Consider the following 46,671-nt stretch of genomic DNA (forward strand, 5'->3'; position numbering starts at 1 on the left):
CCGAGACAGTCGCCGCGGCCGGGCCGCTGCCGCCCGGCCTCGCCGAGCTGCGCGGGCGCGGCGTCACCGTCGTACCGCACGGGGTGAAGCTCTCCCTCGGCGGCGCCGAGCCGGTCGATCCGGCCCGGGTGGCCCACCTGGCCGGGGTGGCCGCGCTGGTCGACGCGCCACTGGTGAGCGAGCACATCGCGTTCGTCCGGGCCGGCGGGCTGGAGGCCGGGCACCTGCTGCCGCTACCGCGCAGCCGGGAGGCGGTCGCCGCGGTGGTGGCGAACGTCCGGCGGGCGCAGGCGGAGCTGCCGGTGCCGATCGCGCTGGAGCCGATCGCCGCGCTCTTCGACTGGCCGGACGACGAACTGGACGAGGCGGCCTTCCTGACGGAGATCCTGGACGCCACCGGGGCGCTGCTGCTGCTCGACGTCGCCAACGTGCACGCCAACGCCCGCAACCGGGGCGCGGACCCGCTCGCGCTGCTCGACCGGCTGCCGCTGGACCGGGTCGCCTACGTGCATGTGGCGGGCGGGGCCGAGCAGGGCGGCTTCTACCACGACACGCACACCGACCCGGTGCCCGCGGAGGTGCTGGACCTGGTCCGCGAGCTCTGCGCCCGACGCCGGCCGCCGGCCCTGCTGCTGGAGCGGGACGGGCACTACCCGCCGGCGACGGAGCTGCGCGGCGAGCTGGACGCGCTCGCCGCCGCCGCCGGATTCCCGGTGGTCACGTGACCGGCCCCGACACCGCGCCCGGCGCGGCGGTCACCTCGGCGCCGGCGGCCACCGCCGGCCGCCGCCCGGGGCCGCCCGTCCCCGCTCCGGCCGGGCGGCCACCGACCGGCGGTCCCGGCCCCGCCGACAACCTGGCGGCCCGGCAGGCGGAGCTGGTCGCGACGCTGGTCGCCGGCGGTCCGCTGCCGTCCGGATTCGCCCCGGCGCCGGTCGACGCCGCGCGGCGCGCGTTGCTGCGCAAGCGCGGCGGCGACGTGGCCCGGCACTGGCCGCTGCTCACCGCCGGCCTCGGCGCCGCCTGGGCGGCGACCTTCGCCGACTGGGCGGCGGGCCGCCCGACGAACGGGTCGCTGCGCGACGGCTGGGACCTGGCCCGGGAGCTGCGCGACCGGGGCACGCTGCCGGCGCTCGGCGCGGAGGAGTTGGCCGCCCGCGAAGCCGTCACCCGCTACGACGGTCGCCGCGCCCCCCGGCCGCGTCGACTCCCGGCCGTGGGCCGGGCCGGCGGCGCCGTCGCGGTGCAGCTCGCCGGTCGGGTACGCCTGCTGCGCCCGGCCCGGCGCTGACCCGGTTGGCGCGGCGCTCCGCGGTACGGCACGATCGGGCCCATGGATCTCGGACTGGCCGGCCGGGTGTACGTGCTCACCGGCGCCTCCGGCGGCCTCGGTTTCGCCACCGCCGAACACCTCGTCGCGGACGGCGCCCGGGTGGTGATCTCGGCGCGCGCCCCGGAGCGGGTGGCCGCGGCGGTCGAGGCGCTCGGCGGCCCGGAGCGGGCGATCGGGCTGACCGCCGACCTGAGCGCCCCGGAGACGCCGGGGCGCCTGGTCGCCGCCGCCCGGGAACAGTTCGGCCGCCTCGACGGGGCGCTCGTCTCGGTGGGCGGGCCACCCCGGGGCACCGCCGCCCAGGTGACCGACGAGCAGTGGCGGGAGTCCTTCGAGACGGTCTTCCTGGGCAGCGTCCGCGCCGCCCGGACGGTCGCCGCCGCGCTCACCGACGGCGGCGCCATCGGACTGGTGCTCTCCACCTCGGCCCGCTCGCCGGTGCCCGGTCTGGGCATCTCCAACGGGCTGCGCCCCGGCCTGGCCGGGGTGGCCAAGGACATCGCCGACGAGTACGGTCCGCGCGGCGTACGCGTGGTCGGGCTGCTGCCGGGCCGGATCATGACGGACCGGAACCGGGAACTGCTGGCCGCCACCGGAGACGCCGAGCGAGCCCGCGCCGAGGCGGAGGCGGGCATCCCGCTGCGCCGGATCGGCGAGCCGGCGGAGTTCGGCCGGGTCGCCGCGTTCCTGCTCTCCCCCGCCGCGAGCTACGTCACCGGGGTCACCGTGCCGGTCGACGGCGGCGCGCTGCGCGGCCTGTGACGGGCAGCGAACGACCGGCTCGGGCCGGCCGCCGGCAGGCCGGTGTGCCCTCCCCCGACCCGGTGGGCCGCCGCCATCCCCGACCGAGCCGGGAGGAGCTGGCGGCGGCGGCCGACAAGCTCCTGCCGGATCTGATCGCGCCCGGGTTGGACGTGCTCTTCGTCGGGATCAACCCGGGGCTCTGGTCGGCGGCCACCGGCTGGCACTTCGCCCGGCCGGGCAACCGGTTCTGGCCGGCGCTGCACCGGGGCGGGTTCACCCCGCGCCAACTGCACCCCAGCGAGCAGGACGAGCTGCTGGGCTGGGGGCTCGGCATCACCAACCTGGTGGCCCGGGCCACCGCCCGGGCCGACGAGCTGACCGCCGAGGAGCTGCTGACCGGTGCGGACATCCTGACCGGGAAGGTCGAGCGGTACCGGCCGCGGTGGGTGGCGGTGGTCGGGGTGACCGCGTACCGGATCGGGTTCGCCCGGCCGAAGGCGACGTTCGGCCCGCAGCCCGAACTGCTCGGCGCGGCCCGGCTCTGGGTGCTGCCCAACCCGAGCGGCCTGAACGCGCACTTCACCCCGGAAACGCTCGGCGCCGCGTTCGCCGAGCTGCGCGCGGCGGCGGCCGGCTGATCTCCGGTGTCCGTCGCCGCCGGGTCAGTTCGCCGCGGCGGGCGGCATCGCCTCGTCGGCCACGTACGTGACCATCGGCATGGTGATCACCGGCTCCGCGCCGGTGGCGTCGACGTACGGGGTGGGCGAGTCGGCGACCGCGAACTGGGTCCGGTACAACTCGGCGTAGAGGCCGCCGACGGCGACCAGTTCGTCGTGCCGGCCCCGCTCCACGATCCGCCCCTCGTCGAGGACGAGGATCTGGTCGGCGTCCCGGACGGTGGAGAGCCGGTGCGCGATCACCAGCGCGGTACGGCCGGTCAGCGCCACCGACAGCGCCCGCTGCACGGCCGCCTCGCTCTCCGAGTCCAGGTGTGCGGTGGCCTCGTCGAGGATCACGATCGACGGCGCCTTCAGCAGCAGCCGGGCGATGGCGATGCGCTGCTTCTCGCCGCCGGAGAAGCGGTAGCCCCGCTCTCCGACCGTGGTCTCCAGCCCGTCCGGCAGGGACCGGACCAGGTCGGCGACCTGCGCGCCGGCGAGCGCGGCCCAGATCTCGTCGTCGGTGGCGTCCGGCTTGGCGTAGCGGAGGTTCTCCGCGATGGTCTCGTGGAACAGGTGCGAGTCCTGGGTGACCACGCCGATCTCGTCGCGCAGCGAGGCGAGGGTGGCGTCCCGGACGTCGACGCCGCCGACCAGCACCTGGCCGTCGCTCACGTCGTAGATCCGGGAGATCAGCATGGACAGCGTCGACTTGCCCGCGCCGGAGGGGCCGACCAGGGCGACCATCTGCCCGGGCTCCACGGTGAACGAGACGCCCTTGAGCACCGGCTCGTTGATGGTCCGGTCCAGGGTGGCGACCTCCTCGAGGGAGGCCAGTGACACCTCGGCGGCGCTCGGGTAGCGGAACCGCACGTCGCGGAACTCGACCCGGCCGTTACCCCGGGGCACCCGGACGGCGTCCGGCTTCTCCTCGATGCCGGGGCGCAGGTCGAGCACCTCGAAGACCCGGTCGAAGGAGACCAGCGCGCTCATCACGTCGACCCGGACGTTGGAGAGCGCGGTCAGCGGCCCGTAGAGGCGGGTGAGCAGTAGCGCGAGGGTGACCACGGTGCCGGCGCTTACCCCGCCGGTGACCGCGAGCCAGCCGCCCAGGCCGTAGGTGAGCGCCTGGGCCAGGGAGGCCACCAGCAGCATCGCGACGAAGAAGGTCCGCGAGTACATGGCGGACTGGATGCCGATGTCGCGCACCCGCTCGGCGCGGCCCGCGAAGCGGCGCGCCTCCAGCTCGGGCGAGCCGAAGAGCTTGACCAGCAGCGCCCCGGCCACGCCGAACCGCTCGGTCATCGTCGCGTTCATCTTGGCGTCGAGGTTGTACGACTCGCGGGTGATCTCGGCGAGCCGCTTGCCGACCCGGCGGGCCGGGATGATGAAGATCGGCAGCAGGATCAGCGAGAGCGTGGTGATCTGCCAGGAGAGGGTGAACATCACGCCGGCGGTGAGCACCAGCTGGATGACGTTGCTGACCACGCCGGACAGGGTTGAGGTGAAGGCCCGCTGGGCCCCCAGCACGTCGTTGTTGAGCCGGCTGACCAGAGCGCCGGTCTGGGTCCGGGTGAAGAACTGCAACGGCATGCGCTGCACGTGGTCGTAGACCCGGGTGCGCAGGTCGAGGATGATGCCCTCGCCGATCCGCGCGGAGTACCAGCGCTGGGCCAGGGAGAACAGCGCGTCGGCCACCGCCAGCACGGCGATGACGACGGCGAGCCGGACGACCGCCGAGCCGGCCTCGGCGCCGCCGCGGTTGATCGCGTTGATCACGTCACCGGCGAGCACCGGGGTCGCCACCCCGATGACCGCGGCGATCACCACGGTGACCAGGAAGACCAGGATGTCGCGCCGGTACGGCCGCGCGAAGGCGACAATCCGCTTCGCGGTGCCGCGCTTGAGCTGGTGCGCGGTCACCTCATCCTGGCTGCGCATCGACCGGAGCATGCTCCAGCCCGCCATGCCCCCGCCGTTCATCGGACTGGACACTCGTCACCTCCGGGTCGTGGGCAGCCTGGGCCGTCGGGTCAATTCTCCCGACGACTACGACAACCTCGCGAGTAACCCAGATCTTCCCCGACGGTCCTTACTATTCTGCTTCCTACTTCTTGCTCATTGCCGAGCGGTTCGGATGTTTCGCTCTCCGTCCGGTGGTGGCCGGGCTGGAGTCCTGGACCGACAGTCTGGTCCGGTGGCGATCGGTCCTGTCCTGCAGGATCTGCCTCACCTTGTGGTGCGGGGTGTGCAGGGCGATGTCGGGATCGCCTGCCCGGTGCAGGATGTTGATCGCGGCGTTCACGTCGGCCTGCCACACCACCCCGCACCAGGTGCAGTGAAACCGGTCCCCGCTGCGTCGGCCGAGTCGGCCGCAGCGGTGACAGGTTTGTGAGGTGTAGGCGGAGTTGACGGGAACGAGCGCAGAACCTCTGCGCTCCGACACGCTTCTGAGAGCCTCGGCGGTGACTCCTTTGGTCCACGCGGCGAGACGTCGGTTGATGTTCTTACCCAGCTTCTTGCGTCCGGCGAAGCGTTTGGTGAGGTCTTCGGCGACCACGGTGGCGGCCTTGTCCACGACCCGGTGCACGGCGGTGAAGATCTCCGTACGCACCCGGGCGCGGTGCCGGGCAGCCTGCCGGTCCCGTTTCACGGTCCCGAGGTTGTTGACCTTGATCCGGTGGGCTTTCGCTTGGTCACCACGCAGGGCCGCGGTGTTGGCGATCGAGCGCAGCTTCGCCCGACGCCGGTTGCGTTCCTTCAACCGGTCCGACTCGCTCGTCAGCAGTACGCCGAGCTGTACACCGTGGGGCTGGCCGTCGGAGTCGGTGAGGGCTTCGGTGTAGCCCTTGTCCACACCGACCATCCGCTGCCCGCACGGCCGCTGCGACGACCGCACCTGCGACGCGTCGATCTGATAGTGCACCTCGACCCGACCGCCGCGCAGAATCAGCCGCAGCGTCCCCGTCGGCGCGACCGTCGTCGACAGCGGGATCTTGACCATCTTGCGGGGCTTGAGACCGGGAACCGCCAGCCACAACCGGCCCCGCCCATCAACCGTCGTCTTGTACTTGTCGGCGCGCACCACAATTTGATCGTGCGTGCGATTCTTCCCGCGCTTCCAGTGCTTGCGCATCTGCCGAGCCAGGAACCGATTGCCAGCCCACCGGTCGGCCTTCAACGCGTCGAACATCCGCTCACGCTCGACCGGATCGCTCGTGCGCCGCAGGACCGCCCGACGCACCTCAACCTTGGCCGCCTCCAGGTTCGCTGCGATGTCGGCCATCGCGTCGCGGACGGTTTCCTTCCACGCATTCGCCAACACACCAAACCGCACGTGCGTGCCGTCAGCCAGCCACCGGTCCCGCACCTGCCGGTCCCGCAACCCCACCCCGGCACCGTTGATCGAGCCGTAACGCTGCCACACCTCACTACGCACCCGACCCAACCGACGGGCCTGCTCCACCAAGGCGGCGTACTTACCCGCGTTCATGCCCGTCGAGTAAGCGATGCGCGTGACCTTCACCGCTGACCAGCCTCGATTAGGTCCGCTCTTTCGAGTTCCTCGGCACGCACGGCCACCAGCGGATCCTTCACCAGTTCCTGCCGCGGGGACAACGCCACCCCGCCCGGCAAACTCACCCGATCCGGTAGACACTATGCACAACAAGCAACCATGGATAGACATGCAGAGAAAATCGACAACTAGTCACGCCTCGCCGTCCGGACTATTCTCCCCGACCCGCCAGATCACGCAGGCGGCGGGTCTGCGCCTCCCGCTCGGCGCGCTGCTGCTCGGCGTGGCTACGACCACTGGCGCCGGTGAGCAGCGCCTTGATCTCGACCACCGCGTCCCGGCTGCCGGCCAGCAGGCCGGCGGTCAGGTCCCGCACCGCGCCATCCAGCTCGGCGGTCGGCACGACGAGGTTGGCCAGGCCGATCCGGTCGGCCTCGGCGGCGTCCATCCGGCGGCCGGTGGCGCAGATCTCCAGCGCCCGGGCATAGCCGACCAGCCCGACCAGGCGCTTCGTGCCGGCGAGGTCGGGGACGAGACCGAGGGTCACCTCGGCCATGGAGAGCCTGGCGTCCTCGGCGAGCACCCGCAGGTCGCAGGCGAGGGCGAGCTGGAAGCCCGCGCCGATGGCGTGCCCCTGGACGGCGGCCACCGAGATCACGTCGGGGCGGTGCAGCCAGGTGAAACCGCCCTGGAACTCGGCGATCCGGTCGGCGCACTCCTGCTCGGGCAGGGTGGACAGCTCGGCGAAGGACCCCGGGCCGGTGGCGCCGGCCACCGACAGGTCGAGACCGGCGGAGAAGGACCGCCCCTCGCCGCGTACGACGACGACGCGGACGTCGCCGGGCAGCTCCCGGGAGAAGTCGCTCATCGCGCGCCACATCGCCGGGGTCTGGGCGTTGAGCACGTCGGGCCGGCACAACGTCACCGTCGCGACCGGCCCGTCGCAGTCGAGTCGCACCCCGGTCGTCTCGGCGGTCACCGGACAGCCCGGGGCACGGCGGTGATGGACGACGCTGGCGGGCGGGTCACGCCTTCTTGCGGCGCCGGGCGCCGCCGCGCTGCCGCAGCTGCACCCCGGACTCGGTGAGCACCCGGTGGATGAACCCGTAGGAACGGCCGGTCGAGGCCGCCAGCGCACGGATGCTCTCACCAGAGGTGTACCGCTTTACCAGGTCCTTGGCGAGCGTCTGGCGCTCGGCCCCGATGATCCGGCGACCCTTCTCAGTGCTGGTGGCTGTGCCAGTGGAGGCCATGCTGATTCCTCACGTCGCAGACTGTGCGGTTCGGATACGGTCCCACCTATTAGACCGTCTCGAACGATCATGCGCCAGATATCAACTCTTCGCCAACCGACACGCTATGCGATGTCAGCTTCCCGATAGAGTGATCCTTCTGACCGGCTGACAGGCGGGTGCCGGACCGGCTCCGTCGGGCCACCCGGTCGATGGATCATGTTTCGCCGGTCCGCCCGTCGGGCCGTACGCTGCCTCGGGTGACCGACCTGCTCGCCGCCGCGTCGGCCGCCGCCCTCGTGTTCGCCGCGACCAACGTCGACGACATCGTCGTGCTCACGGTGCTCTTCGTGGCCGCCCGCGGCGCCGGCCGACCCCGGCCCTGGCACATCGTCGCCGGCCAGTATCTGGGCATCGGCGCGCTGGTCGGCGCGGCGGTCGTGGTCGCGGCCGGGCTGCTCGTCGTACCCGACCCGTGGACCGGGCTGCTCGGCCTGCTGCCGATCGGCCTCGGGGTCCGCGCGCTGCTCGCCCGCGCCGCCGACGACGGGCCGCCGGCCGTGGTCGGCAGCCTGCTCGGGGTCGCCGGGGTGACCATCGCCAACGGCGCCGACAACATCGCGGTCTACGTGCCGGTGTTCCGCTCGCTGGACCCGGCGACCGGGCTGGTGTGGCTGCTGGTCTTCGCCGTCCTGGTCGCCGTCTGGTGCGCGGCCGCCGCCCTGCTGGGCGGCCATCCCCGGGTGGTCCGGCTGGTGGGCCGCGCCGGCCACTGGCTGGTCCCCGCGGTCTTCATCGCGATCGGCGCGGCGATCCTGGTCGCCTCCGGCGTCCTCCCCCGCCTCGCCGACCTCGCCACCTGACCCCCAGGGTTGATCATGAAGGTGTTGTCGTGACCCCAAGCCGTGTCGGATGACAACAACGTCATGATCGACGCACCGGGAACGGGGGGTGGGGTGGGTCAGGCCAGCTCGACCAGTTCGAGGAGGTCGTCGCTCCAGGCGTCCTCGTCGCCGTCGGGGAGCAGGATCGCCCGGTCGGGCTTGAGCGCCAGGACCGCGCCCGGGTCGTGGGTGACCAGCACGATCGCGCCCGGGTAGCGGGCGATCGCGTCGAGCACCTGCTCCCGGCTGACCGGGTCGAGGTTGTTCGTCGGCTCGTCGAGCAGCAGCACGTTGGCGCCGGAGCAGACCAGGGTGGCCAGCGCCAGCCGGGTCTTCTCCCCGCCGGAGAGCACCCCGGCGGGCTTGTCGACGTCGTCGCCGGAGAAGAGGAACGCGCCGAGGATCTTGCGCAGGTCCGTGTCGGTCTGGTCGCTGGCCGCGCTGCGCATGTGCTCCAGGATCGTCCGGTCCACGTCCAGCGTCTCGTGCTCCTGGGCGTAGTAGCCCAGCCGCAGCCCGTGCCCGGCGTGCACCTCGCCGGTGTCCGGCTCCAGCAGGCCGCCGAGCATCCGCAGCAGGGTGGTCTTGCCGGCGCCGTTGAGGCCCAGGATGGCCACCCGGGAACCGCGGTCCACCGCCACGTTGACGTCGGTGAAGATCTCCAGCGAGCCGTACGACTTCGACAGGCCGGTCGCGGTGAGCGGCGTCTTCCCGCACGGCGCCGGGGTGGGGAAGCGCACCTTGGCCACCTTGTCGGCCTGACGTACCTCCTCCAGGCCCGAAATCAGCTTCTCGGCGCGGCGGGCCATGTTCTGCGCGGCGACCGTCTTGGTGGCCTTGGCCCGCATCTTGTCGGCCTGGGCCATCAGCGCGCCGGCCTTCTTCTCGGCGTTGGCCCGCTCCCGCCGGCGACGCCGCTCGTCGGTCTCCCGCGCCGCCAGGTACGCCTTCCAGCCCAGGTTGTAGACGTCCACCACCGAGCGGGTGGCGTCGAGGAACCAGACCTTGTTCACCACCGACTCCAGCAGCGAGCCGTCGTGGGAGATCACGATCAGGCCACCCTTGTGGTTGGCCAGGAAGCCGCGCAGCCAGGTGATCGAGTCGGCGTCGAGGTGGTTGGTCGGCTCGTCGAGGAGCAGGATGCCGCCACCGTTCTCGCCGGCGTCGCGGAACAGGATCCGGGCCAGCTCGATGCGGCGGCGCTGGCCGCCCGACAGGGTGCCGATGGTCTGCGCGAGTGCCCGGTCCGGCAGGCCGAGGTTGGCGCAGATCCGGGCCGCTTCGGCCTCGGCGGCGTATCCGCCGAGGGAGGCGAACTGGTCCTCCAGCGCGCCGTACCGGCGGACCAGCTTCTCGTCGACGCCGTCGGCGAGCTTGGCCTCGATCTCCTGCATCTGGGCCATCAGCACGTCGAGTCCCCGGGCGGAGAGCACCCGGTCCCGCCCGGTCACCTCAAGGTCACCGGTCCGCGGGTCCTGCGGCAGGTAGCCGATCGCGCTGCGCCGGTCGATCTGCCCGGCGTACGGCTGGCCCTCGCCCGCCAGCACCTTGAGCGTGGTGGTCTTGCCGGCGCCGTTGCGGCCGACCAGGCCGATCCGGTCGCCCGGCTGCACCCGCAGGGTGGTGTCGGACAGCAGGATCCGGGAACCGGCGCGCAGTTCCAGGCCGGTGGCAGTGATCATCTCGGGGTACTCGCTCTCGGGGTTCCGGAAGGGCTGACTCAGGGCACGCGAAAGCGCCGGCGGGTTCGATTTCCCGTCGGCGCGGGGCCGTTCAGCCTTCGCAGCGCAGCACCCGCCAAGTGTACCGGGCCGCCCGCGACACCCCGTCCGGATTACCGGGCAAGATCATCGGGTACCGAAATGCCGTCCGGACCCGGTCCGGTACCGCAACCACCACAAACGGATCAATCGGTGATCGGGGTCAACATGGAGCTGAACGAGAACGCGCGGATCGACACCAGCCAGGTGGACGACCGGCGGGGGTCCGGCGGAGGCGGCGGGATGGGCATTCCGATCCCGATCGGCGGCGGGCGCGGGGGCATCGTCGGCCTCATCATCGCCGTCCTCGTCGCGCTGGTCGGTGGCGGCTTCGGGCTGAACGCGATGAACGACGGCGGCGGGTCGCAGCAGGGCGACAACACCTCGCTGCAGCAGAAGTGCTCGGCGCAGGACGCGCTGGAGCAGCTCGACTGCCGCAACACCCTGTACGTCAACTCGATCCAGGCGTACTGGACCAAGGCCCTGCCGGAGGTCTTCGGCGAGCAGTACCAGGCGTCCAAGACCGTCTTCTTCAGCCAGGGCGTCAACACCGGCTGCGGGCAGGCCGACTCGGGCGTCGGTCCGTTCTACTGCCCGGCCGACGACCTCGTCTACATCGATCTCACCTTCTATAAGCTCCTCGCCGACCAACTCGGCGCCGAAGGCGAGTTCGCCCAGCCGTACGTGCTGGCCCACGAGTACGGTCACCACGTCCAGGACCTGCTCGGCACCGAGGCGCAGATGCGCCGCCAGCAGCAGCGCGACCCGAACAACGCGAACGCGCTGTCGGTGAAGCTGGAGCTCCAGGCCGACTGCTATGCCGGCGCCTGGGCCAAGAACGCCACCGGCACCTCCGACGCGCAGGGGCAGAAGATCTTCAAGAGCGTCACCGAGCAGGACATCCAGCAGGCGGTCGACACCGCCGAGAAGATCGGCGACGACGCGATCCAGCAGCGCTCGGGCCGGCCGGTGAACCCGGACGAGTTCACCCACGGCACCTCCGAGCAGCGCCAGCAGTGGTTCACCAAGGGCTACTCCACCGGCGACCCGAAGGCCTGCGACACCTTCGGCGGCAGCCTCTGACGCCGACCGCACCGCACCAGGACCTCGGCGCCGTGGCGGGCGACCCAGCGCCGGGGTCCCTCCGTGGTGGCATCACGATCGCCGTGCGGGCACCACATGCATGACGTCCGGGCAGGACTTGGTCATCGAGGGCTTGTGGTCATCCGAGCCGGGATACCTGGTAGTGGCTGATGAACCAGGCCTCGCCGATCCGGCGCACGATCACGCCGAGGTGGACGGTCAGGACCGGCCGGTCGGTGAAGGCGAAATCCACACTCAGGTAGCCGAGGACAAGGTCGTCGACCAGGCGCCGGGTCTCGCGGATGTCGTACGCGGCGGTCAGGCCGATCGGCTGGGCGGCGTAATACCCGGCGACGCCGTCGCGGCCGACGGTGTACGGGTGCAGGCCTTGGAAGATCGCGTCGTCGGTGAAGTACGACGCGACGCGATCGGGGTCGTGGGCGTTGACGGCGGACCTCCACTGGTCGAGGACGGTACGCAGAATCTGCGCCTCGGTGCTGGTCATGGTGGTCTCCCGTGCTGTTGGGCGGATGGGCGGATGAGAGCGGGCGGCAGGGCGGGTAAGGGTGACGCGCCATGTCGGCACGCTCGGTCTCGACACCGGCATGGCATGGATCCCGTCGGGCGACCCGGTCCGGTTTACCGGGCCGGCTGACCCGGGTCGTTCGGATGCGGTGACAACGGCGTGACGGAGTCGTGCCGCCACGCGCGCAGCGGCATCGACGCGAGGACCATTTCCAGCTGATCCGCATCGTCCGCGCGGAAAAGTCCCCACGTACGCCACTCGCCCGGCGCCAGCGGCGGCCGCCACAGCCGCAGAAGACTGCCCTGCGCCGCCAGCTCGGCCGACCGCGCCGCCTCGCGCTTGCGCATCTCGGCGACCTCATCGTCTGACGTGCCGTTCGGCACCGTGGTGACCATGTCAACAAGAAACTCCACTGCTCATACTCCCTTCGCCGGGCGCACAACACCGCATATTTTGTGCGGAAACTGCTCTTATGGGACGCGACTGCCGCCCCTGGTTCCTCGGCGGGTGCGGCCACCGCGGGTACCGCCGCCAACCGCTGAGGTCAGCCGGCGCGGTCGGGTGCCGGGTCGCGGACCAGGATCCGCACCGCACGGGCGGCGGCGATCGCGCCGACCAGCACCGCGTGCCGGGGTTCCGGCACGTCGAGGAGCCGCTCGGCGCGCAGCGCGGCCAGCGGCGCGAGCCGCCGCTCGGCCAGGACGATGTCCACCGCGCGACGGTCCCCGCCGCAGACCAGGGCGCTCAGGATCGCCGCCTCCGGCAGCAGCAGGCGGACGGCCAGCTCCACCGCGTCGGCCAGGGCCGCCTTCGCCTGGTTGTCCCGGCGTCGGGCGAAGCGCTGCTGGGACCAGCCGCCCGCGGCGGTCCGCCCCTGCACGTACCGGGTGTCCACCTTGGAGACCACCAGCTCCTCTCCCACGGCGACGCCGACCGCCGCCGCGCCCTTGCGGGCCAGCAGCAGGCCGAGCCGACGCGGCGCGGCGGCCGCGGCCACGAAGCCGGGTACGTCGGCGGCGGCCGGAGCCCCGGGCGGGGTGTGCAGCTCGGCCGTCGCGCCGTCCGGGGCGGCCAGCAGCAGGCCGTACGCCTCGACGGTGGTGGTGGGCGGGCCGTGCCGGTCGGCGAAGCCCTCGACCCAGCGGGCGACGCGGGCCGGGTCGACCTCGACCCACCGGCCGCCCCCGGCTGCGGGTCGGCTGGTCACCGCCCGAACCTACGGCACGGCCGGCCACGTCCGCGCTCCCGGCCCCCGGTCAGCCGCCCAGCAGATACTCGCTCCCGGCCCCGGATCGGCCGGGCAGTAGATCCGCGCTCCCGGCCCCCGGTCAGCCACGCAGCAGATACTCGCTCCCGGCCGGTCAGCCGCGCAGCAGATACTCGCTCCCGGCCCCGGATCGGCCGGGCAGCAGATCCGCGCGCCCGGCCCCCGGTCAGGCCGGCAGCAGGGTGGCCACCGCCAGGGCGGCGATGAGCGCGCTGGAGACCAGCCCGGTGACCAGCCGGCCCCGGGGTCCGGCCAGTGCCCGGCCGACCAGCGTGCCGCCGCCGGCGACGAGCAGTTGCCAGCTCGCCGAGGCGAGGAACGCGCCCGCCACGAAGAGCGCCGCGGCGGCGGCGTCCGGGTCGGCCGCGTCCCGCCGGCCGAGCACCAGCGCCGCGAAGTAGAGCACGGTGGCCGGATTGAGCAGGGTCAACCCGAGCACCCCGGCGAAGGCCCGACCCGGCGTGGTGAGCCCGTTGCCGACGCGGGCCGGCGGCGGCCCGGCGTCCGGCCGGCGGGCACGCCAGGCGGAGCGCAGCCCGTGGGCGGCGAGCCCGAGCAGCACCAGCGCGGCGGCCACCCGCAGCGGGCCGGCGACCGGGGCGATGACGCCGGCCAGTCCCGCGCCGCCGATCGTCGCGACGGCAGCATAGAGCCCGTCGGCGGTGGCCACCGCGAGCGCCGCGGCCGCCCCGACCCGGAACGAGGTACGGGCACTGAGCCCGAGGATGAGGATCGCGATGGCGCCGACCGGGATGGCGACGCCGTAGCCGGCGAGCAGGCCGGCGAGGAGGGCGTCACCCATGGCGGGCGGGCCCGGACCACCTCCCGGCGTCGGCCTGCTGCTGTCGCCCCGCGTCGACGACGGCGTGGGCGGGGACAGCTGGGCGGATGCGGAGATCGGTCACCGGGTCATTGTGGCCGCGCCGGAGGGGCGGTGGAAGCGGATTTCGCGCCGACGGCCGGGGCCGCCGCCGGGAACCGAGGCGGGACCCCGGGGCCCGACAAGATCGTCTGACGTCCTCGGTCTTTCCACCCGGCGGGTCAGGCCCGCGAACCGCAAACGATCATGGCGGGCGGAGGGCATCCGCCTGCCGGCAGGCGGGGAAACGCGTCGAGCGCGGCGCCCCTGGGGCACCGCGCTCGATGACGACCGACCGCAGTCGGGTCAGACGTTGAAGCCGAGGGAACGGAGCTGGTCCCGGCCCTCGTCGGTGATCTTGTCGGGGCCCCACGGCGGCAGCCAGACCCAGTTGATCCGGATGTCGTTGACCAGTCCCCCACCGGGGCCGGTGGTCAGCGCCTGCCGAGCCTGGTCCTCGATCACGTCGGTGAGCGGGCACGCCGCCGAGGTCAGCGTCATGTCCAGCGTGGCGACGTTGTCGTCGTCGACGTGCACGCCGTACACGAGGCCGAGGTCGACCACGTTGATGCCCAGCTCGGGGTCGACGACGTCCTTCATCGCCTCCTCGATGTCGGGGACGGCCGCCTTGCCGCCGGTCGCCGCCGAAGCCGCGCCGGCCTCCGCCACAGCGCCGGCCGCCGTGCCGGTGGTCTCCTCAGAACTCATGCCTTCACCTCCGTAGGGCTCACGCCCACGCCGGCGCGTGCCGCGGCGTCCTTGAACGCCATCCACGACAGCAGCGCGCACTTCACCCGGGCCGGGTAGCGCGCGACACCCGCGAACGCCACCCCGTCTCCGAGCACCTCTTCGTCCGGCGTGACCTGGCCACGCCCGGACATCAACTCGACGAACGCCTCGTGCACCACGCTCGCGTCGTCCGCGGCCCGGCCGCGCAGCAGCTCGTGCAGCACGCTCGCCGAGGCCTGACTGATCGAGCAGCCCATGCCGTCGTACGAGATGTCGGTGAACACCTTTCCGTCGGTGGTCACCCGCACGGTGATCTCGTCACCGCAGGTCGGGTTGACGTGATGCGCCTCGCCGACCCGGGCGTCCGGGTCCACCGCGTCCCGCAGGCCACGGCCGTGCGGGTGCTTGTAGTGGTCCAGGATGATCTCCTGGTAGAGCTGGTCGAGCTGCATCAGTCGAACACCTTCCGCACCTGCTCCAGACCGGCCACCAGCGCGTCGATCTCCTCCGTCGTGGTGTACAGGTAGAACGACGCCCGCGTCATGGCGGGCACGCCGAACCGGCTGCACACCGGCTTCGCGCAGTGGTGCCCCACCCGCACCTGCACGCCGAGCGAGTCCAGGACCTGCCCCACGTCGTGCGGGTGGATGTCGCCGAGCGCGAAGGAGATCGTCCCGCCCCGGCCGACCGGCACGTTCGGGCCGAAGATCCGCAGCCCGGGCACGGTGGCGAGGGCGTCCAGCGCGTACGCCGTCAGCTCCTTCTCGTGCCACTGGATGGCCCGCATGCCGACGCCGCTGAGGTAGTCCACCGCCGCGCCGAGCGCGACCGCCTCGGCGATCGGCGGGGTGCCCGCCTCGAACCGGGCCGGCGGCGCGGCGAACGTCGACCGGGCCATGCTGACCGTCTCGATCATCGAGCCGCCGCCGAACACCGGGGGCATCGCGGCGAGCAGCTCGCCCCGGCCCCACAGCACGCCGACGCCGGTCGGACCACACATCTTGTGGCCGGTGAAGACGATGAAGTCGGCGTCGTAGTCGACCACGTCCATCGGCATGTGCGGCACCGACTGCGAGCAGTCGAGCAGCAGCAGCGCGCCGACCTCGCGGACCCGCTGGGTGATCCGGGAGGTGGCGTTGACCGTGCCGAGGATGTTCGAGGTGTGCACCAGCGAGACGATCTTCGTCCGCTCGGTGACGAGGCCGTCCAGCCCGGACTCGTCCAGCCGGCCCTGCTCGGTGACCGGGAACCAGCGCAGGGTCGCGCCGGTCCGCTCGCAGAGCAGCTGCCACGGGACGATGTTCGAGTGGTGCTCCATCTCGGAGATCACCACCTCGTCGCCCGGACCCAGCCGGAACCGCGGGTCGGCGTCGGGCCGCAGCGAGGCGTTCGAGAACGCGTACGCCACGATGTTGATCGCCTCGGTGGAGTTCTTGGTGAACACCACCTCGTCCACGCTCGGCGCGTTGATGAACGCGGCGACCTTCGCCCGCGCCCCCTCGTACGCCTCGGTCGCCTCGGTGCCCAGGGTGTGCACCGAGCGCGACACGTTGGCGTTGTGCATCGCGTAGTGCTCGGCGAGCACGTCGAGCACCTGCCGCGGCTTGTGCGCGGTGTTGGCGCTGTCGAGATAGACCAGCCGGTGGCCGTTGACCTCCCGGTCGAGGATCGGGAAGTCGGCGCGCACCGCGGCCACGTCGAAACGCGGCACGTCGTCGTACTGCGGCATCCCCTCGGGGATGGCGATCGTGGTCATCTCAGCAGCCCCTGTTCCGTGTCTCAGGCCCGCGCGGCGCCGGCTCCGGCGACGTACCGCTCGTAGCCGGATTCCTCGAGCTTGTCGGCCAGCTCCGGGCCGCCCTGCTCGACGATTCGGCCGGCGACGAAGACGTGCACGAAGTCGGGCTTGATGTAGCGCAGGATCCGGGTGTAGTGGGTGATCAGGAGCAGGCCGGTGTCGCCGGTGTCGCGGACCCGGTTGACGCCCTCGCTGACCACGCGCAGCGCGTCCACGTCGAGGCCGGAGTCGGTCTCGTCGAGGATCGCCATCTTCGGCTTGAGCAGCTCCAGCTGCACGATCTCGTGCCGCTTCTTCTCGCCGCCGGAGAAGCCCTCGTTGACGTTGCGCTGGGCGAACGCCGGGTCCATCTGGAGGCGCTCCATGGCGCCGCGCAGCTCGCCGCCCCAGGTGCGCAGCTTCGGGGCCTCGCCGTCGATGGCGGTCTTGGCGGTACGCAGGAAGTTGGCGACCGAGACGCCGGGGACCTCGACCGGGTACTGCATGGCCAGGAAGAGGCCGGCGCGGGCCCGCTCGTCGACGGACATGGCCAGCACGTCCTCGCCGTCGAGGGTCACCGAGCCGCCGGTGATCTCGTACTTCGGGTGACCGGCGATCGAGTACGCGAGGGTGGACTTGCCCGAGCCGTTCGGGCCCATGATCGCGTGGGTCTCACCCGACTTCACGGTCAGGTCGACACCGGCCAGGATCGGCTTGAGCTCACCCTCGGGCAGCTTGACCGACACCTTCAGGTCGCGGATCTCCAGGGTGCTCATTAGCGGGTCACTCCATTGCTCGGCGTCAGGCTGACGTAGATGTCGCCGTCGCGGACTTCGACGGGATAGACGGGAACGGGTTCGGTGGCGGGCAGCCCGGTGGGCTCACCCGTCCTCAGGTCGAAACGGGATCCGTGCAGCCAGCATTCCAGCGTGCAGCCGTCGACCTCGCCCTCGGAGAGGGCCACCGCGGCGTGCGAGCACTCGTCGTACACGGCGTAGAAGTTGTCGTCCTCGCCGTGCACGATGGCGATCTGGGTGCCGTCCACGTCGGCGCTGATCGCGGTGCCCTTCGGCACGTCCTCGGTCGAGCAGATCTTGATCATCAGGCGCCGGCCTTGGTCAGTCGCGCCTCGATCGCGTCGCCGAGCCGCTCCCGCAGCTCCTCGACCGGGATCTTGTTGATCAGCTCGGCGAAGAAGCCGCGCACCACCAGACGGCGGGCCTCGCCCTCCGGGATGCCCCGGGCCATCAGGTAGAACAGCTGCTCGTCGTCGAAGCGGCCGGTCGCGCTCGCGTGGCCGGCGCCGGCGATCTCGCCGGTCTCGATCTCCAGATTCGGTACGGAGTCCGCCCGCGCGCCGTCGGTGAGCAGCAGGTTCCGGTTGATCTCGTACGTGTCGGTGCCGGTCGCCTCGGCACGGATCAGCACGTCACCCACCCAGACGGTGTGCGCGCTCTCCCCCTGCAGGGCGCCCCGGTAGCCGACGTAGCTGCGGCAGTCCGGCACGGTGTGGTCGACCAGCTGGCGGTGCTCCAGGTGCTGGCCCGAGTCGGCGAAGTAGACGCCGTACAGCTCGGCCTCGCCACCCCGGTCGGCGTACTCCACGCTGGTGTACTGGCGGACCAGGTCGCCGCCCAGGCTGACCTGGACGTGGATCATCTTGGCGTCCCGGCCCAACTTGACCTTCAGGTGCTGGGCCTGGACGGCGTCGTCCGCCCAGTCGGCCACGGTGACCAGGGTCAGCTTCGCGCCGTCGGCCACCGCCACCTCGACGTTGTCCGCGAGGGTCGCGGAGCCGGCGTGCTCCAGCACCACCGTCACCTCGGCGAACCGGCCCACCTCGACGAAGGTGTGCCCGAACGCCACGCCCTCGGCGCCGTCGCCGACCACCCGCAGGCTCACCGGCGCCGCAACCACGGCCGAGGGATCTACCTGGACCAGCAGCGCGTCCGCGGCGCCGCCGTAGGCGAGCGCGCTGACCCGGTCGACCGGGGTGAGCACGCTGCCCACTCGCGGGTCGTCCTTGCCGATCCGGGAGACGGTGACGCCCTCGGGCAGGTCGCCGTACTCGTGCCGGACCGTGCCGGTCGCGGCCTGCGCCCCGCCGACCAGGCCGCGCAGGCGCTTGAGCGGGGTGAAGCGCCACTCCTCCTCCAGGCCGGTCAGGGCCGGGAAGTCGGCGACGTCGTACGAGCGGAGCGCCTGCGACTTGGTGCTCGGGGGCGCGGAAGCCTGGGTAGTCATCTCTTCCTTGGTCTGTTCTGCGACGGCGGTGTCAGGTGAACCGGAGGGCGGGCCGGGCACGGCCCGCCGCAAGGTGGGCGGCGTCAGCCGACCGCGCCCTCCATCTGGAGCTCGATCAGGCGGTTGAGCTCCAGGGCGTACTCCATCGGGAGCTCCTTGGCGATCGGCTCGATGAAGCCGCGCACGATCATCGCCATCGCCTCGTCCTCGCTCAGGCCCCGGCTCATCAGGTAGAAGAGCTGGTCGTCACTGATCTTGGAGACGGTCGCCTCGTGCCCCATCGACACGTCGTCCTCACGGATGTCGACGTACGGGTAGGTGTCCGAGCGGGAGATGGTGTCCACCAGCAGGGCGTCGCACTTGACCGTGCTCCGGCTGCTGTGCGAACCCTCCAGCACCTGCACCAGACCGCGGTACGAGGTGCGACCGCCGCCCCGGGCGATCGACTTCGACACGATGGTCGAGGAGGTGTGCGGTGCCGCGTGCACCATCTTGGCGCCGGCGTCCTGGTGCTGGCCCTCGCCGGCCATGGCCACCGAGAGCACCTCGCCCTTGGCGTGCTCGCCGGTCATGTAGACCGCCGGGTACTTCATGGTGACCTTGGAGCCGATGTTGCCGTCGACCCACTCCATGGTCGCGCCCTCGTGGCAGACGGCGCGCTTGGTGACCAGGTTGTAGACGTTGTTCGACCAGTTCTGGATGGTCGTGTAACGGCAGCGGGCGTTCTTCTTGACGATGATCTCCACGACCGCGCTGTGCAGCGAGTCGGAGGAGTACAGCGGCGCGGTGCAGCCCTCGACGTAGTGCACGTACGCACCCTCGTCGACGATGATCAGCGTCCGCTCGAACTGGCCCATGTTCTCCGTGTTGATCCGGAAGTAGGCCTGCAGCGGGATCTCCACGTGCACGCCCTTCGGCACGTAGATGAACGAGCCACCGGACCACACGGAGGTGTTCAGCGCGGCGAACTTGTTGTCGCCGACCGGGATCACCGTGCCGAAGTACTCCTTGAAGACGTCCTCGTGCTCGCGCAGCGCGGTGTCGGTGTCCAGGAAGATGACACCCTGCTCCTCGAGGTCCTCACGGATCTTGTGGTAGACCACCTCGGACTCGTACTGCGCCGCGACACCGGCGACCAGTCGCTGCTTCTCCGCCTCCGGGATGCCCAGCCGGTCGTAGGTGTTCTTGATGTCCTCCGGCAGGTCCTCCCAGCTGGTGGCCTGCTTCTCGGTGGACCGCACGAAGTACTTGATGTTGTCGAAGTCGATCCCGGTGAGGTCCGCGCCCCAGGCCGGCATCGGCTTGCGGCCGAACAGCCGCAGGCCCTTCAGGCGCAGGTCGAGCATCCAGGCCGGCTCGTTCTTCTTCGCCGAGATGTCCCGCACCACCGCCTCGTTGAGGCCACGCTGGGCGATTGCCCCGGCGGCGTCGGGGTCGGACCAGCCGTACTCGTACCGACCGAGGGCAGCGAGCTGCTCCTCCTGGGTCAGGGGCTGGACGATCTGCTCGGTCATCTATCTGTCCTCACAGTGGTGACGGTCTTACCGGACTGGGCACGCGGCTGGGCCGGGATGTGCGTGGTGCACACCCCGTCGCCGTGCGCGATGGTGGCCAGGCGCTGCACGTGGGTGCCGACCAGACGGGAGATCACCGCGGTCTCGGCCTCGCACAGCTGGGGGAACTCGGCGGCGACGTGCGCCACCGGACAGTGGTGCTGACAGAGCTGGCCGCCGGAGGCGATCGTGGACGCGTTGGCAGCGTATCCCTCGACGGTCAGCGCTCCCGCGAGCGCCTCCGCCCGGGCCATCGGATTGTCGCCGGCGCCCTCCATGGCGGCCCGGCAGCGGGCCTCCAGTGCAGCCACCTGGTCGGCGGCGAACGCCGCGACCGCCTCGGGCCCGCCGTTGCCGGCGATCCAGCGCAGCGCGGCGGTGGCCATGTTGTCGTAGTGGTGGGTGCCACAGCGGACCCGGGCCGCCTCGGTCAACACGAACACCTTGGCCGGGCGACCCCGACCGCGGCTGCCCCGCACGGCCTGCTCGCGGGCGACCACGTCGCCGTCGGCGAGCATCGCGTCGAGGTGCCGGCGGATCGCCGCCGGGCTGAGCCCGAGCGCCGAGCCGAGCTGCGCGGCGGTGGTCGCCCCCCGCTCCAACAGGAGTTGGGTGACCCGGTCCCGGGTGGAAAGATCGGACGCGGCCGCGCCGGCGACCGGAGCGGTCGTCGGCAGGTGCCCGGAGAGCTCCGCCGCGTTTTTCACAACGCCAACGTTACGTAATTCATCCGGGGCCCGCAAACCCGGGTCCCGGTGATCCCGACCACCGGCCCGACAGAGTCGCCCGATCGGGTACCACTACGGTGCGTAGGATTCGCTCCGTGAAGCCTTCCGTCCGGTTCCCGGTCTCCGCCTCGCTGCTGCGCCGCCTCGCGTTCGCCTCGATCATCGCGAACGTCGCGATCGTGGTCACCGGCGGGGCCGTCCGGCTCACCGCCTCCGGTCTCGGCTGCCCCACCTGGCCCCGGTGCACCGACGGGTCGTATGTCACCACTCCGGAGATGGGCGCGCACGGCGTGATCGAGTTCGGCAACCGACTGCTCACCTTCGCGGTCGGGATCATCGCGCTCGCCGTGCTGCTCGCCGTGCTGGCCCGGCGGCCCCGCCCGCGCGGCCTGCTGCCCTTGGCCGTCGCGGTCTTCCTGGGCATCCCCGCGCAGGCGGTGATCGGCGGCATCACCGTGCTGACCAACCTCAACCCGTGGGTGGTCGGGCTGCACTTCCTCGCCTCGATGCTGGTCATCGCCGCCGCGTACGCCCTCTGGCGGCGCACCGTCGAGCCGGACGGGCCGGCGACCCCCACCGTGCCCGCCGCGCTGCGCACCCTCGCGCTGGTCACCACGCTGGTCGGCGCGGCGGTGCTGGTGGTCGGCACCTGGGTGACCGGCAGCGGCCCGCACGCCGGCGACCAGGGCGCCGCCCGCAACGGCCTGGACCCCGAAGCGATCTCCCAGGTGCACGCCGACGGCGTCTTCCTGCTGATCGGGCTGTCCGTGGCGCTGGTCTTCGCCTTCCGCGCGATCGGCGCGGCCCGGGCCACCCGGGCCGCCGTGGTGCTGGTCGCGGTGGAACTCGGGCAGGGCCTGATCGGCTTCGTGCAGTACTTCACCCACCTGCCGGCGCTGCTGGTGGCCGCGCCGGGGGTGCCGGTGGCGACCGCGTTGGGCACGAACAAGCTGGCGGCGATCTTCGGCACGTCGACGGCTGCGGTGACGTACGCGCGGCGTACGAAGCTGGACTGGGCGGTGGCCGGGCCGTCGGCCGGGTTGGCGGTGCTGACGGCCGGGCTGGGCGCGGCCCTCGCGGGGGCGGTGCCGGCGGGGGCGTACCGGCCGGTGGTGCTGCTGGTGCTGGTGTCGGTGGCGGTGTTCGTGCTGGCGCGGCCGCGGTTGGGGGTGGTGGCGCAGCCGGCGCGGCGTACCCCGCGGCGGGTGGTCGCGGCGGTGGCGGTCGCCGGCCTGGGCATCGCCCTGTACGACGGGTTGATCGGCCCGGGCACGGGCACGTTCCTGGTGCTGGCGTTCACCGCGCTGGTGGGGGCGGACTTCGTGCACGGCTCGGCGATGGCGAAGGTGGTCAACGCGGGCACGAACCTGGGCGCGCTGGTGGTGTTCGCGTGGACGGGGCACGTGTGGTGGCTGCTGGGCGCGGCGATGGCGGTGTGCAACGTCGCCGGCGCCGCGCTGGGCGCGCGGATGGCGTTGCGGCGCGGCGCCGGTTTCGTGCGGGTGGTGCTGCTGGTGGTGGTGCTGGCCCTGGTCGGGAAGCTGGGCTACGACCAGTGGCTGGCCAGCTGATCGGCCGGTGGGTCGCCTGACCGGCCGGCGGCGAGCGTCGGCTCAGGCGTGCCGGACGACGTCGTCGTAGTCGAGCCGGGGCAGCCGGGGGAACCAGGCGTCCGGGCCGGGCTTGCCGATGTTGACCACGAGCACGGACCTCCAGCCGTTGTCGGCGAAGAACTCCTTGTCGAGGCCGTCGGCGTCGAAGCCGCCCATCGGTCCGGCGGCCAGCCCGGCGGCCCGGACGGCGAGCAGCCAGTAGCCGATCTGCAGGGTGGCGTTGAACCGGGCCATCCGCTCGCGGGCCTGCACGTCGCCCGCGAGGGCGTCGCGCATCTGCGCGCGGATCGGGAAGACCCGCGGGATGAACTCGTGGAAGTCGGTGTCGGCGGCCAGCACGGCGACGACCGGTGCGGACGCGGTCTTGGCCCGGTTGCCCTCGTTCATGTGGGTGAGCAGCCGTTCGCGGGGCTCACCGTCGCGGATGTAGAGCACCCGCAGCGGCTGGGTGTTCGCGGCGGTGGGCGGGTACTTGGCGAGTTCGAAGATGGCCCGCAGTTGCTCGTCGCTGACGGGTTCGTCGGTGAACGTGTTGGCGGTGCGGGCGTCGGTGAACAGCTGCGCCCGCGCCTCGGGGTGCAGGGTGATCAGGTCGGTCATCAGGGATCCTCGCTCTGATTGGGGTCCTCCTGCAACAGTAGCAGCTAGCTTTTTAGTAGTGCCGTGTCGTGTCGGCGCGGCCGGTATCCTCGGGGTATGACGGCCAGGCCGGAAGTCGGCGGCACAGCACGGGCGTGCGACGGGGGGATCGCCCGCGCCTTCGCGTTCCTCGGCAAGCGGTGGAACGGCGTCCTGCTGGCCACCCTGGCCAACGGACCGGCCGGCTTCGCCGAGCTGACCCGCGCACTGCCGGGGATCAGCGAATCGGTGCTCTCCGACCGCCTCGGCGAACTGGCCCGGGTGGGGCTGGTCTCCCGGACCGTGCGGGAGGGGCCCCCGCTGGGGGTCAGCTACCAGCTCACCGAGCGGGGCGCGGCGCTGGTGCCCGCCCTGGACGCCCTGGCGCGCTGGGCCCACGAGAACCTGCCCGTCGAACCGGCAGGCCGCCCCGGCTGCTGACCGGCACTGTGTGATCATCGGCGGATGCCGGTACGCGCTGAACACGACCGGGCCGTCCTGGCCGACCTGCTGAGCCGGGACCCGGTGCTGCACGCGTATCAGTTGGGCGACCTGGACGACTTCTTCTGGCCGTACACCTCGTGGTTCCGCCGGGACGACCAGGTGGCGCTGCTCTACCACGGTGTCGCGCTGCCGACGCTGCTGGCGTTCGCGTCCCCGCGGCGGACCGCGGAGCTGGCGGAGCTGCTCACCGACCTCGCGCCGCTGCTGCCGGCCCGGCTGTGGGCGCACCTGTCCCCCGGCCTGGACACGACGCTGGCGCGGTGGTTCCGGGTCGCCGACGCCGCGACGCACCACCGGATGGCGTTGACCGACCCGGCGCGGCTGGCCCGGGTCACGCCCGCCGGCGAGGTGCTCGGCCCGGCCGACCTGCCCGAGCTGCTCGACCTCTACGCCACCGCCTACCCGGGCAACTGGTTCGACCCGCGGATGCTCGACACCGGCCAGTACGTCGGGGTCCGCGCCGCCGGTGAGCTGGTCGCCGTCGCCGGCGTGCACGTCTGGTCGCCGACGTTCCGGGTGGCCGCGCTGGGCAACGTCACCACCCACCCGGGGGCGCGGGGACGTGGACTGGCCGGCGCCGCCGTGGCCGCGCTGTGCGCCCGGCTGGCCGGCAGCGTCGACCACGTCACCCTCAACGTGCGGGCCGACAACCCGGCGGCGCTGCGGCTGTACGAGCGGCTGGGCTTCACCCGCGTCGCCGACTTCGTGGAGTGCGGCCTGCACCACCGCGGGTGATGGCGAAGGTCGTCCAGCCTGACACGTCCAGTCGCCACGCCGGGTCAACAACCCGACCCTGAGCTGGACTTATGTCGGACCCGCGGCGGCCCGTCGGACCCCTAGCGTTCCTGACAGAGGTCGCGCCCGTCAGGCGCGGCGGAGCTGAAGGAGTCGCGATGGGTTCGACAGCAGTATCCGGGGGGCGAAGAAAAAGGGCGGTGACCGTCGCCGCAGCGGTGACCGCGATGGTGACCGCGGTGGCCACACCGGCGTGGGCCGCGCCGGGCGTCGACCCGGCCACCGTGGACCGGGCCGCGAACCCGGCCACCACCATCGACATCGCCAAGGTCGTCTCGACTCCGCCGATCCCGCCGAAGCCCGACGTGGTGCTGCTGGTCGACACGACCGGCAGCATGGGCACGGCGATCGCCAACGTCCGGACCAACCTGCAGCAGGTGATCACCAACGTCCGCACCGCGCAGCCCAGCGCCGAGTTCGCGGTCGCGTCCTACCGGGACGAGGGCGACGGGGCGGAGCTGTTCCGGGTGCGGCAGAACCTGACCGGCGACGCGACCGCCCTGCAGAACGCGGTCGACGGACTGGCCGCCGGCGGGGGCGGTGACGTCCCGGAGGCCTGGGTGAACGCGCTGTTCCAGGTCTCCGACGGGGCGATCGCGTACCGCTCCGGCAGCAGCCGGCTGGTGGTGCTGGTCGGCGACGCCCCCAGCCACGACCCGAGCGCCGGGCACACCCTGGCCCAGGCCACCGCGGCGCTGCAGGCCGACGACGCCCGGGTGCTGGCGGTGAACGTCAGCGGAGGCGGCGGCGGGCTGGACGCCGACGGTCAGGCCACGGCGGTGGCCGGCGCGACCGGCGGACAGGTGGTCGGCAGCTCGCCGGACACGGTGACCGCGGCGATCCTGAGCGGGCTGCGCGACCTCGACGTGACCGTCACCCCGACGGTGACCTCGTGCGACCCAGGGCTGTCGGTGAGCTTCGACGCCGCGTCGCGGACCCAGCAGAGCGGCACCGACGTGCCGTTCGCCGAGACCATCACCGTGGCCGGCGACGCCACCCAGGGCGCCACCCTGCACTGCACGGTGGACTTCCTGCTCAACGGCCTGCCCGGCGGGCCGGCGTTCGTCGAGCAGATCACCGTGAAGGTCAACGACGTCACCCCGCCGACCGTGGTCGTCGACGACCGGACCGTCGAGGCGACCAGCCCGGCCGGGGCGGTCATCAACTACCCGGCCACGGCCACCGACAACGTCGACGGGCCGCTGACCCCGACCTGTGCGCCGCCGCCGGGCAGCACCTTCCCGCTGGGCGCCACCGCGGTCACCTGCACCGCCACCGACGCGGCCGGCAACACCGGCAGCGACACCGCGGTCATGCGCGTGGTCGACACCACCGCGCCGACCACCCTGTGCGTGCCGACGAACAACCCCAGCGGCGACAACACCCCCGGCTCGTACAACCCGGACGGGTTCTACCAGCTGCGCTCGACCGACATCGTCGACACGAAGGTGGACGTGTTCGTCGGTGACACCGCCGACCCGTCGGTGCGCTTCGGGCCGTTCCCGGCCGACACCAAGATCAAGCTGGTGCAGGCGCCCGGCGCGCAGTCCCGCGTCAAGGACGGCACCGGAGACATCGACTACAAGGTGACGCTGCGCGGCGACGCGGTGATCACGGGCGTGGACGACTTCGGGAACTCCTCGACCGCGACCTGCCTGGTGGCCCCGCCGCCGAAGTGACCCATCGCCAATGGCGGGGGTGGCCGGTCGTCGGCCACCCCCGCTGCGCGTCAGCGTCCCCGGCTGGGTGAGTCGAAGCGGCCGGCGCGGATCTCCCGCAGCGCCTTGCGGCGGGCGTCGCCGCGCAGCGTGTCGACGTAGAGGCGGCCGGCCAGGTGGTCGGTCTCGTGCTGCAGGGCGCGGGCGAGGAACCCGCTGCCGGCGATGGTCAGCGGCTCCCCGTGCTGGTCGAAGCCGTGCGCGGTGGCGTGCATCGCCCGCGGGGTCGGGAAGTACAGCCCGGGAATGGACAGGCAGCCCTCGTCGTCGTCCTGCCGCTCCTCGGACAGCTCCAGCGTCGGGTTGATCATGTGCCCGCGGTGGCCGTCGGCGTCGTAGACGAACACCTGAACGCTCACCCCGATCTGCGGGGCGGCCACGCCGGCCCGGCCGGGCGCGCCGAGCAGGGTGTCCATCAGGTCGGCGACCAGGGCGCGCAGGTCGGCGTCGAAGCTCGTCACCGGCTCGCACGGGGTGCGCAGCACGGGGTCGCCGATGATCCGGATGGGGCGCATAGTCATGCCCGGAAGGCTATCCGTCCGTTACGGCCGCCGACGCGCCCACCCGCCGCTCAGCCGGCGGCGCACCGGTCGCGGACGAGGACCTCGATGCCGTCGAGGATCCGCGCCAGGCCGAACTCGAAGGCCCGGCCCGGGTCGGCGGCGGCCTGGTACTCCTGCCCGGCGGCGGTGCCGACCCGCGCCGCGAGGGGGAACCGGCGCGGGTCCATCGCCTTCTCCAGGTACGGGGCGTGGGCGTGCCACCACTGTTGTTCGGTCATGCCGGTGCGCTGGGCGGCCTGGGCGGCCTCCACGGCGCCGCGTGCCGCGCCGTGGACGTAGCTGCCCACGAGGGTGACCACGGCGTCCATCTCCAGGTCGGTCAGGCCGATGCCGTCGACCGCGCGCAGCTCGTACTCGTATCTGGCGATGAGGTTCGGGCCCAGCGGGGGGCGGGTGGTGGCGACCTGGAGCAGCCACGGGTGGCGCAGGTACAGCGCCCAGGTCTCCCGGGCGATCTGCGCCAGGCGGCCCCGCCACCCGCCGGGGACGTCCTCGGGCCGGGCGGTCTCGCCGTAGACGGTGTCGAGCATGACGTCGAGCAGTTCGCCCTTGCCGGGCACGTGCGTGTAGAGCGACATGGTGCCGACGCCGAGCCGCTCGGCGACCCGGCGCATGGACAGCGCGGCCAGCCCTTCGGCGTCGGCGACCTCGATGGCGGCGCGGACGATCCGGTCGACGCTCAGGTCGCCGCCCTTGCGGCTGGTCTTCTCCCGGGTGCGCCAGAGCAGGGCGAGGCTGCGGGCGGGGTCCCCGGTGCCGCTGTACTCGGTGGTCACCACCGGACCCTACCGGCGGGTCAGCCGCCGGCAGGCCGTCACCCGGCGGTGTCCGGTCGGGCCGGGCTGCGCGGTCGGTCGGGGGCCAGGCCGGTGTCGGTGATCCGGTCGCGCAGCGGCCGGCGGCGCAGCGCGGCGAGGACCGCGTACAGCTCGTCGGCCAGGGGCACCGGCAGTTCGGCGTCGAGCTGCCGCATCGCGGTGGTGGTGGCGGCCCACTCCGCCTCGATCGCCGGCAGCAGCGCGTACGCCCGGTCGGTGAGGGTGACGATGCGTTGCCGGGCGTCCGCGCCGGGGCTGAGGGTGACCAGTCCGGCGCGGCTCATCTGGGCCACGCTCTGGCTGGCCGCCGAGTGGGTGACCCCGACCCGGGCGGCGAGGTCGCGGATGGCCAGGGGTCCGTCGGCGACCAGCACCCGCACCAGCGGTGAGAAGCGCGGCCGGTAGTCGGCCAGGCCCAGGTCGGCGTAGACCGCGGCGACGTCGCCGTCGAGCAGCTCCAGGACGTGGCGCAGCAGGGTGCCGAGCGCCTCGCGGTCGGGGGTTCCGGTCACGTCCGCTAATGTAACAGCGCTGTTGTATCTGGTCCGCGGGAGGGGAACCGGGATGTATCCACCGATCGAGCCGTACGCCCACGGGATGCTCGACGTCGGCGACGGCCAGCACGTGTACTGGGAGACCTGCGGCAACCCCGACGGCCGGGCCGCGCTGGAGGTGCACGGCGGGCCCGGCTCCGGCGCCACCCCCGCCTGGCGCCGGATGTTCGACCCGGCCGCCTACCGGATCGTCCTGTTCGACCAGCGCGGCTGCGGCCGCAGCACCCCGCACGCCGGCGATCCGGCCGCGGACCTGTCGGTCAACACGACCGGCCACCTGCTGGCCGACATCGAGCGGCTGCGCGTCCACCTCGGCATCGACCGTTGGCTGCTGCACGGCGCCTCCTGGGGCTCCTCGCTCGCCCTGGCGTACGCCCAGCGCCACCCCGAGCGGGTCACCGCGCTGGTGCTGTTCAGCGTGGTGGCCAACACCCGCCGGGAGATCGAGTGGGTCACCCGCGACATGGGCCGGATCTTCCCGCAGGAATGGGCCCGGTTCCGCGACGGGGTGCCCGAGGCCGACCGCGACGGCGACCTGTCGGCCGCGTACGCCCGGCTGCTCGCCGACCCGGACCCTGAGGTGCGCGACCGGGCGGCGCGCGACTGGTGCGCCTGGGAGGACGTGCACGTCTGTCTGGCCGGCGGCTACCGGCCCAGCCCCCGCTACGCCGACCCGGTGTTCCGGATGGGGTTCGCCCGGCTGGTCACCCACTACTTCAGCAACGGCGGGTTCATGCCCGACGGGTCGCTGCTGCGCGACGCCGGCAAGCTCGCCGGCATCCCGGGTGTGCTGGTGCAGGGCCGGCTCGACGTCAGCGGCCCGCCGGACATCGCCTGGCAGCTCAGCCGGGCCTGGCCCGACGCCCGGCTGGAGATCGTGGAGACCGGCGGGCACGGCACCGGCCACGGCATGACCGAGAAGGTGCTGGCCGCGCTGGACGAGTTCGCCCGGGCCTGACGGCGGGCCGCTCAGCCGGCGGCGAGCAGGGCGCGCACCGGGGCGGCCTTCGCCGCCGCCTCGGCGACCTCCGCCGCCGGGTCGCTGCCCCAGGTGATGCCGCCGCCGGCCCACACGTGCAGCCGGTCGGCGTCCGCCGCGGCGGTGCGGATGGTCAGGCCCAGGTCGATCCGGCCGGACCCCACCCAGCCGAACGCGCCCATGCTCGCCCCCCGGCCGACCGGCTCCAGGGCCGCGATCCGGTCCAGCGCGGCCAGCTTCGGCGCCCCGGTCACCGACCCGCCCGGGCAGACCGCCCGCAGCAGGTCCGCCAGGCCCAGCCCGTCGGCGGCCACCGCCGACACCGTCGACTCCGCCTGCCACAGGTCGCACCACCGCCGTACGGCGAACAGCTCATCCACCCGCACCGACCCGGTACGGGCCACCCGGGCCAGGTCGTTGCGCTCCAGGTCGACGATCATCACGTGCTCGGCGCGTTCCTTGGCCGAGGCGAGCAGCTCCCGCCGGCCTTCGGCGGTGGCCGGCCGGGTGCCCTTGATGGGCCGGGTCACCAGCCGTCCGCCGTCGACCTCGACCAGGGTCTCCGGGGAGGCGCAGCCGATCGCCCAGTCCAGGCCCGACAGCGTGCCGCCGTAGCGGGCGCCGGGCAGCGCGCCCAGGCGGGCAAGCGCGGGCAGCGGGTCGCCGGCGTACGGCGCGGCGGCGTGGCCGACCAGGTTGACCTGGTAGACGTCGCCCCGGCCGATGGCGGCGCGGACCACCTCGACGGCGTCGGCGTGCTGCGCCGGGGTCCAGCTCTCCCGCCACGGTCCCAGCCACCACCGCGGCGCCGGGTCCGGCCGCCGCCCGGCCGCAACCGGGGTGGGGCGGACGTCGGCCGGCCGGAACCGACTGGGCGCCGCCGGACCGGCGGCGCCGTGCGCGTAGACGACGACCACCAGGTCGGGCAGCGCCGGCACCGGGGTGGCCGCGGCGGGCGCGCCGCCGGCCAGCAGGGCGCCGGCGGCGGCGGAGAGGTACAGGGCGGCGCCGCAGACCCCGTCCGGGTCGTGGCGGGCCGGGCGGCCCAGGTCGGCGACGGCGACGCCGTGGCCGGTGAGGAACTCCTGCGCGAGAGCGGCCGGGTCGCCGCCGTCGTGGCAGCGCCATTGCAGCCGGGCGCGCTCGACGAGCCGCCCGCGACAGTCGTCCGGTGCCGCGGGTACGTCGATCAGCGCTGGTGGGAGCGTTTCCACGCCGGTCGGCTCTTTCTGGCTCATCCGTTCAGCGGATTTCGGGTGAACATGTCGGGTGGCTGCTCGATACCGCGCACTTTCGCTTGGTACTGTGCGTCACTGGTCATGTGAACCATGACACAGTGCCCCCACAGTCCGGAGAACCCGATGTGCCAGCACCAACCCACCTGCCCCTCCGCCGAGGCGACCGACCGCGAAGCCGCCCGGGTCATCGCCTGCTTCCGTGAGCAGGGCTGGAGCCTGCTCTGCAACGGTGTCATCGTCTTCGAGGACACCGGTGAGCTGCTCCCCGACGGCAGCACCATCGCCCCCCACCGCGGTCCCGCCCGGCACGCCCTCGTCGCCTAACTGATCACACTCGGTAACCGAGCGTTTCCGCCGACCCAGGCTAGTCCCCCGTCGGGGGACGGCCCTGCCCAGGTCGGCGCGCCGGCCGGGGCGGCACGACGACCGCCCCGGCGCAGCCCGGCTCAGCTTTCGAACGCCTCCGGCGACGGGCACGAGCAGACCAGGTTCCGGTCGCCGTACGCGCCGTCGATCCGGCGCACCGGCGGCCAGTACTTCGCCATCCGGTCCACCGTCCCCGGGTACGCGCCCACCGACCGCGGGTACGGGTGCGGCCACTCGTCCCCGGAGACCATCGCCGCGGTGTGCGGCGCGTTGGCCAGGGGGTTGTCCCCGGCCGGCCACTCCCCCGAGCCCACCTTGTCGATCTCCGCCCGGATGGCGATCATCGCGTCGCAGAACCGGTCCAGCTCGGCCAGGTCCTCGCTCTCGGTCGGCTCCACCATCAACGTGCCCGCCACGGGGAACGACATCGTCGGGGCGTGGAAGCCGTAGTCGATGAGCCGCTTGGCCACGTCGTCGACGCTGACCCCGGTCGCCTTGGTCAGCGGCCGCAGGTCGAGGATGCACTCGTGCGCCACCAGGCCCTTGTTGCCGGCGTACAGCACCGGGAAGTGGTTACGCAGCCGCGCCGCCACGTAGTTCGCCGCCAGGACCGCCACCCCGGTCGCCCGGGTGAGCCCCTCGGCGCCCATCATCCGCAGGTACGCCCACGGGATCGGCAGGATCCCCGCCGACCCGTACCTCGCCGCCGAGATGGCCGGCTTGCCGTCGACGTGCGCGCCGAGCGGGTCGCCGGGCAGGAACGGCGCCAGGTGCGCGCGCACCGCCACCGGGCCGACGCCCGGGCCGCCGCCGCCGTGCGGGATGCAGAACGTCTTGTGCAGGTTCAGGTGCGACACGTCCGCGCCGAACTTGCCGGGCTTGGCGAACCCGACCAGGGCGTTGAGGTTCGCCCCGTCGACGTACACCTGACCGCCGGCGTCGTGGACCTTCGCGCACAGCGACGCGATGCCCGTCTCGTACACGCCGTGCGTCGACGGGTACGTCACCATGATCGCCGCGAGGGCGTCCCGGTGCTTGTCGATCTTCGCGTCGAGGTCGACCAGGTCGACGTTGCCGTCGGCGTCGCAGGCCACCACGACCACCCGCATGCCGGCCATCACCGCCGACGCCGCGTTGGTGCCGTGCGCCGACGACGGGATCAGGCACACGTCGCGGTGCCCCGCGCCCCGGTCCCGGTGGTACGCCCGGATGGCCAGCAGCCCGGCCAGCTCACCCTGCGACCCGGCGTTGGGCTGCACGCTGACCGCGTCGTAGCCGGTCACCTCCGCCAGCCACGCCTCCAACTGCCCGATCAGCTCCCGGTAGCCGGCCGTCTGCGCGTCCGGGGCGAACGGGTGCAGGTGCGCGAACTCCGGCCAGGTGATCGCCTCCATCTCGGTGGTGGCGTTGAGCTTCATCGTGCACGACCCGAGCGGGATCATGCCCCGGTCCAGGGCGTAGTCGAAGTCCGACAGCCGCCGCAGGTAGCGCAGCATCGCCGTCTCCGAGTGGTGGGTGCGGAACACCGGGTGGGTGAGGAAGTCCGAGGTGCGCGCCAGCGCCACGGGCAGCGTGGCGTCCACGTCGCCGTCGACCCCGTCCACCCCGAACGCCGCCCACACCGACCGCAGGTGCGCCCCGGTGGTGGTCTCGTCGCAGGAGACACCCACCCGGTCGGCGTCGACCAGCCGCAGGTTCACGTTCCGCTCGGCGGCCGCCGCGACCACCTCGGCCGCCCGGCCCGGCACCACCGCGGTGACGGTGTCGAAGAACGCGACGTCCGTGACCTCGACGCCGCCGGCGCGCAGCCCCGCCGCGAGCCGCGCCGCCATGTCGTGGGTACGCCGGGCGATCGCGCGCAGCCCGTCCGGGCCGTGGTAGACGGCGTACATGCCGGCCATCACCGCCAGGAGCACCTGCGCGGTGCAGATGTTGCTGGTCGCCTTCTCCCGGCGGATGTGCTGCTCGCGGGTCTGCAACGCCAGCCGGTACGCCGGGTTGCCGTCCGCGTCGCGGGACACCCCGACCAGCCGGCCGGGCAGCATCCGCTCCAGGCCCGCCCGCACCGCCAGGTAGCCGGCGTGCGGCCCACCGAAGCCCATCGGTACGCCGAACCGCTGGCTCGTGCCGGCGGCGATGTCGGCGCCGATCTCCCCCGGCGGGCGCAGCAGCGTCAACGCCAGCAGGTCCGCCGCCACGGTGACCAGCGCCCCTACCGCGTGCGCGGCCTCGACCAGGGCGGTGTGGTCCCGCACTGCCCCGGACGCCCCCGGGTACTGCAGGTGCAGGCCGAAGAACTCGCCCGGCAGCTCCTCGGCGCCAAGGTCGAGCACCCGCACGTCGATGCCGAGCGGCTCGGCCCGGCTGGCGATCACCGCGATGGTCTGCGGCAGCGCGTCGGCGTCCACGACGTACACCGGGCTCCTGCTCTTCGACGCGCGGCGGGCGAGGGTCATCGCCTCGGCCGCGGCGGTGCCCTCGTCGAGCATGGAGGCGTTCGCGGTGGCCAGCCCGGTCAGGTCGGTGACCATGGTCTGGAAGTTCAGCAGCGCCTCCAGCCGGCCCTGGCTGATCTCCGGCTGGTACGGCGTGTACGCGGTGTACCAGGCCGGGTTCTCCAGCACGTTGCGGCGGATCACCGCCGGGGTGTGGGTGCCGTGGTAGCCCAGCCCGATCATCGACACGGCGACGGTGTTGCGGGCGGCCAGGGCGCGCAGCTCGGCGAGCGCCTCCCGCTCGCCGGCCGGGGCGGGCAGGTCGAGGGTGCCGTGCCAGCGGATCACCTCGGGGATCGCCGCGTCCATCAGCTCGTCGACCGAGCCGTAGCCGACGGTCTCCAGCATCCGGCGTTCGTCGTCCGGGTCGGGGCCGATGTGACGGTCGGCGAACTGCTCTGCGCTCATCGTGTGCGCTCCTGCGGGGCGAGGTCGACAGGTCGGCCTCCCCCTGAGTCACGCGCGAAGCGCTCCACAGCGCCTGCCCACGAGGTCCTTTTGCCTGAGAGGTTCCGGGGAGGAATCTGCCCCTTCGGCGCCGCCCCGGTGCTGCTGGGGCGGTCTCTCCCGCGTGGGTGGTACCGGCATGGTCAACGCTACCAGCGCGTTCCCGGCGGATGTCGTGCCCCCGCCGCCGAGCCTGAGGAGGGGTCAGACGGTGGCGGGGGCCACCGCCGCCGGCACCGCGCCCCGACCGGCGTCACCGGCCGGGGCGGCCCCCAGCCGGTCGGCCAGCGCGGGCAGCAGCCGCCCCAGCGGCGCGTCGACGGTCAACGCCGCGTACCCGTCCCCGCGGGTGGGGCCCTGGTTGGCGATCACCACCGGGATGCCGAGCTTCGCCGCCCGGATCACGAACCGCCGGCCCGACATCACCGTCAACGACGAGCCGAGCACCAGCAGCGACCGCGCCCGCTCCACCCGGGCGAAACAGTCGGCGACCCGGGCGGCGGGCACGGTCTCACCGAAGAACACCACGTCCGGTTTGAGCATGCCGGTGCCGCAGATGCCGCAGTCGACGGTGCGGAACCGGGCCACCGCCTCGTCGGGCAGCTCCACGTCGCCGTCGGGGTTGACCGCGGCAACCTGCGCGTCGAAACCCGGGTTGGCCTCCCGCAGCCGCCGGTCCAGCTCCTCGCGGGAGGTCAGGTTGCCGCAGTCCAGGCAGACCACCTCGTCGAGGCGGCCGTGCAGCTCCACCACCGCGCCGCTGCCGGCGGCGGTGTGCAGCCCGTCGACGTTCTGCGTGATCACGTCGGTGACCAGGCCGGCGTGTTGCAGCCGGGCCACCGCCCGGTGCCCGGCGTTCGGCGCCGCCCGGCCGATGGTGCGCCATCCGAGGTGGCTGCGCGCCCAGTAGCGCCGCCGCGCCTCGGGGTCGCGGGTGAACGCCTGGTAGGTCATCGGCGTGTGCCGGCGCGCCACCCCGCTGGGGCCCCGGTAGTCCGGGATCCCCGACTCGGTGGACAGGCCGGCCCCGCTGAGCACCACGACGTCACCGGCGCCCACCAGCCGGGCCAACGCGTCCCACGTCTCCGTCACCCGTCCATGCTGCCTCACCGGCCGGGCAACGACGACCCGCCGGCCACCGGGCCGTTAGGTTGAGGGCATGCGCGTCGTCATCGCCGGAGGCCACGGCAAGATCGCCAAGCTGCTGGAACGGGACCTGGCCGGGCGCGGCGACCACGCGGTCGGCCTGATCCGCAACCCCGACCACGCCGCGGTGCTGCGCGCCGCCGGCGCGGAACCGGTCGTCTGCGACCTGGAACACAGCGACGTCGACACCCTCGCCGGGCACCTGGCCGGCGCCGACGCGGTGATCTTCGCTGCCGGGGCCGGCCCCGGCAGCGGCGCCGCCCGCAAGGACACCGTCGACCGGGCCGCCGCCGTGCTGCTCGCCGACGCCGCCCGCGCCGGGGTCCGCCGCTACCTGCTGGTCTCCTCGATGGGCGTGGACAACCCGCCCGCGCCGGGCAGCGACGAGGTGTGGGCGGCGTACCTGCGGGCCAAGAAGGCCGCCGAGGAGGAGGTCACCGGCCGGGACCTCGACGTCACCGTGCTGCGCCCCGGCCGGCTCACCGACGACGAACCCGGCGGCCGGATCACGCTGGCCCGGCACGTCGCACGCGGCGCGGTCAGCCGCGCCGACGTCGCCCACGTGCTGCTCGCCCTGCTCGACGAACCCGCCACCGCCGGGCTGACCCTGGAACTCGTCGGCGGGGACACCCCGATCGGCGAGGCCGTCCGGGCGGTCACCGCCCGCTGACCCGACCCCGGGTACGGATCCGGGGCCGCATCCCGGCGCGCGGCGCACCGCCGAGGGCGCCGCCCCCGGCTGCCCGAAGGCGTAGCTCGCACCGGCGCAGCGCCGGTGCGGGATCCCCCACGACGCACCCAGCGGCGTTCTGCCGCGACGGCCACCCGTCGGCCTGGGGGGATCGGCCCGCCGGTTGCGGAACGGCGGGCCGACCCCGGCTCAGCGCTGGTGGCGGGGCAGGGCCACCTGCGGCTGCCCGCCGCCCACCGACGCCGCGCCCGCGGTCTCCCGGGCGATCCGGTCCATCGTCCGGGCCAACTGCTCGCTGCCGTCGTCCAGGTGCCGGGCCGCCGCCTGCATGTGCGAGATCATCATCTCGCCGAAGATCCGCAACGCCTCCCGCGCCGCCACCGAGTCGTCGAAGTTCCCGCCCGCGCTGCTGCGGTACTGCGCCACCGCCCGCTCGGCCTCCTGCTTCGCCTCCTCCGCCGCGGCCTGCATGTAGCTCTCGTACTGCAGCTGGGCGTACTCGGCGACCCGCCGGGCGTAGTCGTGCGCCTGGGCGATGATCTGCTCGGCCTCCCGCTGCGCCGCCGACAGCAGGTTGACCTCCTTCGCCGCGGGCAGCTTCGCCGCCGCGTCGGTGCTCGGGATCACCCCGTGCCGATGCAGCTCCAAATGGTCGTTGAGCCGCTCGTTCTCCGCCCGCAGGCCCGCGACCTGCGTCGCCAGCAGATCCAGCTCGTCGGCCACCTGCATCCGGAACCGGTCCACGTCCGTCTGGTCGTAGCCGCGCCGTGTGAACGACGCCGTGCCGAACTCCCACCGACGCACCCGGTCGGAGGTCATCCGGACCTGCACGGCACTGGAGACCTGAACTCCCTCGTACCTGCTGATCGGGGTTGCGCTCACCGGACACCTCCGGATTCGTCAGGGCCGGTCGCCGTCCGCCACGTCGGCCCGTACCAGTGCTTGCCGAAACCCTCGTGGTGCAGCTGACCGGCGTGGTAGCCGGCCTGCGTCAACGTGGTCACCGAATGGGAGACCATCTCGTCGGAACCGCAGATGTAGACGTGCCGGGAACGCCAGTCCCCGTCGGCCAACGCCCGGTCCACCGGCTGCACGAACTCGCCCGGCCGGCGCAGATCCATGCCCACCACATAGGTGACGGTCAACCACGGATACGACGACGCCAACTTGTCGATCGCGTCCGTGTCGTAGAACTCGTGTTGCGAACGGGCACCCACGTACAGGTCGACCTTGCGCCGCGAACCCTCCGCGGCGACCTGCTCCACCAACGACTTCACCGGCGCCCAGCCGGTGCCGCCGGCCAGCAGCAGCAGATCACTCGGGCCCGCCGACCACAGCAGCAGCCGATCCCCCACCGGCGCCGCCAGGTGGATCTGATCGCCCACCGCGCACCCGTACACCAGCCGCGACGACACCGCGCCACCGGGCGCCGCACGCACGTGCAGCTCCAGGGTGCCGTCGGCGCGTGGCGCGTTCGCCGGCGAGTAGTACCGCCACGACCGCACCGTCGGGTGGGACACCCCGATCGACTGGCCCGGCGTGAACGGCAGCAGGTACTGCGGGCGCAACGTCAGCACCGCCACGTCGAACGTCCGGCGCTCGTGCCCGACGATCTCGGCCACCCACCACGGCGGGTTCACCGCTTCGGCGGCCTGCGCGGCGTCGATCATCACCTGCGAGACCAGCCCGTACGCGGCCGTCCAGTCCTGGGCCAGCTCGTCGGTCCACGCCTCGCCGAGGAAATGCCGCAGCGTCGCCACCAGCGCCTCGCCGACCGCCGGGTAGTGCTCGGCGCGCACCGCGAACTTGCGGTGGTCGGCACCGAGATCCTTCAGGAACCCGACCAGGCCGTCGACCTGGTCCACGTGGGACACGATGTGCCCCAACGCAGTCACCAGTCGATCCCGCTGCCCGGCCATGTTCGTGGGGAACATCTGCCGGGTCTCCGGGTAGGCCAGGAACAGCGTCGAGTAGAAGTAGAGCGGCACCTGGTCGCCGTGCGCGGCGACCAGGGACCAGCTCTGCTTCAGCCGTGCCGCGTCCACCCTCAGACGCCCGACCCGTGACCGGACGACACCACCTGGTCCTGCACCTTCTCCAGGACGACCTGAACGTCGGTGATGATGTCCTGCGGCACCCCCAGCTCCGTGAGCGTCGCGGTCAGGTGCTCACCGACCTTCACGTAGTGCGCCACGGGGATGCCCAGCGGCTGGTGCGCCTCGGCCAGCCCACGGCCGGCGTACTCGTTGGGCCCGCCGAGCACCACGGTCAGCATCAGCGCCAGGTGCCGCCGCTGCTCCGTCATGTCGATGTCGGAGAAGTAGCCGGCCAGCTCCGGGTCGGCGAGCACCTTGTCGTAGAACAGCGCCACGGCCGCCTTGACCGAACTGGCGCCGCCAATGCGCGCGTAGTGGGAGGGCGCGGTTTCTTCGATAACCGTCACGGTCGTTCCTTCCAGGGTGAAGGGCCGCGCGAATCGGCGCGGAGGGGCAACCTGTCGGCTGGCGGGAGTTACCGTGACGTCAGCGCCAGCACGACCGTGTGGGACCATAGCGCGCCATCCGGATAAGGTCACGACCGGCCCATCGGAATTCGGACAACAGCCGACCGGACAGCATCGACATCGTCCGGATGGGCGGCAATCAGGACGTCTACGGCTGGTCACCAGCCGTAGACCGGTCCACGTGACACTCTCCACCCTGGACAATCCCGCCCGCGAACCACACCACCACGCCGGCTTCGCCCCTGATCACCACCGACGCGATCCGGCCCGGCGACAGACGCACCGCCGGACGAGTCCCACCGACCGGACCGTTCCAGCCGCGCCCACGACCAACCCGACACGCTGCGTCACCAACAAAGGAATCGCGTCGGGCCCCGGCCACGACGCGATCCGAAAGAGCCAACCCGGCGGCTCAACCCGCCCGGCGCCGCGCCCGACGCGCCGCCAACTCGTCCCCCACCGGCTCCGCCGCACCCGCCGCCTCAGGCGCCTCCGGCGCGGACGCCGCCGGCTCCTGCCCGACCGGCTCCGCCGGCAGGTGCGACAGCGAACCCTGGATCTCCTTGAACGCCCCGCCGATCGCGATGCCGAACACGCCCTGGCCGCCCTGCAACAGGTCGACCACCTCCTCCGGCGACCGGCACTCGTACACCGTCGTCCCGTCCGAGATCAGCGTGATCCCCGCCAGATCCTCCACCCCACGCGACCGCAACGCCTCGATCGCCTTCCGAATGTTCTGCAGGGACACCCCGGCGTCCAGCAACCGCTTCACGACCTTCAACACCACCAGGTCGCGGAAGGAGTACAACCGGGACGTCCCCGAACCCGACGCGTCCCGCACGCTCGGCACCACCAGCCCCGTCCGGGCCCAGTAGTCCAACTGCCGATAACTGATACCCGCCGCGTGGCAGGCGGTCACACCCCGGTAGCCCACCGCACCATCACCCTCGGTGCCCGGGACGGGCGACGCCACACCCGACTGCTGCGGCGTACCCGGATCAGGATCTCGCGGCTCGTGCATCCGGACAACCTCCCCGCCCGTGCGGCGACACGCCGTTTCTCCGAACGTGCACCCCTCGACACCGCAACCCTATAGCGGCCCTCAGGAGTTACCACGGAGGAACCGACGCGACACGCCGCGCAGGCACCCGGAAGATCACCGACGACAACACCCAGTCACCCACGGTGACGCCAGATCGTCGGCCGCCGACACCCGGCCGGGCAGCGGACTCAGCCCGCGAAGTCCTCCGGCCGCACCTGCTCCAGGAACTCGCGGAACTTCTCCACCTCGTCCTCCTGCTCATCCGGGATCACGATCCCCGCCTCGCTGAGGACCTGCTCGGCACAACGAATCGGAGCCCCGACCCGCAACGCCAACGCGATGGAATCGCTCGGCCGCGCGGACACCCGCACACCGTCGCCGATCAGCAGATCGGCGTAGAAGACGTTCTCCTTCAACTCGGTGATCTCCACCGCCCGCAACGGCGCCTGCAACGCCGCCAGCACGTCCCGCAGCAGATCATGCGTCAACGGCCGGGCCGGCTTGACCCCCTGCTGCTCGTAGGCGATCGCCGTCGCCTCGACCGCGCCGATCCAGATCGGCAGATAGCGGTCCCCCTCGACCTCCCGCAGCAGGACGATCGGCTGGTTGCTGGGCAGCTCCACCCGAACTCCGACCACGCTCAGCTCGCGCACCGCCGCCTCCGTGTCGTTGTCACCTATGCCCGCACCGCGCCCTTCCCTGCACGGTACACGGACCGCGACACGGGAGTCCCATGCGCTACGTGCACCACGCGCCTCGCCAGAAAGGGGTTACCCCGGCAAGCCTACGACACGCTTCCCGGGGCAGATCTTTCCGCTCTCACGCAAGCGAAGGGCCGGGCGTCACCGACACCCGGCCCCGCACCGTCACCGACCCAACGACGACCGCAACCCCACCCGCACCAGGGCCGCGTGCAACTGCTGCGACAACGCCACCAACTCACGCGCCGTCTCCGCCGCCCGGGACCGCGCCGCCGGATCACTCTGCCGCGCCAACGGCGCCACCAACTGCGCGAACAGACCGACCTCCCGATCCGCCGCCGTCCGGTAACCCCGCAGATGCCGCGGCTCCAGCCCGTACGCCGCCAACCCCGCCACCGCCCGCGCGATGATCAGAGCATCCGCGTCGTACCAACCCGCCGGATCGGACACCAGCACACCGAGCCGCTCCAACTCCGCCAACGTCGACTCGTCGATCCCGGAACGCGCGATCAGCTCCGCCCGCCCCAGCCGCACCTCCGACGACTCGGCAGGACCCGGCTCACCCCGTCCCGGCACCTCACCACCGGGACCGACCGCCACCAACGCCGGCCGCTGCCGACCCGACGCGCCACCCGACGCGTCGAACTCCGCCAACTGGTCACGGATCACCCGCAACGGCAGATACTGATCCCGCTGCGCGGTCAACACGAACCGCAACCGCGCCACATCGTCCCAGCTGTACTTCCGATACCCCGCCGGCGTCCGCTGCGGCTCCACCAGACCCTCGGTCTCCAGGAACCGCAACTTCGAGATCGTGACGTCCGGGAACTCCACCCGCAACTGCCCCAGCACCTCACCGATACTCATCAGCGGATGGGACCGGGCCGCCCCGGGCGGCGTCGAAGCCGCAGGCTCGTTCACCCCCGGCCGGCCTCCTCCTCCGGGCGCGGACCGGCGATGAACACCACCCGGAACTTGCCGATCTGCACCTCGTCACCATTGCTCAACGTGGCCGCCTCGACCCGCTCCCGGTTCACGTACGTGCCGTTCAGGCTGCCCACGTCCCGCACCGTGAACGTGCCACCGTCCCGGTGGAACTCGGCGTGCCGCCGCGACACCGTCACGTCGTCCAGGAAGATGTCACTGTCCGGGTGCCGGCCACTCGTCGTCACATCGTGGTCCAACAGGAACCGGGCGCCCGCGTTCGGACCCCGGCGAACCACCAGCAGCGCCATCCCCGGCGGCAACGAACCGGACATCCGGCTCGGCACCACATCGGTGTCCGGACCCTCCAGCACTTCGTCGAGCGAACCGAGATTGAGCGTCGAAGTGACGTCGAGTGGGGGGAACTCGTCGTCTGGGCGCGTCATGGGACCACCTCACGGATCTGTTCGGTCGGCGTCGGGTAATGGCGGGTCTGGCCGCCGGGCGGTCACACCCGGCGGCTGGCTCCCCGTGCCCGGGAAGGCGCATTCCACAAACGCTCAACTATTGGGTTCTCGGTCGACTGGGCGAGCCTAGCCAGCGCCGAAATGCAGGGCAACCGGACGCGCAGAGAACAACCCCGCCCGCCCGGGACGACACTCAGCTCTCAGTGAGCTCGCGGTACGCGCCAGCGGTCAGCAGACCCCCGACCGCGGCCGGATCATCCGGGGTGATCTCCAACAACCACCCCGCACCGTACGGATCCGTGTTGATCACCTCAGGGGTGTCGCCGAGCGCCTCGTTACGCGCCGCCACCGTACCGCTGATCGGCGCATAGATCTCCGACACGCTCTTCGTCGACTCGATCTCACCCAGCGGCTCACCGGCCGCCACCACCGCACCCTCGTCCGGCAACTGGACGAACACGATGTCACCCAGGGCGTCCTGCGCGAAGTGCGTGATGCCGACCCGGACGGCGCCACCGTCGCCATCGGCCACCCACTCGTGCTCGGCGGTGTACCGCAGATCCTCAGGAATCACCAGCTGCGTCCTTCATCCATCGGTGCACCGGGGGGAACCGGTGCCGGCCGCGCCCGGTCAGGAGACCGGACGGGCGTGTTCCAGCTTGATCGGGGCGTGCAGCTGCGAAACCTCCACAACCTCACGATCCACGGGGGTCACGCTACCGCCGGCATCGTTGACCGATGCGACCACCCCGCCGGGAATGTTCAACGCCGTACGCATCGTCGCCGGATCACCGATCACCAGGATCGTGTACGGGCCACTCAACCGCCGCCCGTCCACCACCAGGCCACCGCCCTCGGCGTCCACGAAATACGTCGACGCGATGATCCGCACCGCCGTCCCGTCGGCACCGGAGATCTGCATCGCCTCCGCGCCCGCGCCCCGCAACTCCTCCACCGCGTCCAGGATCCGCGTCGACGAGATCGCCTTGCCGTCACCCACGAAGCGCACCGACAGCCCCGGCCCCACCGCCGGCAACGTACCCGCCAGAATGCCCAACTCGTCGGCCCGCCGCGTCGCCTCCTCCAGCGCCGCCTGCCGACCCTGCTCACCCGAGCGCAGCTGCCGCTGGCTCTCCTCCAGCGCCTCGATGTCCTGCCGCAGCCGCCGCTCCCGGGAATCCAGATCCGACGAGATCCGGACCAGGTCCTCCTCCCGGGTCGCCGCCAGGGTCGGATCCGTCGAGGTCGTCTTCAACTGCACCACCAGGGTGAACCCCAGCAACGCCAGCAGCACGCCGATCATCGCCCCCGCCGACGTCAACCGCCGCCTACCCGAACCCTCCGCCACCGGCGCCGGCGCCGACGCGGCAGCCTCCGGCTCAGCCTCGGGACTCGCCGGCTCGGCCTCCGGGCTCGCCGGCGCGTCGGCCTCCCGCTCCGCCGGCCCGTCCGGCGCCAGCGGACTCAACTCATCGGGATCCGGCGCGTCCGGCCGCGGATCCGGCTCACCCGCCGGCCCCGCCGGCCGGGTCGGCTCCGCCGCCGGCCAACCGGTCCCGGTCTCCCTGTGCTCCTCGCTCATCGCCACCAACCTACGCCCGGAACAGGTGCCGGCGGATCGCCGCCACGTTTCCGAAGATGCGCACCCCGAGCACGACCACCACACCGGTGGACAGCTGACCGCCCACCCCCAACTGGTCACCCAGGTACACGATCAGACCCGCCACCAGAACGTTCGAGATGAACGACACCACGAACTGCTTGTCGTCGAAGATCCGGTCGAGCTTCGCCCGGACCCCGCCGAACACCGCGTCGAGCGCGGCCACCACGGCGATCGGCAGGTACGGCTGCAACGCAGCGGGCACGGTGGGGTCGAGGTACACCCCGAGGACCACACCGGCGAGCAACGCCAGCACCGCGATCATCGGCCACCTCCGGAGGGGCTGGGAGAGGTCCCCGAGCCGGACGGCCCGGGACTGGTCTTACCCGCGGCACCCGAACCCGACGGCGACGGGCTCGGACTGACCGAGGGCTCGGCGTAGCGTAGCCGCGGCTGCGGAGCCGCCGGCAGGGTGAGGTCCTCGGCCTCCTTCACCCCGAACGACAGGCCCGTGCTCCGCGCGACCTCCCGCATCAGGCTCGCCGCCCGGCTGTCGTCGAACCGGTCCCGCATCGAACCCGGACCGATCGCCGCCACCTCGTACGGGCCCGTCACCGGCCGGTAGTCGACGAGGATCGCCTCCCCCGCCGACCGGATCGTCGACGTCGCGGTCAACCGCTGCCCGTTGATTGCGACCGCCTCCGCGCCCGCCGCCCACAACGCGTTGGCCACCTTCTGCAGGTCGGAGTACAACACCCGGGACGGCCCCGCGTCCGCGCCCGTCACCGCGTCCTTGTCCTCGGCACCGTCGGCCAATCGCACCACCACACCGTCACCCCGCACCCGGGCCAGACCGGTGCCGGCCTCCAGGTTGCGCAACCGGGACGCCTGCGAGCCGCTCAGCGCCGCGTCCCGCTGCCGGCTCACCTCCTCGCGCAACTGCTCCGCGCGCGCGGTCAACCGGTCGGTCTCGCTCTCCCGCTGCTTGATCTCGGCGATCAGGCCGGCGCGCGCCTTCGCCCGGCCCGGCTCCTCCGCCATGGTCTCCCGGTAGGCGACGGAGAAGAGGAACCCGATCGCCACCACGACCACCACGGTCACCGGGCGGGCCGCCCAGCGGCGCAGGCCGGACGGCGGGGCCTGCCGGCGACGGGTCGCCGCGTCCGCGTACCCGGGGTCGAGGGGGTTGCGGAACAGGTCGGTGAGGAAGTCCGGCGCGTACACCCGGGCCGAGGGGTCCCGGCCCTCGCGGGGGGTCGAACTCATGCCGGCGCACCCCCGGCGCGGGCGCGCATCTCGCGGACCAGCCGACCGGCCTGCACCACGTACATCGCCCCGGCCACCCAGTAGAGCACCAACCCCCACCAGGCCAGCCCCCAGCCGATCGCGCCGGCGGCGGTCGCCACGCCGGGCGCCGCCGCGGCCAGCAGCAGGATCGGGAACGCGGCCAGCAGCAGGAAGGTGGCGGTCTTGCCCACGTAGTGCACCGGCGGCGGGCCGTAGCCGTACCGACGCAGCACGGCCAGCGAACCGAGCAGGAGCAGCTCGCGGGCGAGCAGCGCCCCGGTGAACTGCCACGGCACCACCTCCCGCGCGGTGAACGCCAGGAGCGTGGCCAGGATGTAGAGCCGGTCGGCGAGCGGGTCGAGCAGCTCTCCCAGCCGGCTGACCTGGTGCAGGCGGCGGGCGATCCAGCCGTCCACCCAGTCGCTGGTACCGCCGATGGCGAGCACCACGATCGCCGCCACGTCCGCGCGGACGACCAGGAAGAGGTACAGGAAGAGCGGCACGCCGAGCAGGCGGACGAAACTGATCACGTTCGGCAGGGTGAGGACGCGGTCCCCCACGACCGCCGTCGTACCGCCGGAAGCCGAACGCTCCGCGCGAGCCGGGCGACGCGACACCGAACCCTCCCTCCGCAGCACGTTCCGGCGGCCGACCGTGGTCGACCGCTCCGGAGGAACGTGCGCGTTGCCGGCCGGTCACCGCCGGCGCCCTCTGCGATCCCGGGCTGGGACCTCCCCCGATGCGGCCCACGATCGGTTCGATCGCGGGCCGGTGAGTTGCGCTGCCACTATATCGGGCGCTTCCCCGCGGCCCGGGCGCCCAGCTTGCGTCGCCGCTCAGCTTTCGGTTTGTGTGTGGCCTCGCACCATCGGTAAGGCATCCTAGGACACTAGTTGGGAACTGACCGCCCGGCGGACCCGGCCGGTCCAGCCGGAACGATTAGGCGGTGCGGGCCGTGGCGGTGGAATCGGTGGCGGTCTGCGGCGCGGACATCGCCGCCGCTGCCTGGCTGAACGCGACCAGGGCCAGCAACAGCTCGTGCTGCACCCGGTTGGGCATCCGGTCGAGGACCGCCTGCACGGCCTGGTGCCGGCGGTCCCTCAGCTCGCGCAACAGCGTCTCCGCCGTCGCGGTCGGGATCAACCGGACCTCGCGCCGGTCGCGGGGGTCCGCCACCCGGCGGACCAGGCCGACCGCCTCCAGCCGGTCGCAGAGCCGGCTGGCCGACGACGGCACCACGTCCAGCAGCTCAGCCAGCCGGTTCACGTTGGTCTCCGGGTGCGCCATGATCAGCGAGAGCACCCGCAGCTGGGTCGGCGAGACGCTGACGCTGTGCCGGGAGGTCGCCGAATCGAGCACGCCGACGAGCGCCTCAGCGGCCGCATCGATGGCCGCGGCAAGATTCGGAGGTCGCTCCACCCGCTGTCCCCTGCGATCGTCCCGTTCGTGTTCGCTCCGCCGGTCCGTTACCGCCCGCACTCGTCGTCCACACGGCCGGAACCGCGCCAGTCCAGGCAGACGACGACCGCGTCGTCACGGAGGTCCGCGTCGACGTGGTACGCGTGCAGTTCGCGCATCACCGTACCAACTGCCTCGGTCGCCGGCTGCAGCCGAGTGGACCGCATCGACCGCGCCATGGCCCGGTCCCCGTACGGCTCCTGGCCGCCCGGCTCGGCGGCGTACACGCCGTCGCTGACCACGAACAGCCGGTCCCCCGGCTCCACCGCGAACTCCTGCACGTCGTACCGGGTCTCGGCGAACATGCCCAGCGGCAGCTGCTGCTCCAGGGCGATCGGGGTGACCGTGCCCCCGCGCAGCCGCAGCACGTGCGGCGAACCGGCGTCCACCGCCTTGACCACGCCCCGCCGGGTGTCCAGCTCGAGCAGGAGCGTCGCCACGTGCCGGCTGCCGCGGTGCTGGTAGAAGATGGTGTCCGAGGCCAGCTCCGCCTGCTCGACCAGGCTGCCGCCGGACCGGCGGGCGTTGCGCATCGCATTCACGGTGACCGCGGTGAGCAGCGCGGCCGCCAGGCCGTTGCCGGCGCCGTTGAGCACCGTGACGGTGAGCCGGTCGCCGTCGACCGACCAGTCGAAGTGGTCACCGCCGACCGTGTACGCCGGTTCGAGCTGGCCGGCCAGCAGGAACGCGTGGTGCGCGACGCTGCGTCCGGGCAGCAGGTCCCACTGCATCTCGGCGGCCATGCTCAGCCGCTCCCGACGCCGTGCCCGGCGGTAGCGGTCGGTCTCCCGGTCGGCCGCGCGCAGCGCCACCGCCAGCTCGCCCGCGATGTCCCGGGCCGCCTCCACCGCCGCCGGGTCCGGCTGGGCCGGCAGCTCGACCAGCAGCACCCCGAGCCGTTCGCCCCACACCGACAGCGGCAGGTAGGCCCGGCACCGGCCGTCCTCGCCGGCGTCCAGCACCGGCCGCTGGCTGCTGAAGCAGCGCTGAGCCACGCCGTGGCAGGAGAGGAAACCGGCGTCCGGCACCTCCGGGTCCAGCACCGGCCAGAGCCCGCTGAACCGGTAGTCGGCGATGAACACCTCGGTGCGTGACGCCCCCAGCGCCGCGCGAATCGCCCGGTCGGCGGCCTCCACCAACTGGTCGGGCGGGGCCACGCGCAGGGCGCGCGACACCTGTCCGGCCGCATCCGGCATGTGCATCCTCCGCGATTATTGCTCTGGGGCAAGCATCATACGGAGGCGTGCCT

51 protein-coding genes and 1 riboswitch are annotated in these 46,671 nt (G+C 72.6%); of the genes, 13 read left to right on the top strand and 38 right to left on the bottom strand.

Annotation, left to right across the window (positions count from 1 at the left end; translation table 11 throughout):
- From DKT69_RS33855 to mug, 4 genes are all read left to right on the top strand, one after another.
- The coding region (locus DKT69_RS33855) for an MbnB/TglH/ChrH family RiPP precursor modification enzyme (RefSeq protein ID WP_109805473.1) at positions 1 to 725 on the top strand (725 nt) is incomplete at its 5' end.
- A gap of 131 nt (positions 726 to 856) precedes the next feature.
- A complete protein-coding gene (locus DKT69_RS33860) occupies positions 857 to 1,291 on the top strand; it encodes an SCO6045 C-terminal-like domain-containing protein (protein WP_109805513.1) in 435 nt (144 codons plus the stop codon).
- Between the two features lie 42 nt (positions 1,292 to 1,333).
- Positions 1,334 to 2,095, top strand: coding sequence for an SDR family oxidoreductase (locus tag DKT69_RS33865; RefSeq protein ID WP_109805474.1), 762 nt, complete (start codon positions 1,334 to 1,336; stop codon positions 2,093 to 2,095).
- Between the two features lie 44 nt (positions 2,096 to 2,139).
- Positions 2,140 to 2,715, top strand: a complete 576-nt coding sequence (gene mug / locus DKT69_RS33870; protein ID WP_109805514.1) for a G/U mismatch-specific DNA glycosylase — start codon at positions 2,140 to 2,142, stop codon at positions 2,713 to 2,715.
- A 24-nt stretch (positions 2,716 to 2,739) separates the two neighbouring features.
- Here mug and DKT69_RS33875 read toward each other — a convergent pair whose 3' ends face one another.
- From DKT69_RS33875 to DKT69_RS33890, 4 genes are all read right to left on the bottom strand, one after another.
- Positions 2,740 to 4,719 carry an ABC transporter ATP-binding protein gene (locus DKT69_RS33875; RefSeq protein WP_109805475.1) on the bottom strand — a complete coding sequence of 660 codons (1,980 nt, stop codon included), beginning with the start codon at positions 4,717 to 4,719 and terminating at the stop codon, positions 2,740 to 2,742.
- Between the two features lie 124 nt (positions 4,720 to 4,843).
- Positions 4,844 to 6,394, bottom strand: coding sequence for an RNA-guided endonuclease TnpB family protein (locus DKT69_RS33880; protein WP_201749997.1), 1,551 nt, complete (start codon positions 6,392 to 6,394; stop codon positions 4,844 to 4,846).
- A 70-nt stretch (positions 6,395 to 6,464) separates the two neighbouring features.
- Entirely contained in the window at positions 6,465 to 7,232 is a 768-nt protein-coding gene (locus DKT69_RS33885) for an enoyl-CoA hydratase/isomerase family protein (RefSeq protein ID WP_109805477.1), read from the bottom strand.
- A 46-nt stretch (positions 7,233 to 7,278) separates the two neighbouring features.
- Complete coding sequence (locus tag DKT69_RS33890; RefSeq protein WP_109805478.1) at positions 7,279 to 7,506, bottom strand: helix-turn-helix domain-containing protein; 228 nt, start codon at positions 7,504 to 7,506, stop codon at positions 7,279 to 7,281.
- Between the two features lie 239 nt (positions 7,507 to 7,745).
- On the opposite strand from DKT69_RS33890, the gene DKT69_RS33895 reads away from it, so the two are divergent.
- Positions 7,746 to 8,348, top strand: a complete 603-nt coding sequence (locus DKT69_RS33895; RefSeq protein WP_236648521.1) for a cadmium resistance transporter — start codon at positions 7,746 to 7,748, stop codon at positions 8,346 to 8,348.
- Positions 8,349 to 8,446: 98 nt separating this feature from the next.
- On the opposite strand, the gene DKT69_RS33900 is transcribed toward DKT69_RS33895, so the two are convergent.
- Positions 8,447 to 10,051: an ABC-F family ATP-binding cassette domain-containing protein gene (locus DKT69_RS33900; protein ID WP_109805479.1), complete on the bottom strand. Its 1,605-nt coding sequence runs from the start codon at positions 10,049 to 10,051 to the stop codon at positions 8,447 to 8,449.
- A gap of 246 nt (positions 10,052 to 10,297) precedes the next feature.
- On the opposite strand from DKT69_RS33900, the gene ypfJ reads away from it, so the two are divergent.
- Positions 10,298 to 11,212 (top strand): KPN_02809 family neutral zinc metallopeptidase, encoded by a 915-nt coding sequence (ypfJ, locus tag DKT69_RS33905; protein ID WP_109805516.1) that lies wholly within the window; start codon positions 10,298 to 10,300, stop codon positions 11,210 to 11,212.
- A 139-nt stretch (positions 11,213 to 11,351) separates the two neighbouring features.
- Here the strand turns inward: ypfJ and DKT69_RS33910 are convergent, their stop codons facing one another.
- The 12 genes from DKT69_RS33910 to DKT69_RS33965 form a co-directional block, all read right to left on the bottom strand.
- Positions 11,352 to 11,717 carry a YybH family protein gene (locus DKT69_RS33910; protein ID WP_109805480.1) on the bottom strand — a complete coding sequence of 122 codons (366 nt, stop codon included), beginning with the start codon at positions 11,715 to 11,717 and terminating at the stop codon, positions 11,352 to 11,354.
- A 134-nt stretch (positions 11,718 to 11,851) separates the two neighbouring features.
- On the bottom strand, positions 11,852 to 12,151 hold the full coding sequence (locus tag DKT69_RS33915) for a muconolactone Delta-isomerase family protein (protein ID WP_109805481.1): 300 nt from the start codon (positions 12,149 to 12,151) through the stop codon (positions 11,852 to 11,854).
- A gap of 131 nt (positions 12,152 to 12,282) precedes the next feature.
- Positions 12,283 to 12,945, bottom strand: coding sequence for an acVLRF1 family peptidyl-tRNA hydrolase (locus DKT69_RS33920; RefSeq protein ID WP_109805482.1), 663 nt, complete (start codon positions 12,943 to 12,945; stop codon positions 12,283 to 12,285).
- A gap of 226 nt (positions 12,946 to 13,171) precedes the next feature.
- On the bottom strand, positions 13,172 to 13,807 hold the full coding sequence (locus DKT69_RS33925) for a LysE family transporter (protein ID WP_109805483.1): 636 nt from the start codon (positions 13,805 to 13,807) through the stop codon (positions 13,172 to 13,174).
- Between the two features lie 363 nt (positions 13,808 to 14,170).
- A complete protein-coding gene (locus DKT69_RS33930; protein WP_109805484.1) occupies positions 14,171 to 14,572 on the bottom strand; it encodes a metal-sulfur cluster assembly factor in 402 nt (133 codons plus the stop codon).
- Positions 14,569 to 15,045, bottom strand: a complete 477-nt coding sequence (gene sufU, locus DKT69_RS33935; protein WP_109805485.1) for a Fe-S cluster assembly sulfur transfer protein SufU — start codon at positions 15,043 to 15,045, stop codon at positions 14,569 to 14,571. Before sufU ends, DKT69_RS33930 begins: the two co-directional genes overlap by 4 nt.
- Positions 15,045 to 16,349 (bottom strand): cysteine desulfurase, encoded by a 1,305-nt coding sequence (locus DKT69_RS33940; RefSeq protein WP_109805486.1) that lies wholly within the window; start codon positions 16,347 to 16,349, stop codon positions 15,045 to 15,047. The genes sufU and DKT69_RS33940 overlap by 1 nt, the downstream gene beginning before the upstream one ends.
- Positions 16,350 to 16,372: 23 nt before the next feature.
- The gene (gene sufC / locus DKT69_RS33945) at positions 16,373 to 17,146 is read right to left on the bottom strand and encodes a Fe-S cluster assembly ATPase SufC (protein ID WP_109805487.1); all 774 of its coding nucleotides are present in this window, start codon (positions 17,144 to 17,146) and stop codon (positions 16,373 to 16,375) included.
- Positions 17,146 to 17,472 carry a non-heme iron oxygenase ferredoxin subunit gene (locus DKT69_RS33950; RefSeq protein WP_088961257.1) on the bottom strand — a complete coding sequence of 109 codons (327 nt, stop codon included), beginning with the start codon at positions 17,470 to 17,472 and terminating at the stop codon, positions 17,146 to 17,148. The genes sufC and DKT69_RS33950 overlap by 1 nt, the downstream gene beginning before the upstream one ends.
- Positions 17,472 to 18,614 (bottom strand): Fe-S cluster assembly protein SufD, encoded by a 1,143-nt coding sequence (sufD, locus tag DKT69_RS33955; protein WP_109805488.1) that lies wholly within the window; start codon positions 18,612 to 18,614, stop codon positions 17,472 to 17,474. Before sufD ends, DKT69_RS33950 begins: the two co-directional genes overlap by 1 nt.
- An 83-nt stretch (positions 18,615 to 18,697) precedes the next feature.
- Entirely contained in the window at positions 18,698 to 20,128 is a 1,431-nt protein-coding gene (gene sufB / locus DKT69_RS33960; protein ID WP_109805489.1) for a Fe-S cluster assembly protein SufB, read from the bottom strand.
- Positions 20,125 to 20,874, bottom strand: coding sequence for a helix-turn-helix transcriptional regulator (locus DKT69_RS33965; protein ID WP_109805490.1), 750 nt, complete (start codon positions 20,872 to 20,874; stop codon positions 20,125 to 20,127). Before DKT69_RS33965 ends, sufB begins: the two co-directional genes overlap by 4 nt.
- 98 nt (positions 20,875 to 20,972) lie before the next feature.
- On the opposite strand from DKT69_RS33965, the gene DKT69_RS33970 reads away from it, so the two are divergent.
- The gene (locus tag DKT69_RS33970; protein WP_201749998.1) at positions 20,973 to 22,466 is read left to right on the top strand and encodes a COX15/CtaA family protein; all 1,494 of its coding nucleotides are present in this window, start codon (positions 20,973 to 20,975) and stop codon (positions 22,464 to 22,466) included.
- A 42-nt stretch (positions 22,467 to 22,508) separates the two neighbouring features.
- Here DKT69_RS33970 and DKT69_RS33975 read toward each other — a convergent pair whose 3' ends face one another.
- Positions 22,509 to 23,108, bottom strand: a complete 600-nt coding sequence (locus DKT69_RS33975) for a malonic semialdehyde reductase (protein WP_109805492.1) — start codon at positions 23,106 to 23,108, stop codon at positions 22,509 to 22,511.
- 96 nt (positions 23,109 to 23,204) lie between these two features.
- Here DKT69_RS33975 and DKT69_RS33980 point away from each other — a divergent pair, with 96 nt between their 5' ends.
- The 3 genes from DKT69_RS33980 to DKT69_RS33990 all read left to right on the top strand — a co-directional run bounded on the left by DKT69_RS33980 (position 23,205) and on the right by DKT69_RS33990 (position 26,104).
- The gene (locus DKT69_RS33980) at positions 23,205 to 23,567 is read left to right on the top strand and encodes a winged helix-turn-helix transcriptional regulator (RefSeq protein WP_109805493.1); all 363 of its coding nucleotides are present in this window, start codon (positions 23,205 to 23,207) and stop codon (positions 23,565 to 23,567) included.
- Positions 23,568 to 23,591: 24 nt separating this feature from the next.
- Positions 23,592 to 24,365, top strand: a complete 774-nt coding sequence (locus DKT69_RS33985) for a GNAT family N-acetyltransferase (protein ID WP_109805494.1) — start codon at positions 23,592 to 23,594, stop codon at positions 24,363 to 24,365.
- A 200-nt stretch (positions 24,366 to 24,565) separates the two neighbouring features.
- Positions 24,566 to 26,104, top strand: a complete 1,539-nt coding sequence (locus DKT69_RS33990) for a VWA domain-containing protein (protein ID WP_161558003.1) — start codon at positions 24,566 to 24,568, stop codon at positions 26,102 to 26,104.
- Between the two features lie 50 nt (positions 26,105 to 26,154).
- Here the strand turns inward: DKT69_RS33990 and def are convergent, their stop codons facing one another.
- The 3 genes from def to DKT69_RS34005 are packed head-to-tail and all read right to left on the bottom strand — an operon-like array spanning position 26,155 to position 28,036.
- Positions 26,155 to 26,664, bottom strand: coding sequence for a peptide deformylase (def, locus tag DKT69_RS33995; protein WP_109805496.1), 510 nt, complete (start codon positions 26,662 to 26,664; stop codon positions 26,155 to 26,157).
- A 50-nt stretch (positions 26,665 to 26,714) separates the two neighbouring features.
- Entirely contained in the window at positions 26,715 to 27,482 is a 768-nt protein-coding gene (locus DKT69_RS34000; RefSeq protein WP_109805517.1) for a TetR/AcrR family transcriptional regulator, read from the bottom strand.
- A 38-nt stretch (positions 27,483 to 27,520) separates the two neighbouring features.
- Positions 27,521 to 28,036: a MarR family winged helix-turn-helix transcriptional regulator gene (locus DKT69_RS34005; protein WP_109805497.1), complete on the bottom strand. Its 516-nt coding sequence runs from the start codon at positions 28,034 to 28,036 to the stop codon at positions 27,521 to 27,523.
- Positions 28,037 to 28,088: 52 nt separating this feature from the next.
- Between DKT69_RS34005 and pip the strand changes: the two genes are divergently transcribed.
- Positions 28,089 to 29,036 (top strand): prolyl aminopeptidase, encoded by a 948-nt coding sequence (gene pip / locus DKT69_RS34010; RefSeq protein ID WP_109805498.1) that lies wholly within the window; start codon positions 28,089 to 28,091, stop codon positions 29,034 to 29,036.
- A gap of 11 nt (positions 29,037 to 29,047) precedes the next feature.
- Here pip and DKT69_RS34015 read toward each other — a convergent pair whose 3' ends face one another.
- On the bottom strand, positions 29,048 to 30,295 hold the full coding sequence (locus DKT69_RS34015) for a chorismate-binding protein (RefSeq protein WP_109805499.1): 1,248 nt from the start codon (positions 30,293 to 30,295) through the stop codon (positions 29,048 to 29,050).
- Positions 30,296 to 30,418: 123 nt separating this feature from the next.
- Between DKT69_RS34015 and DKT69_RS34020 the strand changes: the two genes are divergently transcribed.
- Entirely contained in the window at positions 30,419 to 30,619 is a 201-nt protein-coding gene (locus tag DKT69_RS34020; RefSeq protein WP_088962150.1) for a DUF5999 family protein, read from the top strand.
- A gap of 122 nt (positions 30,620 to 30,741) precedes the next feature.
- Here the strand turns inward: DKT69_RS34020 and gcvP are convergent, their stop codons facing one another.
- Positions 30,742 to 33,564, bottom strand: coding sequence for an aminomethyl-transferring glycine dehydrogenase (gcvP, locus tag DKT69_RS34025; protein WP_109805500.1), 2,823 nt, complete (start codon positions 33,562 to 33,564; stop codon positions 30,742 to 30,744).
- Between the two features lie 72 nt (positions 33,565 to 33,636).
- Positions 33,637 to 33,736: riboswitch (glycine riboswitch) on the bottom strand.
- 71 nt (positions 33,737 to 33,807) lie between these two features.
- Positions 33,808 to 34,695, bottom strand: coding sequence for an NAD-dependent protein deacetylase (locus DKT69_RS34030; RefSeq protein ID WP_109805501.1), 888 nt, complete (start codon positions 34,693 to 34,695; stop codon positions 33,808 to 33,810).
- Between the two features lie 67 nt (positions 34,696 to 34,762).
- Between DKT69_RS34030 and DKT69_RS34035 the strand changes: the two genes are divergently transcribed.
- A complete protein-coding gene (locus tag DKT69_RS34035) occupies positions 34,763 to 35,419 on the top strand; it encodes an NAD(P)H-binding protein (RefSeq protein WP_109805502.1) in 657 nt (218 codons plus the stop codon).
- 210 nt (positions 35,420 to 35,629) lie between these two features.
- On the opposite strand, the gene DKT69_RS34040 is transcribed toward DKT69_RS34035, so the two are convergent.
- From DKT69_RS34040 to DKT69_RS34105, 14 genes are all read right to left on the bottom strand, one after another.
- Positions 35,630 to 36,322: a DivIVA domain-containing protein gene (locus tag DKT69_RS34040; protein ID WP_109805503.1), complete on the bottom strand. Its 693-nt coding sequence runs from the start codon at positions 36,320 to 36,322 to the stop codon at positions 35,630 to 35,632.
- Entirely contained in the window at positions 36,319 to 37,485 is a 1,167-nt protein-coding gene (locus tag DKT69_RS34045; protein WP_109805504.1) for a globin domain-containing protein, read from the bottom strand. The genes DKT69_RS34040 and DKT69_RS34045 overlap by 4 nt, the downstream gene beginning before the upstream one ends.
- Before the next feature lie 2 nt (positions 37,486 to 37,487).
- The gene (locus DKT69_RS34050) at positions 37,488 to 37,883 is read right to left on the bottom strand and encodes a group I truncated hemoglobin (RefSeq protein WP_109805505.1); all 396 of its coding nucleotides are present in this window, start codon (positions 37,881 to 37,883) and stop codon (positions 37,488 to 37,490) included.
- A gap of 472 nt (positions 37,884 to 38,355) precedes the next feature.
- Positions 38,356 to 38,964, bottom strand: a complete 609-nt coding sequence (locus tag DKT69_RS34055; RefSeq protein ID WP_109805506.1) for a MerR family transcriptional regulator — start codon at positions 38,962 to 38,964, stop codon at positions 38,356 to 38,358.
- A 209-nt stretch (positions 38,965 to 39,173) separates the two neighbouring features.
- Positions 39,174 to 39,638, bottom strand: coding sequence for a bifunctional nuclease family protein (locus DKT69_RS34060; protein WP_073833177.1), 465 nt, complete (start codon positions 39,636 to 39,638; stop codon positions 39,174 to 39,176).
- Between the two features lie 213 nt (positions 39,639 to 39,851).
- Positions 39,852 to 40,553: a transcriptional regulator FtsR gene (gene ftsR, locus DKT69_RS34065; RefSeq protein WP_201749999.1), complete on the bottom strand. Its 702-nt coding sequence runs from the start codon at positions 40,551 to 40,553 to the stop codon at positions 39,852 to 39,854.
- 50 nt (positions 40,554 to 40,603) lie between these two features.
- Positions 40,604 to 41,056, bottom strand: coding sequence for an oxoglutarate dehydrogenase inhibitor Odhl (gene odhI, locus DKT69_RS34070; protein ID WP_007071101.1), 453 nt, complete (start codon positions 41,054 to 41,056; stop codon positions 40,604 to 40,606).
- A gap of 214 nt (positions 41,057 to 41,270) precedes the next feature.
- A complete protein-coding gene (gcvH, locus tag DKT69_RS34075; protein WP_109805508.1) occupies positions 41,271 to 41,651 on the bottom strand; it encodes a glycine cleavage system protein GcvH in 381 nt (126 codons plus the stop codon).
- 57 nt (positions 41,652 to 41,708) lie between these two features.
- On the bottom strand, positions 41,709 to 42,659 hold the full coding sequence (locus DKT69_RS34080; protein WP_109805518.1) for a DUF881 domain-containing protein: 951 nt from the start codon (positions 42,657 to 42,659) through the stop codon (positions 41,709 to 41,711).
- Between the two features lie 10 nt (positions 42,660 to 42,669).
- Positions 42,670 to 43,002 (bottom strand): small basic family protein, encoded by a 333-nt coding sequence (locus tag DKT69_RS34085; protein WP_007071104.1) that lies wholly within the window; start codon positions 43,000 to 43,002, stop codon positions 42,670 to 42,672.
- Positions 42,999 to 43,943 carry a DUF881 domain-containing protein gene (locus tag DKT69_RS34090; RefSeq protein ID WP_109805509.1) on the bottom strand — a complete coding sequence of 315 codons (945 nt, stop codon included), beginning with the start codon at positions 43,941 to 43,943 and terminating at the stop codon, positions 42,999 to 43,001. The genes DKT69_RS34085 and DKT69_RS34090 overlap by 4 nt, the downstream gene beginning before the upstream one ends.
- On the bottom strand, positions 43,940 to 44,581 hold the full coding sequence (gene clsA / locus DKT69_RS34095) for a cardiolipin synthase ClsA (protein WP_109805510.1): 642 nt from the start codon (positions 44,579 to 44,581) through the stop codon (positions 43,940 to 43,942). The genes DKT69_RS34090 and clsA overlap by 4 nt, the downstream gene beginning before the upstream one ends.
- Before the next feature lie 322 nt (positions 44,582 to 44,903).
- A complete protein-coding gene (locus DKT69_RS34100; RefSeq protein WP_109805511.1) occupies positions 44,904 to 45,383 on the bottom strand; it encodes a MarR family winged helix-turn-helix transcriptional regulator in 480 nt (159 codons plus the stop codon).
- 47 nt (positions 45,384 to 45,430) lie between these two features.
- Positions 45,431 to 46,618, bottom strand: a complete 1,188-nt coding sequence (locus DKT69_RS34105; RefSeq protein ID WP_109805512.1) for a PP2C family protein-serine/threonine phosphatase — start codon at positions 46,616 to 46,618, stop codon at positions 45,431 to 45,433.
- Positions 46,619 to 46,671: the final 53 nt, after the last annotated feature.

The organism is Micromonospora sicca (assembly GCF_003172935.1).
GTDB lineage: Bacteria > Actinomycetota > Actinomycetes > Mycobacteriales > Micromonosporaceae > Micromonospora > Micromonospora sicca.

Excerpts from the sequence above, each read along its gene's own strand:
- DKT69_RS34080 (WP_109805518.1), bottom strand. The coding sequence starts at position 42,659 with ATGAGCGAGGAGCACAGGGAGACCGGGACCGGTTGGCCGGCGGCGGAG.
- DKT69_RS34055 (WP_109805506.1), bottom strand. The coding sequence starts at position 38,964 with ATGCACGAGCCGCGAGATCCTGATCCGGGTACGCCGCAGCAGTCGGGT.
- ftsR (WP_201749999.1), bottom strand. The coding sequence starts at position 40,553 with ATGAGTATCGGTGAGGTGCTGGGGCAGTTGCGGGTGGAGTTCCCGGAC.
- DKT69_RS34020 (WP_088962150.1), top strand. The coding sequence starts at position 30,419 with ATGTGCCAGCACCAACCCACCTGCCCCTCCGCCGAGGCGACCGACCGC.
- DKT69_RS34035 (WP_109805502.1), top strand. The coding sequence starts at position 34,763 with ATGCGCGTCGTCATCGCCGGAGGCCACGGCAAGATCGCCAAGCTGCTG.
- DKT69_RS33890 (WP_109805478.1), bottom strand. The coding sequence starts at position 7,506 with ATGGCCTCCACTGGCACAGCCACCAGCACTGAGAAGGGTCGCCGGATC.
- sufU (WP_109805485.1), bottom strand. The coding sequence starts at position 15,045 with ATGCAGCTCGACCAGCTCTACCAGGAGATCATCCTGGACCACTACAAG.
- sufD (WP_109805488.1), bottom strand. The coding sequence starts at position 18,614 with ATGACTACCCAGGCTTCCGCGCCCCCGAGCACCAAGTCGCAGGCGCTC.
- DKT69_RS33980 (WP_109805493.1), top strand. The coding sequence starts at position 23,205 with ATGACGGCCAGGCCGGAAGTCGGCGGCACAGCACGGGCGTGCGACGGG.
- DKT69_RS34090 (WP_109805509.1), bottom strand. The coding sequence starts at position 43,943 with ATGAGTTCGACCCCCCGCGAGGGCCGGGACCCCTCGGCCCGGGTGTAC.
- sufC (WP_109805487.1), bottom strand. The coding sequence starts at position 17,146 with ATGAGCACCCTGGAGATCCGCGACCTGAAGGTGTCGGTCAAGCTGCCC.
- DKT69_RS33940 (WP_109805486.1), bottom strand. The coding sequence starts at position 16,349 with ATGACCACGATCGCCATCCCCGAGGGGATGCCGCAGTACGACGACGTG.
- DKT69_RS33930 (WP_109805484.1), bottom strand. The coding sequence starts at position 14,572 with ATGAGTTCTGAGGAGACCACCGGCACGGCGGCCGGCGCTGTGGCGGAG.
- DKT69_RS33910 (WP_109805480.1), bottom strand. The coding sequence starts at position 11,717 with ATGACCAGCACCGAGGCGCAGATTCTGCGTACCGTCCTCGACCAGTGG.
- ypfJ (WP_109805516.1), top strand. The coding sequence starts at position 10,298 with ATGGAGCTGAACGAGAACGCGCGGATCGACACCAGCCAGGTGGACGAC.
- DKT69_RS33950 (WP_088961257.1), bottom strand. The coding sequence starts at position 17,472 with ATGATCAAGATCTGCTCGACCGAGGACGTGCCGAAGGGCACCGCGATC.
- DKT69_RS34015 (WP_109805499.1), bottom strand. The coding sequence starts at position 30,295 with ATGAGCCAGAAAGAGCCGACCGGCGTGGAAACGCTCCCACCAGCGCTG.
- DKT69_RS33975 (WP_109805492.1), bottom strand. The coding sequence starts at position 23,108 with ATGACCGACCTGATCACCCTGCACCCCGAGGCGCGGGCGCAGCTGTTC.
- sufB (WP_109805489.1), bottom strand. The coding sequence starts at position 20,128 with ATGACCGAGCAGATCGTCCAGCCCCTGACCCAGGAGGAGCAGCTCGCT.
- odhI (WP_007071101.1), bottom strand. The coding sequence starts at position 41,056 with ATGACGCGCCCAGACGACGAGTTCCCCCCACTCGACGTCACTTCGACG.
- DKT69_RS33985 (WP_109805494.1), top strand. The coding sequence starts at position 23,592 with ATGCCGGTACGCGCTGAACACGACCGGGCCGTCCTGGCCGACCTGCTG.
- DKT69_RS34085 (WP_007071104.1), bottom strand. The coding sequence starts at position 43,002 with ATGATCGCGGTGCTGGCGTTGCTCGCCGGTGTGGTCCTCGGGGTGTAC.
- DKT69_RS33925 (WP_109805483.1), bottom strand. The coding sequence starts at position 13,807 with ATGGGTGACGCCCTCCTCGCCGGCCTGCTCGCCGGCTACGGCGTCGCC.
- DKT69_RS33865 (WP_109805474.1), top strand. The coding sequence starts at position 1,334 with ATGGATCTCGGACTGGCCGGCCGGGTGTACGTGCTCACCGGCGCCTCC.
- gcvP (WP_109805500.1), bottom strand. The coding sequence starts at position 33,564 with ATGAGCGCAGAGCAGTTCGCCGACCGTCACATCGGCCCCGACCCGGAC.
- DKT69_RS34105 (WP_109805512.1), bottom strand. The coding sequence starts at position 46,618 with ATGCCGGATGCGGCCGGACAGGTGTCGCGCGCCCTGCGCGTGGCCCCG.
- DKT69_RS33875 (WP_109805475.1), bottom strand. The coding sequence starts at position 4,719 with ATGAACGGCGGGGGCATGGCGGGCTGGAGCATGCTCCGGTCGATGCGC.
- pip (WP_109805498.1), top strand. The coding sequence starts at position 28,089 with ATGTATCCACCGATCGAGCCGTACGCCCACGGGATGCTCGACGTCGGC.
- DKT69_RS33900 (WP_109805479.1), bottom strand. The coding sequence starts at position 10,051 with ATGATCACTGCCACCGGCCTGGAACTGCGCGCCGGTTCCCGGATCCTG.
- def (WP_109805496.1), bottom strand. The coding sequence starts at position 26,664 with ATGACTATGCGCCCCATCCGGATCATCGGCGACCCCGTGCTGCGCACC.